The sequence below is a fragment of the Methanocalculus chunghsingensis genome (genome assembly GCF_018132105.1).
Lineage (GTDB): Archaea > Halobacteriota > Methanomicrobia > Methanomicrobiales > Methanocorpusculaceae > Methanocalculus > Methanocalculus chunghsingensis.
The window spans coordinates 1-43,638 of sequence record NZ_JWHL01000017.1; the positions used below are offsets into that span (position 1 = coordinate 1).

Consider the following 43,638-nt stretch of genomic DNA (forward strand, 5'->3'; position numbering starts at 1 on the left):
ATGTGTGGAAAAGTTTGGGATCGATGACTGGCTCGCGACCGAAGCCCAGACGATCGCCTCTGATGGCGAGACCATGTACTTCTCCGATACTGCGACGAACTACCTTTATGCACATCCCGAGATATTCCAGCAGAAGGAGCAGCCATTCACCTTTGCACACCTCTCCCGGTATGCCGCTGATCCTCAGGCAGATGGTCCGGAGGCAGAGGATCTCCCCTACCGAAACCCGATTCATTATGAGGGGACGATGCACCTTGCGATTGAAGAAGATGATCTCCCTCCAACAGGGATCCTGAAGATCTGGTACCCGCACCCCATCGAGACCGATATCCAGCGTGACGTTACTGTGACGAATATGGCATACCCGGAGTATATCGTGAAGGGGCCGGATACCAATGCCGATATCGGGATCATCTACTACGAGATCCCGGCCGATGCCATCGATGGCGATCTCATCCTCACGACAGATATCAGCTTCACCTCCTATGAGGGGATCTTTTCTATCGATCCGGCAACGGTCGGTGCATATGACAGAACTGATCCCGACTATATCCTCTATACCCGATCCGAGCGGAACATCGAGATAACCGACGAAATCCGGGAGACGGCCCGGGCAGTCGTCGGCGATGAGACCAATCCCCATCTGCAGGCACAGATGATCTATATGCATATCATCGAGACCTACCCCTACAGCCATGTTCCGCATATCTCGCTTGACAGCCGCCAGCCGAAGGTCGCTGAATCGACGCATATGTTTGAGACCGGCCGGGGCGACTGCGGAACCCAGAGCATGCTCTTCTCTGCCTTCTGCCGGTCCCTTGGCATCCCGGCCCGTGCCACCGGCGGATACCAGATGCTCCTCCAGGAGACGCCGGGTCCACACTTCTGGGCTGAATACCATCTCCCGGGATACGGCTGGGTCCCGGTTGATCCGACGGTTGCCGACGTTGCCGATCTCTTCGATATACCCGAGGATGAACGCAGAGCCTTCAAACAGTACTATGGCAGCAATATCGATCCGACACGGCTTGTCATCCAGAAGAATGTCGATGCAGCTATTGACCCGGCGTATCCCGACGATGCCGCCGTATTCAGGCTTGTCCGACAGTATCCTGCAATTCTCAGTGATGTATCGATGCTGGATCTGGATTTGTTTGGGATGGGAGCATTCAGAATCGATCTTGTGGCGAAGAACTGATTCGCTCTTTTTTGGGTGGAGGGAGACGACCTGAGATTTCTGTGATGAAAAGGATAGTGTGTGAGGGAGTGAGAACGTAGAGTGTTTTAGGCATGAAAGTGAGATTTAATTGAAATATGCTTATATTCACTTTTGATTTCAGGATTATTGTAGAAGATTGTAGAAATGGGCTTCACACATAGTTCTTAAAATTGGGGTAGAACGGATATTTGCTTATATTTCATCTTTGATTTCAGGGTTATTGTAGAAGATTGTAGAAATGAGCTTCACACATAGGTCTTAAAATTCGGATATAACAGATATGTGCTATATTTTCATTTTTGATTTCAGAGTTATTGTAGAAGATTGTGGAAATAGGCATTATCAAAATATAATACCTGCCAGAAATGATGAGGAAATATTTACGACCGCCATTCCCTGAACTTCAGCATGGTGTTCGGATCGTCCTGTGATGAAAGAAAAGAAGAGAGAAGTAATTTCACCCCCTTTCCTCCTCCATCCCCGCACAGATCCCCATCACCTCATCCGCCTCGTACCGCAGCCGGATCTCGCTCGTCCTCCCCTTTCGCTGTCGGATCGAAAGCTCCAGAAGCCCGAGGTGTGCAAGCGTCTTCAGCCGCTCGTAAAAGGTGGTATACGAGATCTCCTCCCGATCCCTGACTATGGCATAGACCTGGCCCGAGGTGGGGACCGGCCGCTCCGGGAGCGTGGCGATGATCGGGAGGATCCGCCGCTCCTTTGCGGAGAGGATCCGGATCGTCTCCCTCAGCCGGAGGAGCCGGGCATCCCCCGATGACGAGACAATATCCTCCCTCTCAACAGATCGTCTCCCGGCCCGGTCGGCACTGAGGAGGGAGCGTTGCAGGAGGGCAAGGCCAATCCGGATATCCGCTCCCTTCTGCGTCTCCGAGACGATGAGATCCAGCATCTCCGGGGAGAGGGCATCCGGCCGGATCGCCCCCTTCACCCGATCACTGAGGATCGTTCTGATCTCATCCCCTGAGTACGGGGGGAAGAAGATCTCCTCAGGGAGGAGTCCTGAATAGACGCTCCCCTCGATGAGATCGGCAAGATCGGTATCCTGGTCGCTCATCGTCAGGATGAGGCCGATCCGGCAGCCCGGATAGTCGAGGTACATTCTGGTGAGGGAGGAGAGGATCGCGGTCTGGGTCCCTGCATGGATCAGGTGGCAGAGATCGTCGAGGCAGACCAGGAGGATGATTTCGCGGTCAACCATCACCTTCGCGATGGCGTCCATCAGCCGCCGGGCAGGGATGCCGGTCCTCGGCGGGGCATGGCCGAGGAGCTTTGTGTAGATGGTGCTGAAGACCTGGTACTTCGTCTGATCGGTTCGGCAGTTCACATACACCGGAACGAGCCGTTTAGTCGTCTTTTCTATCTCAGTGAAGAGATGGTGGATACAGGCCGTCTTCCCGGTTCCGGGGAGACCCCGGCAGAGGGTGGTGACCGGCCGGAACCCATTGAGGCCGGGCCGGACCCGGAAGGCAAGCTCGGCAAGCTGTCTCTCCCGGAAATGCACTGTCTCCGGGGTATGGTCACAGTCAAGGATTGCAGCGTTTTTGAAGAGTTCCTGATGAGTGATGAGCTCCTGCTTCATACCTATCAGGAATGATGATGGTGGATGTAAGGAGGAGCCGTGTGCAGGGTGCGAGTGTTTGTTCCGGTGATAAAGGCTGCCGGGAGATCAGGAGATCCGGATCCCATCATCGGGATCGGGAGAAGGAGAGCGCCGGAGAGAGGGTGGCGAAGAATCCGGATACCAGGGGGAGAAGTGTATGATGGATCATCAGTGTATGACGGATCATACTGATCCAGAAAACGTTCGAGCAGGTACTCTCTGGCGTACCCTCCGGGGATCGACCCCCCTATCCGATGAAACAGATGGATCTCTCTTCGTTTTGGGGAGTATATATCCCTCTCCCGCAGTCCGAATGTGTTTTCATTTTGCCACATTTCCCCCCCTGATGATGGATCATACCATGATGAATGTTCATACCCTGAAGGAGTACTAGAGACTTTTTTCCCGATTGACCACCAGAACAGCAGCAGCCATCCCCGGATCGCCAGAATCGATAAAAAACACTCCCGACCTGCACGGTGAAGGGAGATTATCCTGAATGTTCTACCTTCTCTGCATGGAAGCGGAATATCACGATGACCTGATGGCAGAACAAACTACCTCCACTCAGCAGAAGATCCGGACAACCCGGCGGCGGCACCGTGTCACCTTCAGCCTGGATCCATCCCTTGCCCTCCCCCTTGAGAAGTATCGGACCGGCGGGGGAAACCCGTCCCGCCTCGCCTCCCGCCTCCTCTGCCTCTATTTTGATGGCGAGATCGCCCAGCCCGGCCAGGGGCTGAACTTCTCCTTCCTCCGGGACCAGATTGCAGAGAAGACGGCCGAGATCAACCGCCTCACCACGCTCGTCGAGAAGGTGGAGCGGGAGGATGAGGAGCAGACGAGGAAGGCTCTCGCGGTGAGGGACCGGCAGCGGGAGGCCATCCGGACGGAGTTTGCCGATGCCATCCTTCACCCCTTCCTATGGAAGCGGAATATCCGGATGGACGGCCTCGATCCGGTAGATGTGATCCGCCGCCGGGCAGAGGCCCTCTCCGAGCGATCCGGGGTCCCGGCGGCGGTTGTCTGGAAGATGATGCAGGAGGTGATCCCGGAGGTGATGGAAGGGGTTTGAGAGGATGGAACGGATTCGGTGAAGGGACTCTTCAACTATAATTTTATATATCTCTTCGTATAATGGGTGCGCAACGAGTCCCCGAGACCAGGGATTCGGGGAGGTTGTATGAAGATCGTTGCATTCAACGGGAGCCCCCATGCAGAAGCAAGCAATACGCATATTATTGTTGATGCTTTTCTTGCCGGGGCTAGGGATGGGGGTGCGGAAACAGAGAATATCTTCCTTGCCAATCGAACGATTGAACATTGCCAGGGGTGTTTCTCCTGCTGGTGGAAAACTCCTGGAAAATGTATCATCTCCGATGATATGGATGAGCTACTGGATACCTACCTCTCTGCTGACATTGTCATTTATGCAACACCACTGCACATGGACAACGTCTCAGGTATTATGAAGGACTTCTTTGATCGTCTCCTACCAACCGGTGATCCCCACTTTGAAAGAGATCCAAACGGCGAGGTCCGGCATGTCATGGGAAAGAAGCGGGATCCAGGATTTATTATGATCGCAAACTCCGGGTATCCGGAACAAAGTCATTTCCAGGTCCTTCAATTGCTTACCCAGAGGATGGCACGGAATTTTTTGACAGAATGTGTGGGGGAGATATACCGGGGTGGCGGCTCCCTGTTGCAGGATGATGAGATGAAACCGCTCATTGATGAGTACCGGGCTCTGGTCAGGAAGGCGGGGTTCGAGTTTGTCAAGGATGGAAAAATATCGTCGGATACCAGTCTCCTCCTTGAACAGCCATTAATTCCTGCCCCTGATTATGTAGATATCTTCATCAGGAATGTAAATGCCTATGTGGACCAGATGATCGCAAAGAACCAGGGGGCCTGAATTGTATCATCATCGAAAAGGAACGAAACTGACATAATGGGGATGGTACCCTCCTGTTTGTACAAAGGCATTCGCCCGGATCAATCATATGCGAATATGGTGTACCCCACAGGGCAGCATCCTCCATCAACTCTATTTTATGAAGATCATATCATACACTTCTGTCGGGAGTGAGCTTATCACCTGTTAAAATGCCGGAGGTTTTTCCGTTGTCAGTATGTCGGAATGGATTATCTTGATCCCCTCCCTGCTGATGCCAATCTCCTCATTTTACTATCAACAACTTTTTTATGATAAGAATAGATTTGTAGTATGGATCCTGCCCCGGGCATTTACGAGCAGCTCATCTATGAGCATCTTTCATCCAAGCTCAACCAACTCGATAGGGAAGGCAACTCGATCCAGAGAGAGAAGATAAAAAAATTCGATTCACAGGCGATCCTCTCGCAGTATCTCCATAAAACGATCCTTCGCACCCTGCGGATTGCTGATGAGGAGCATATTCCACTCGATAGGCAGGTTGCTTTCTGCAACGAGATCATCCGGCTCCTCTCGTCTCAGCTGAACTATACTGATCTTGAGCTCTGCACAATCACATCAGATGCAGAACTTCTTTTAGCCGTTCAACAGGGTGGACGAACCGGGGATCGGGTCCTCACCCGGCCCAGGACATCAATCGCTCAGAGCAGTCTCTTTACGGGGTCTCCGAATGAACCAAGCCTGGCAAATGAGTTCAAGCAGGAGATCCGATCATCAGATAGAATTGATCTCCTGATATCATTCATCAAATGGAGTGGAATCCGGCTGATCATCGATGATCTCCGCGACTTTGTACAGCGAGGCAATACCCTGCGGATCATTACCACATCCTATATGGGTGCAACAGATCTCAAGGCAATCGAAGAGCTCGCGAAACTCCCAAATACAGAGATTCGCATATCGTATGATACCGATAGAACGAGGCTCCATGCGAAGACCTATGCCTTCCATCGAAAGACTGGGTTCTCTACTGCGTATATCGGATCGGCTAACATCTCCAATCCCGCAATGACGAGCGGCCTCGAATGGAACGTCAAGGTGACCGAACAGGACTCAGTGGATATCATTCGAAAGATTGAGACCACCTTTGAGTCATATTGGCATTCTCCAGAGTTCGTCCTCTACCGGCATGAGAAACGGGACCGGCTGAGGCATGCTCTCTCAAAAGAAACTTCAAAAGAGCCGACCCTCTATCCTGTCTTTGATATTCGGCCATATTACTTCCAGAAAGAGATCCTTGAGCGGCTCCAGGCTGAACGGCAGCTTCATGGGAACTATCGCAACCTGATCGTTGCTGCAACAGGTACCGGCAAGACCGTCATCTCGGCATTTGATTATAAGAACCAGATTCCAGATGATAGACAGTACCCCCGACTCCTCTTTGTCGCTCACCGGGAAGAGATCCTCAGGCAGAGCCTTCAGGTCTTCAGGGGGATCCTCCGGGATCCCAACTTCGGTGATCTCATGGTGGGAGGGAACCGGCCTTCAGAGATCGATCACCTCTTCGTCTCTATCCAGAGTTTCAACAGTACCAATCTCCCGGAGATGACGACACCTGACTATTATGATATGATCATCGTTGATGAGTTTCATCATGCTGCTGCCCCTTCGTACCAAGGGCTGCTCTCCTACTATACTCCACAGATTCTTGTCGGCCTCACCGCAACCCCGGAACGGATGGATGGCCTTGAAATCCTCAGATATTTTGGGGGGAAGATCACTGCCGAGATCCGGTTGGCCGAGGCGATCAACCGGAAACTGCTTGCACCGTTCCACTATTTTGGCGTCACCGATGTCGTCGATCTCGATGGCGTCTCATGGAAGCAGGGGAGATACGATGCCAGGGAACTCTCAAAACTCTATACCGCGTCCAGCCAACGGGTCGATCATATTATCCAGTCGATCGAGCGGTATATGACGGATATCCGGGATATCATCGGGCTTGGATTTTGTGTATCCATCGAGCATGCAGAATATATGGCTGCATCCTTCCAGAAAGCCGGTATCCCGGCAGCAGCACTCCATAGCCAGAGTTCGAGAGAAGAGAGGCATTCTGTCCAGAAACGACTGGTCACAGGGGAGATCACCTTCATCTTCATCGTCGATCTCTACAATGAGGGCGTGGATATCCCGGAGGTCAACACCATCCTCTTCCTCCGACCGACCGAGAGCCTCACCGTCTTCCTCCAGCAGCTCGGCCGTGGGCTCCGCCTGATGGAAGGAAAGGAATGTCTGACGGTCCTTGACTTTGTTGGGCGGCATAATACCCGGTATCGGTTTGGAGAGAAGCTTCTTGCCCTCCTTTCACCAGGCGGCATGAACCTGCAGGCTCAGGTTCAGAGCAGTGCCTATCAGCTTCCAAAGGGATGCCACCTTCATCTCGAGAAGGTTGCTCAGGAGAGAATATTAGAGAACATCAAGGCGAATCTCCTGAATAAGCGGTACCTCATCGACCGGATCAAAGGATTTGAGATGGAGACGGGAAAGCCCCTCTCCTTTAGGCGGTTTCTGGAAGAGCATACACTCACACCAGATGATATCTATGCGAAAGGAACCTTTACACGTCTTGCCTCAGAAGCAGGTGTCTATCCAGAGAAGTACCTGAATGAGACTCTCTTCTCAAAGGTGGCTGCACGACGGCTCTCAACCATTGACTCTCCACTTGTTATTGACTGTATTCGATCATTTTTGCAGGATCCGGTTGCCTTCACAGATCGCCCCCTTACACCAATTGACGAGAAGATTATTGCCCTCTTCTACTACTCCCTCTATGATAGACAGATTACCGATCCCACTCTCTCATTACAGGAGATCTTCTCTGATATCCTCGACCATCGGGAGATCGCTGATGAGATTGATGATCTCCTGGGCTATACCTATGATCATATCGAGTTTCTTCCTGAACCGATTGCCAAAGAGTTTGAGAGCCCGCTTGAACTCCATTGCACTTACACCCGCGATCAGGCCTTTGCAGCTCTCGGCCACCATACCCTGACAGAACGGGCTGCTGCCGGGATGCGTGAAGGTGTTGTCTATCTTCGAGACCAGAAGATTGACATCTTCTTCATCACCCTGCAGAAGACCGAGGAGCTCTACTCGCCGACGACGATGTACAACGACTACGCGGTGACCGACACCCTCTTCCACTGGCAGTCCCAGAACGCTACCTCCGAAACATCCCCAGTCGGCCGCCGGTACATCGAGCATGAAGAGCATGGGACAAATGTACTCTTCTTCGTCCGGGAATTTTCGAAGAACGGCGGTATCACCCAGCCGTTCATCTTCCTTGGGACTGCCCGGTACATCTCCCATGAGGGGAGCAGGCCGATGAGCATCCTATGGGAGCTTGATCGCCCGATGCCACCGGGGCTGTTTCAGAAGGCGAATAAGGTGATGGTGGAGTAGGAAGCTGGAAAGAGACGTATTGGAACAGAAGCTGGTTTGCGTCATACCTTCTGACGATACAAAACTCCCTCCCTGCGAGCCTCTCTCTTCTTTTCAGTCGGTTATTAATAGATCTTATGAGAAGAGTAGCGTATCCGCGGGGTCGGTCTCTCCGGGATGAAAGGATGAACCGACCCCGGGGAAGAGACATAGACGACAGGAATGACATAAAGAGAGGGTGATACAGGATGGCAATGACAGTCAACTGGGGTGCAATGGGTATCGGAGCGGTACTAGCATTTCTGGTCGGGTGGTATATCTTCGGTCTGCTTGGGGCAGTCATTTTAGCTATCATCGTGATGATTGTACTGGGGCTTATCAAATTTTAAGAGGGTGGATGGATCTGCCGATCAGAAATGATCGGCCCTAACACTCCCCAAACAGTTTTTCAGAGATAATTCAGGATAAAATCCCGCAGTTTTTTATGAGATGCCAGTCGATGAACAATATATTTTGTCATTTGTACCGTCTGGGTATCGAATAATCGTGTCACGATGAGTCCGATAATAAAAATTAATACCCCCATCAAAAGGGCCAGAACAACACCAATCTGGCCAAAGAATGAGACATAGAAGAATGTGACAACTGCTGCAAGAATCGACATGAGACCAGCCCTGATGATAAAATAGAGCCTCTGCAACCACGTGGAAAGCAACAATGCTTTAATGACTGCTCTCTTCTCGATCATGCGGTCCGCTCCGGACGAGCCGCTCTCTATCTCAAAAAAGATGTTTTTCGTATAGTTGAGGTCTGATAGCTGCAATATCTTTCTTGCATATCTGGCCTCCGATAACTCCTTGGAACTTGCAGATTCCAGTTCCTCCAAAATCCTCTGAGATATTTCTGATATGTCCTCATTTATTTGAGATTGGTTTTCAGATGCGGATTTTCTAGTAAACATAGTACCTCTCCAGCCCTGGAGGTGCCCCTCGCCTCCTCTGTCAACTGACACCATATAATTATCATTATTCTGCGTTCACCCCACACTCATCCCTGACTGTGGAAGGAGATAATATCCGGATCCGGTGCATCCAGTACTATTGAAATATGTATGTTGGTAGTATATTAATCCGATAATGATCAGAGAGGTGATCCACCGTGCCAGGAGAATCAAAAGAGAAGAAGAAGAAAGAAGGTGTGCAGTCAGAGACAGAACAGACTCAACAGGAACCTCTCCATGCACAGCAGAAAACTCCACGGGAAAAACAATTGAAAAAGGCCAAACAGCAGCTGAGCCAGCAGGAGTAAAAAAACAGGGTCGGGAGTTTGTGATCACGGTGGTACGGAGCGTGTCATACTCCGGAAGAACGTCGATGCACCGATGAAAAACCCGATCAACATACATCTCCGTACAGTAATCAGGAAAAATATTGACTGGAGAAGAGTGGGAATTATAAAAAAGAGGTGCGGGTTCCGCTACAGGAAAAATGTGATAATCGCAAGAATGATAAAGATGATAACGAGCCACTTTGCGATGGTCATCGAGAACCCGGCAACCCCTTTCGCCCCCAGTACATACGCGACAAGCGCTAAGATGAGGAATAATACCGCCAATCCAATTAAATCAGCCACAATTCACCTCCTTTAAGATAATTATGCTCTGCATTGATAATGGTGCATATCATGGTTATTGGTGATGGGAGACGGGTTGTCGTATACCGGTTATCAGGATGATAGATCTCATCTGAATACACAACGCATAGTGAACGGTTTCCCATCACGGCATCGTTCCGAGTATCTTATTTCGACACTTTTTTCCTGGCTTTTCCAACCCCCTCCTGGGCCTTCCCTTCGACCTGCTCAATCTTCCCTTTGATCTGTTCTTTTTTACTCCCCGTCATTTTTCCTACTTCTTCGCGAACCTTTCCTTTTACCTGTTTGCCTTTTCCAACAACTTCGTCCTTATTTTTTCCCATGATCTCCCCTTCCTAAATTTTTTATTTATGGTCTGGCTTGTTCCAGACATGACATCATTACTGATTTTGATATATAAATATATTTATGAAAAAAGAAGTATGACGATGCATCACTTGATACCGCACGTGTACCCTGAGCCGGGAACTCCACTCTTCCTCAGGTATACGGCTGCTCTCATGCCTGACCCCCCTGTCTTGCCGGACATTCCGGCATTCATCGAGGAGTGCTTCGAAGATCCGGGAAAAAAAGCAATGATTCGGGACGGTGAATGATTCAGGTTGTCACTTCCTCCCCACTATCCCAAAAAAGGAGATGAGGTGGGTCTCCTCCCCCTTCAGCAGAGTGCCGGAACGGCGTCTGCCCAGTCTTCGACCGTTGCGAGGATCTGCTCGTCCTGGTAGCTTGTGACCCGGACATTCTTCCTGGTGAAGGTGAGCGTATAGGTCTCCCCGTTCGGATCACGGCACCTGAGCTGGGCCGAGTAGGTATCCTTCCCAAAGTCACGGACCGGGTTTCCGCCGATTGCGGTCTTGAGGGTGTTGTCTGCCATAAGGGCATCTGCCGCAGCAGTCATGCCGGGAATCGTCTCTGCGGTGACGGTGGCTGCACCGACCCGCTTCCCGTCGCCGTCAAGGTACGCGATCCGTGCGGTATAGATCTGACGTCCCCGGACGACCCCGGGGATCATCTCCCCGGCCTGTTCATACGGGACGCAGCCGAGGGGGTTGTTCTCGATGACGCTCTCAACGACGGCATCGAATGCCGCAGTATCGACAAACGGTGCCGGGAGTGTCCGGACCGCTGTTCTGGTGTTTCGTGTCTCTACAAAGTCTACTGCCATTGGTGGTGGCTCCTGCCAGGCACCGGATGAACCGCCTGTGGGTTCACCGATGCCCCGGCACTATCTCTGTTATCTCCGGGGGGTGATGGGGGAGAGCCGGCCGTGCAGGCCGTGAGTGTCTCTCCGGGGATGGAGACGCGTTCTTTTCTCCGGTGGTTCCGGGGCAGGCTCAGGTGTGTCAGGATCGGCCCCGCTCACTTTCACCCTGCATGGCTCGCTCCTTAATAGGACTCCTTCCCACCTGTAATCATGATCCAATCACCATTCCTCCTCGCTGATCAGACGCTCTTCAAAAATATCGATGCATTCGAATTTGATTACATCCCTGATCAGGTCATCTTCCGGGAGGAGCAGATCTCGGAGCTTGCCTTCCGGGTCAGGCCGGGTGTCTTTGGTGCCCGGCCGGCAAGCGCCATCTGCCGTGGCCCGCCCGGAACCGGGAAGACGACGACGGTGAAACATCTCCTCGCCGAGATTGCAGAATCCCAGAAGAGGCTTGTTCCGGTCTATGTCAACTGCCAGACCGATCATACCAGGTATGCCGTCTTCTCCCGGATCTACCGGCGGGTCGTCGGCCATGCACCCCCCAGGACCGGTGTTGCGGCGACGGTGCTTGCCGATGCCATTGCAGCATCGATCATCAAACAGAAGATCGTCGTCCTCGTCTGCCTCGACGACTTTCAGTATCTCCTCTCTGAAGATACGGCAAATGCAGTCCTCTATTCGCTTCTCCGGATGTACCTGAACCATTCGGACTGCCGGGTCGGGGTCATCCTGACGACGAGCGAGATGGATCTGGATGTCTCCCGGGTTCTCGAAAGCGGGGTCGCCTCCTCCCTCTGTGCCGATGACATCTCGTTTCCCCGGTACACTCCGGACGAGATCCGCGAGATCCTCAGGATCCGGGTTCGGGAAGCGGTCTGGCCGGGGGTCATCAGCTCCGAGGTCCTCGATCTCATCGTCTGGAAGACCCACAAGGCTGGCGATCTCCGGGTCGGGCTCGATCTCCTGAAACGGGCCGTCCTGATGGCTGAGCGGAATGCGAGATCCTCGGTGGTCCGGGAGGATATCCTCCTCGCCTATGGGGATGCACGACTCATCACCCTGAAGAAGATGATCCGGGTCCTGCCGCCGGGGGAACGGGCCCTCCTCGATCTGATCGCCGACTCCGGCGGAGGCGATCCCCTGACCTCGGGCGAACTCTACAACCGCCTCACCGATGATGAGGAGATATCCTACACCACCTTCTATGAACGACTGAAGCGGCTTGCGGAGTATGGCCTCGTCAATCTCCGGATTCGGCAGAAGAAGGGGAGGACGAGCGTCATCACGCCCCGGTATGAGGCTGAGGAGATCCAGGCGGTGAGCAGGTGAGCACTTTTCCACCGCCATTGACAACGAACCCTCTCTATAAGAGGATCGGATTACCCTCTCCCGATATTTTTTCATGGTGAACCCTGCCCCTCGGTCCTCCTCATGGGATGTATAGGGGATCAGGTATATCATTGTGTAGTGGCTATCTGCTCTGATAATCTTCGTATCATCACAGCCCATGTGCCATTGGAAGAGGCATGGACTGACAATCATATGAGGAGGGAAAAACCATGAATCCTGAAAAATGCAGCTTGTGCAAAGGGGCCCTTACATTAGGGACAACCGAATGTATTGCCAGGGTTCACAAACAAGTTATTGTCATCCGGGATGTTCCGGCGTATGTCTGCAGGCAGTGTGGTGGAGCATACTTTTCAGCTGAAACATCACGAAAGATTGATGTCGTCATGGAGGCTGTGCACCAGGGTACTATCTGTTGCCGCCCCTTAGCGGCAGGCGAGATTACCTTACCGGCATAACGCAACATCTCGCCACTCTTTTGGCATTGCACCCCTCTCGAGCCTCGATCCACAGGCATTGGAGAAGAGAGGCCGGGAGATATGCCAACCCCGACATCCATCCCCTGACTTTTCCCCGGCCCCTCCCGTCATCCTACAAACACGTTCACCCTCCACACAGACCTCTCCCTCATCCCCCCTTCTCTCCTATGATCCATCAGGAGGATAGTCTGGATGAACGGGAACGAGGGAGATGCCGGGATGGGGCGGGAGAGGACGACCCGCGACCTCGTCCTCGAGACGCATCAGGATGTGAAATGGATCTGCCGGGCTCTTGAGCGGATCGAGGCAGAGAACAGGGAGTATGCCGCCCGGCTCCGGGCAGTTGAGGAGTGGCGTTCCGAGAAACGGGGCGAGGAGCGGCGGGCTTCGGCTGTGGGGACGGTGGCAGGTGGTGTTGTTGGCGGGGCGGTGGCAGTGATTGTGAAGATTCTGGGCGGGGGGTGAACAGGCTGGTTTTCGTGGAACCCCGTCTGATAAAATCAAATGTCTTCCTTCCCCCGGATAATCTTTTCTCTCCGATCCGTTTGTTCAGGGTAGGAAACCTGAACTGCCTCGGTCCAAAAGGCCGGGCGGCAGTACTCCTCAGAGGATGACAAACGCCCTCTTCCGGTACTCATCTTCATTAAAGGCTTTCCCAACAACAACCTTCTTCGTCAGGCAGGTATCGCAGAGGGTGAAGATCAGGATGCTGTCCGTCTCTGTCCGTTCATCAGCTGGAAAATCATTGAACAGCTCGGTGATCCGGAGTCCGACCCGTTCAACCTGCCGGGTCGTCAGCTCGCCGAAGAAGATGCTCTTCTGGAACCGGGCAAGCCCGTGATCCAGGCAGGCATCCGCGATCCGCTGCCGGAGAGGCGTGGAGGTGATGTCATAGAGTACCCAGGCAAACATGATGATCCCTCTTATGACCACTGGCGGGTAAACGGCGTGTAGGGACGTCCTTCGTTGATGCTATGGACTGCCTCACGCATATTGTCGAGGATCACGCTGGAGAAGGTCGTCTCCCTCCCATCGATCTCCTGTTCCAGGGTAAGCCTCCCTACAACCTCCGCGATGATCACCTTCCGGGCATCCTGTGTCAGGTATCCCCGTTCATCGCACCCGTCAGATCGGAGGCGTCCCCGGACCGCGAGCGTAATGATCCCCCGATCAACCACCGGTTGCCGGAACTGCTCAATCACGTCATAGACAAACGGCGTCTTCCCATACCGATCCGCATGGAGGATGCCGATACCGGGATCGAGTCCGGCAAGAAGGCAGGACTTCTCCACCTCGTTATAGAGGATCCCATAGCCATAGTTCAGGGCTGCATTGAAGACATCCTCGGCAGGCCGGTGCGTCCGGGTTCCATGATAGCTATCCGGCGGGAGGACGTGGGCGAGTGCTTGAAAATACCGCCGCGACGCCTCCCCTTCAATACCCCGGAGGAGCGGGGCATCATCAGGGAGTATCCCCGATGGCGGCACTCCGGCAGCGGCAACCCGGATCGTCTCCCCTTCCGAGACGAGATCAGGGCGATCCCGGCGTCTCCCGAGTGCCTGGATGAGCGAGCCCATATTAAAGAGCTTGGCACGGATGATGGATGCGATGAAACTGTACCCCTCCGGACTACTGGAGAAGAGCACCTGGTTCTTCCTGGTTGCAGCCGTCCCGGTCACGGAACAGGGGACAAGCCGGCAGACCGGTCTTCCGTCCCGCCCGATGACCGCGATGTCGGTACCGTTCCCTGCCGCCAGTGCCATCGCCCCGGTTGTCACCGTTGCCGCATCCGAGAGGAGGATCTGCCGGAGATCAGATGCGGGGAACTCCCGGATCTCTCCCTCGGACTCGATGACAAAACGGTTCTGCTTCCGCCGTATAACAGCCCCATATCCGTTAATGACGCAGTACATCCTACTCAACCACCCGGCAGATCGCCTGTATAATAGTATCCTGGTGAGAAGACCGGGATAATAGTATCTCTTTGAATCTCCCGGGGCATCTGGGGAACAGGGGGTGAGGTTATGCCAGGGGATGCGTGGGGAGCCTTGTTTTCGTGGAACCCCTTCTGCTACAAAATTGTATCAAGAATTGAACGATGAAGCTAAAGAGCTTGTTGCAATCCTTGTTTTCGTGGAACGCCTTCTGCTACGTTGCTTTGCCATTCTAACAAGTCGCGCCAAAAAAAAGTTGCAATCCTTGTTTTCGTGGAACCCCTTCTGCTACTACCTTGACACAGAAAACAACCTGACTTGTCCAATTTGTTGCAATCCTTGTTTTCGTGGAACCCCTTCTGCTACCATGGTTCCGGAACCCTATGTTTACGACCAAGGGTCACGGTTGCAATCCTTGTTTTCGTGGAACCCCTTCTGCTACGACGAGACACCCGCGTACTCTGTCCTATATGCGATGTTGCAATCCTTGTTTTCGTGGAACCCCTTCTGCTACAGCGAGGAACTCTTCTAATTTTTGGAAGTGAAAAAAATGTTGCAATCCTTGTTTTCGTGGAACCCCTTCTGCTACCACTTGATACACTTCTCCGTGAGTTCAGACCCTGCAGTTGCAATCCTTGTTTTCGTGGAACCCCTTCTGCTACTATACGCACGCACGCACACCCCGGTCTACACGTTGCAATCCTTGTTTTCGTGGAACCCCTTCTGCTACGAGGTAGAGCGGGCAGGCAGGCAGGCAGGGCGACAGCGTTGCAATCCTTGTTTTCGTGGAACCCCTTCTGCTACGACCTAGTCTGCCCCGTATGCGGTAAGACAATACGTTGCAATCCTTGTTTTCGTGGAACCCCTTCTGCTACGCTTGGTACGTCGTCGCGGAGACCAGTCGGGGCGAAGGTTGCAATCCTTGTTTTCGTGGAACCCCTTCTGCTACGTTAATTTAGTAGGATATACAAGTCACAAAAGGATGTAGTTGCAATCCTTGTTTTCGTGGAACCCCTTCTGCTACATAAGAAGTTCACTGTATTACTCGAGAAGGAGATCTCCGTTGCAATCCTTGTTTTCGTGGAACCCCTTCTGCTACGACCATTAAACGCATATTTCCCACTCCGAACAATTCTTGTTGCAATCCTTGTTTTCGTGGAACCCCTTCTGCTACATGGATGAGGCACACGAATACGAGCCAATCCAGAAATAGTTGCAATCCTTGTTTTCGTGGAACCCCTTCTGCTACCGATGGAAACTATGATCATCTCCTGAAAACCTGTATGGTTGCAATCCTTGTTTTCGTGGAACCCCTTCTGCTACAGTATGCGGCAAGACAATACAGGTCGTTAGTACTACGTTGCAATCCTTGTTTTCGTGGAACCCCTTCTGCTACGGGTATCAGCTAAAAATATCGATTCATTGGTTAACAAGTTGCAATCCTTGTTTTCGTGGAACCCCTTCTGCTACTGAATTATGAAACAGATGGATGAGATTATAGAAACTGTAGTTGCAATCCTTGTTTTCGTGGAACCCCTTCTGCTACTCCATAACAACGGAGGGTGGGTATAATGGAGAACCAGTTGCAATCCTTGTTTTCGTGGAACCCCTTCTGCTACGAGGTTGACCAGAAGGTCGCCGATAAGTCAACTGCATTAGTTGCAATCCTTGTTTTCGTGGAACCCCTTCTGCTACATCTTCAAATGGTGAAATATTACGCTTCTGGCGTAGTTGCAATCCTTGTTTTCGTGGAACCCCTTCTGCTACGAGTGTCTTGGTATAGACGAAGGCAGAGTTCTTCATAAACTGTTGCAATCCTTGTTTTCGTGGAACCCCTTCTGCTACGAAAAAGCAATCCTTACATCAGAAGGCACCATCTTGTTGCAATCCTTGTTTTCGTGGAACCCCTTCTGCTACTGATAAAAAATGGAACCATTAAAAGTAATATTAAAAGAGTTGCAATCCTTGTTTTCGTGGAACCCCTTCTGCTACGCGGGAGGATGGACAACAATGGAACCATTAAAAGTACTGTTGCAATCCTTGTTTTCGTGGAACCCCTTCTGCTACCGTACAGCCCAGCAGCCACCCATTACCCATAACAGAGGTGTTGCAATCCTTGTTTTCGTGGAACCCCTTCTGCTACTTGTAGGAGTCGTAGACCCCTACGGTTTCGCATTCTGTTGCAATCCTTGTTTTCGTGGAACCCCTTCTGCTACTACCGACCAGCTGCCGGCGTCGGTGAACGTGCCCTGGGTGTTGCAATCCTTGTTTTCGTGGAACCCCTTCTGCTACGATACTCATGTCCGATAACATCGAACATAGCTATGACGGTTGCAATCCTTGTTTTCGTGGAACCCCTTCTGCTACGCGGGGCTCCTGCGCCCGTAGTAATTGATCTTGAGGCTGTTGCAATCCTTGTTTTCGTGGAACCCCTTCTGCTACCAAATCTCAGCGATGCGGATCTCAGCGGTGCAAATCTGTTGCAATCCTTGTTTTCGTGGAACCCCTTCTGCTACGATTGACCTCCTCCAACCCATTGCCGTCCTCCTCGGCATGTTGCAATCCTTGTTTTCGTGGAACCCCTTCTGCTACACCCCCTCGCCGGGGTGGTTGCCGGGGGATGCTGAACTGGTTGCAATCCTTGTTTTCGTGGAACCCCTTCTGCTACGTGGATTCAAGGAACCAGAGTCGAACGAATACTGTGGTTGCAATCCTTGTTTTCGTGGAACCCCTTCTGCTACATCGGTGAAGGGATGATCACTCTCACCGACGCCCCCGAGTTGCAATCCTTGTTTTCGTGGAACCCCTTCTGCTACCCCGGGTTGCCTGGTCAGCGCAGTTCGCTGACCAAGGTTGCAATCCTTGTTTTCGTGGAACCCCTTCTGCTACTATCGAACAAAATAAAACTATGCTCAGAGTATGTCTATGTTGCAATCCTTGTTTTCGTGGAACCCCTTCTGCTACAAGTATGAAGATTTTTTTGAAGTGTTCATTTCTCCGTTGCAATCCTTGTTTTCGTGGAACCCCTTCTGCTACAATTATCCAATTTGTCCAATTTTCCCCAAAAACCAGTTGCAATCCTTGTTTTCGTGGAACCCCTTCTGCTACCGCAATGACAACGGAAGAATTACAGCAGGAGAACGAGTCGTTGCAATCCTTGTTTTCGTGGAACCCCTTCTGCTACCATACACGGAGATGTGATTTGATGAATTATGATACGGTTGCAATCCTTGTTTTCGTGGAACCCCTTCTGCTACGCGAGATATGGATCTGGCCATCCCAGACCCACATACTGTTGCAATCCTTGTTTTCGTGGAACCCCTTCTGCTACGCGGTTCATCCCATGATATCATAGGGTGATATGGAGATGTTGCAATCCTTGTTTTCGTGGAACCCCTTCTGCTACTATATACTCTCGGCGTGGTTCGTTCATGGTTATTAGGTGTTGCAATCCTTGTTTTCGTGGAACCCCTTCTGCTACAGGGTCAAATTTGTTCCTTTTCCCAGATAACCCTTTCTATCCGCTCCTTTTTGTCAGGGTATATAAACCGGACGACCCCCTCCGATCACCTTTTCCGCATTTTTGCAAAATTCCAAACTTATTTTACTATTATTTTTCAATTTAATCGATGTAAATCAAATCTCCGAGGTTTTCCGGCACTCTGCAGGCATTGCAACCCTGCCGTGCCCGAATCCGGAGGTAAATGGGAAAAAGAGGCCGGGGGATGGGCCAACCACGACATCCATCCCCTGGCAATTGCTCCCTTAATCAGCTCAGCCGGATGAAGCCGGCCGGGCCACCGAAGAGGGATGTATAGGCGAGCATCGCCTCCTTCCCGACCGGGACCTGGAAGACGAGCCACCCCTCGGCAGAACCGCCCCGGATCAGTGTCGTTCCCTTGTAGTCCGCGTGGGTTCGTGGCAGCACCACAAAGGACGGGCCGTTTCCTGCCCCCTCAACATAGACCTGGTACTCATACGAGCTCGTGTACTCGCTCCCGTCCCCTGAAGCAAAGCGTTTCCGGACCTTGACGAGAAGATACTCGAAACCGGCGTCAGGCTCGGAGTTGAACATATTCCCCTCCTGGATGAGGTTGTTTGCCTGCCTGCCCCGGATCACCTCAAGGACGGTGATCTCAAATGTCTTCTGGCCGGATGTCACGACGAGCGCCTCGTTCATCCCGGCAGTGACAAGATCGGATCCCGCCTCTTCCTCCGGAGGAGCGGTCTGGTCGCTACCGGTGGTCGGTGCAGGGCCTGTTGAGACCGAATCCGGCCCGACACACCCGGCAACCATGATCGCGAGGAGGAGAACTCCTGCTATGAAAACAACTTTTCTTTGTTGCATAAAAATATGTTAGAACTATATAGTTGATAAATCTTTTTATTAGGTTAGTTTAATCATTAATCATACTACACAATATAAAAACAATAAAAATTATTTATAACTTCAATAGTTAAAGCAACCAATTATAAATATGATTGAAACATAACTTTGAGCATGTCAGATGCAGATACACGCCCATTCTGGCTCGGCGTCATCGGGGGCCTCCTCGGGATCGCTGCTGCCTTCTTCGCCTTCTTCATATCCTTCCTTGGTACCGGCCTTGCCGGAGCGGGAACCGGGGCCGGGGAGGAGTTCGGGACAATCCTCCTGCTTGGGGTCGCCGCCCTCATCTTCTCGGTATCCGGGATCGTCGGAGGGAGCCTCAGGAGCAACCGTGCCGGGGGATGGGCGATGGTCCTGTCAGGGATTTTCGTCCTGATCTCCGTCTCGCTCTTCGGAGTTCCGACCTTCCTTCTCTTCCTCATCGGGGGGATTCTGAGGCTAACCAGCCATTCGTAAGGGGTGTTACCATTACCTCCCCCCTTCAATCTGAGGGCGATATGAAGAGAGAGTGGAACAACCGCAACCGATGCGTACCGGATCACCATTATGTCAGAAATCAATCGAAATGTTTACCGTTGCATACACCAATCAGGAGATGTGGAGCCTGATATTCAATCACTGGTGTATGCAGCCCTCCTCCATGATATCGGTAAGTTCTACCAGAGGACAGGGGCAAAGCATGCAGAGGAATATGAGGAACTCACGGAGAAGGATTATGGATACAGCGGAGCCCATGCCAAATGGTCGGCTGACCTGATCCGAAGAGTGTTTCATGATAAACAGCTTGAAGACCTCGTTCTTCATCACCATCAACCGCAGGCCTCGGCATATCGGAACCTTGCAGAGATCCTCCAGGAGGCAGATCATATCTCTGCCGCCATCGACCGGAGCAGGCGGGATGAGAAGGGTGATCCAAAGAGAGAGCATCTCTGGAGTATATTCTCCGGGATATCTCTTGGTGGAACTCAGCAGGAGGTGAACGGATCAGACTGGCATCACAGGCTTCTTCCATTCACCCTCACCAGGGAGGCGTTCCCGACCAGGGAACAGGATCCATACCACTGGAAGAACGATGTTCCGTACTCCCGGCTCTGGGCAGAGTTTTATCGTGAGCTCTCAGAGGCAGGGAGGAGGCCGCACCCGACGACCCTCCTCGCACTCCTCCGTAAGTATACCTCATCGATCCCCTCGGCAGCGTATGTCGATTACCCGGACATTCCCCTCTATGATCATGCGAAGACGACGGCGGCACTCGCCACCTGCATCGCCGCCGGTGAGGGAAAATCACCGTACCTGCTTGTACAGGGCGATCTCTCCGGCATCCAGCGGTTCATCTTCGATGTCAGGACCCCGGAGGCGGCACGGAAAGGGATGGCAAAGCGGCTCCGGGGGCGATCATTTTGGATCTCTCTCCTGGCCGATGCGATCGTCCATGAGATCATCGAGGCGGCCGGGGTATCTGAAGCGAATATCCTCTGGAACACCGGTGGAAACTTCCTCCTCCTCCTCCCAGGGAACAGCCGGGTGGAGGAGGCGATTGGCCGGGTCCGGAGAAGTGTCAATACCGGCCTCCTCCGGGAGACCGACGGGCGGCTCTACTGTGCATTCGGGAGCCTTGCCTGCAACCGGGGTGAGATCGAGGACTTTGCAGACTGCCTTGAGCGGCTGCACCTCATCACCGGTCGGCAGAAGCTCAGGAAGTTCTCTGAATGCCGGATCAGCAGCACCCCCACCGGGGAAGAGACCGATCTCGAGGGCTTCTGCCCCATCTGCGAACACCGCAAAAGTGCGGGGATCTGTCCCACCTGTACGATGCATGAAGAGCTTGGCCAGCGGCTTGCCCATGCATCCTGTTTCAGCAGGGGAAGTGGCCTCCGGTTCGGCTTTGCGGAGTTTGGCCTCTTGGCACGGTATGATCTCACCGAGAAGCCGTTTGCAGAACCCCCGGAGTTCACCGCCACCATAAACAGTACCGACTTCCTCAGGACCGGGTCACCGGCGATGAGCTTCATCCTCCTTGGGAATACGGTTCCGCTGCACAAGAGGCGGATCCTGACCTTCGGGGAGCTTGCAGAGGTCTCGCAGGGGGATCCGAAGCTTGGTATCCTGAAAGCGGATGTCGATAATCTCGGCAAGATCTTTGCTCTTGGAATCGGGGAGAGGAAGAAGCGGTCGATATCGCGTATCTATACCCTCTCCTCAGGGTTTGAGCACTTCTTCAGCGGGTACCTCAATACCCTCTGCCGGACGTTTGGGATCTATACCCATCTCTGCGAAGAATGCAGAAACGGTGCCCGCGAGATCTCCCTCCACCATGATGAGCGGGAGAGGGAGGACGACGAGGCCGTCCGGACGAGCTGGACCGCCTATGAAAAAGAGACCGCATGCCCCTCATGCGAACACCACTTCGTCCCGACCCTCTACATCACCTTCTCGGGGGGGGACGATCTCCTGATCATCGGCCCCTATGACCATATCATCAGGTTTGCCGGACTCCTCCAGTCGGAGTTTGAAGCATATACCTGCAACAACCCCTGGATATCACTCTCTGCCGGGGTGGTCGCAGTGCCGCCAAGGATGCCGCTTGCCCATGCAGTGGCGATGGCAGAAGATCATCTTGAGGAGGCGAAACGACAGGGGAAGAGCCGGGTAGCCATCTTCGGCGAATGCCTCCCATGGAAGGACAGAACCCTTGAGAAGGGATATGCCTCCCTCCTCAGCCAGGGGGAGGCGCTTGAGGCCGCCCTCACCGGGAAGGCAGTCAGCCGGAGCTTCATCCATGCCACCCATGCCATCTGGGAGGATGCATTCGCCGATCTCGATGATATTGATGATGTCTTGGAGAAGGCGGCGAAACGGGAGGCACGGCGACGGTATCTCCCGTACCTGAAGTACCAGATCGCACGCAATGTACCGAAGAATGAGAAGAAACGGATCGAGGATCTCATCCTTCCCTCCTTTGGCTGGGCGAGGTTTCCGATCACATGGACAGTTATGAGAACCAGGAGGAAGTAGATGTCATATAATAATTTGTATGGTAAGGGCCAGGGTCAGAACCGCGGGGGATCATACGCCGGCGGTGGAAGTCAGGAGTTTATAAAGAAGATACAGGAAGCCAGAAACCTCTCGGGTATCACCGTCGAGGAGGTCGCCCGGGAGGATGGGATCGCCGAGTCGGCTGCAAAGGCGTTTGGAAAGAACCTCAAGACGACACAGCTGAGGAAGTTCTTCGATCAGGCAAAGTCGATCGAGGCGGGGCTGAAAGAGGACGGATGGGAGTCGGTGAGTGCGGATTTTGCAATGCTCCGGCCGATCCTCGCCTATGCGAAAGGGAGGAGGCTGATCCCGGATGACTTCTATCTCTTCATCTCATCCTGCATGGCAAAGGTCCTTGCACCGGATAACGACATGGAGATGACGAAGAAGAACTACATCAGGTTCATCCAGATCCTCGAGTCAGTGGTGGCGTACCACAAATATCACTATGGAGAATAGGAGCGAGAGATATGATAGAATTCATCGAAAATTACCGTATATCAGGAAAGATCATCTGCCAGACCGGTCTGCATATCGGGGGCTCATCAGATACACTCGGAATCGGGGGATCGGACAGCCCCGTCATCCTTGACCGCATACAGAAGGTCCCGATCATCCCCGGCTCATCCCTGAAAGGGAAGATGCGATCAGCACTTGAGCTGAAGTATTCAGGCCTCTGGCTTGACAAGAGTGAGGGAAAGGTCCATACCTGCAAAGAACCCGGCTGCAACCTCTGTACAACGTTTGGCCGTGGCGCAACAGAGCGGGTCATGGCCGGCCCGACCCGCCTGATCGTCAGGGATGCGATGCCGGATGCAGTGACGAAGGAGGCCTGGAAGGACAAGGACGGCATCTCCCATGGGACCGAGATCAAGGGGGAGAACTTCCTCAACCGGATCACCTCCATGGCGACGCCCCGGTTCATCGAGCGTGTCCCCGCAGGCTCCGCCTTTGACTTTGAGATGATCTTTACCATCTACTCTCCCGAGGATCAGGACCGGCTGAAGCTGGTGCTTGAGGCGATGAGCATCCTCGAGGACAGCTATCTTGGCGGGAGCGGATCGAGGGGCTACGGAAAGATCGCCTTTGCCGATATCGTGATTGCACGGAAGGATCCGGATTCGTACCGTGAGGGGAGAGACTGGGAGCCGCTGACGAAGGCCGAGGGGGAGACGACGGCACGCGGAATCCTCGCATCCCTCTGATATATGGAGCCGGGATATGCGTACCGTTTACATAACACCCACCTCGGCCTTTCCCCGGACGCTGCCGTCAAATACGCTCTTTGGGGCGATCTGCTCGGCGATGGCGGAGCTTGGGGGGCCGGTCGGGGATCTGGTCGCCGCATTTGAAGAGGATCCCCCGTTCCTCCTCACATCGGCGTTCCCCTGGTTTGGGGAGGAGGAGAAGGTGCATCTCCTCCCTGCCCCGATCCTCCCTCCGGAGAAACTCCCCGGAGAAGCACTCTTTGATGCCGCAAAGAAGCTCAGGAAGGTCTCGTACCTCCAGAGCGGGATATTTGCCTCGCTGGTTGAGGGGCGGCTCTCAGATGACGAGATACTCCGGGATCTGGACCGGGGCGACGGGAAGTACCGGATCGGATCGGGGATGCTGTACGAGAAGAAGCAGGATCACCACTTTGAGATCAGCCGATCCGAGATCCCGCATAACCGGATCAACCGCCTCTCGGTCGCCTCCGAAGCCTTCTTCGCATCGGAAGGATTCAGGTTCTCCAATGCAGGATTATACTTCCTGATCGACTTCAAAGAGAAGGCATGGGAGAATGAGGTGCTGGCGGCACTCCGTCTCCTTGCAGACCGGGGTTTTGGTCCCAAAGTCTCAAGCGGCCAGGGCGCCTGCTCCATCTCCTTTGGAGATACCGATATCCTCCCCACATCTACGGGAGAGCGGATCGTCACCCTCTCCCGCTATCTCCCCGACGACTTCGATCTTCTCGGCGAGGATGCCTTCTACAACCTCGTCAGGATCCGGGGGAGGAGTGCCGACGGCGTGATGAAACGGTCGGTGATGATGCTCGGTGAAGGGTCGGTCTTCCCTGATACCGGGGACGATGTGTACGGCGGGATCGCCCGTGTCCGGGACGATCCCCCGGTCGTTGAGTACGGGTATGCCTTCCCGATCCGTTTCAGGAGTGCAGCATGAGGGTTGAGCTGAAGACAGTAACACCGGTCCATGTCGGATCCGGTGGAAAGTACGGAGGAGCCGAGATATTCAGGGTGAGGGAAGGGTATGCCCGGACCGGGATTCGTGATGTCGTCTCCCTCCTTGAGGGCAGGGCGTATGAGGACTTCCTCTATGAAGTGGAAGAGCCGGGGTTCTCGCTTCAGAAGTTTATGGAGCGGCATCCGCTCTCGCCACCGGCGCGATATACCCTGAAATCATCCATTCCACATCCGCCAGGTGAGGTTCGGGAGATCATCAGAACCGGATTTGATATCCCGTACATCCCGGGATCGACGGTGAAAGGGGCGATCCGGACGGCATTGCTATGGAAGGCATGCAGGGATGACCCCTCGTTCCCCCCGGAACGGCTCTATTCCCGTAATAAACGGATGATAGGGAAGGAAATCTTCGAGGGGATCCTCTCAACAAACAGCAGAAGGTACGATCCCAAGTATGATCTCCTCCGGTTCCTTGAGGTCTCGGATTTCATGCCGGTGAAACATTTCCTCTATCTGGAAGAGTTCGGGACGTACTCCATGTCACGGAACGGCATTATGGCGCCCAAACCATTCACCATCCCCTGTGAGACCCTCTTTGCCCGCCTGGAGGGAACGATCCGGCTCTCCCCGGAGATCGAGGCGGCGGCAGGCCACCGGGATCTCTCGCTGCTTGAAGGCAAGCTCCCGCTGCTTGGGCTGAAAAAGAGCGATATCAGGGGACTCTCCGATCCGTTGGTCCTGCAGGCGGCAGAAGAGAAGATGACCGCACATCTCCGCTCGGTGATGCGGCAGTTCATCGAGGCGGCACTCCTCCATGATCTCCGTCTTGTGAGCGGTTCGGGAGCCCCTTCGCCACTGAGTACCGAGATCCAGACGATGCAGAAGAAGCATGCCGGGATGGATCTCCTTCGGGTCGGGTTTTCTATCGGGACGACCTACCAGACAGTGATGGATCTCATCGAGGAGAAGGATCCCGATCTCGCATCGGCGATAATTACGGATATGAAACTGGGAAGATATCCCCGCTCATATGACGGGGAAGCACTGGATCCCCCGTATCCAAAGAGTATTGAGTTTATTCGGACGAATGGAGAACTGCTGATGCCGGGGTGGGTGGAATGGTTACCCTCTTCATGACCGTCGGTACCGGCTCAGGCCCGGACAGAGAGGAGCGGATGCGCAACCTCGCCCATGGCCTCGCCCATGGGATCCACTATCACCGGCCGGAAGAGGTCATCTTCTTCGGGTCTGCCGAGAGCGAACCGATGGTTCCTCTCATCCGTGACTGCCTGAAGATCAATCGAGGGATGGATCTCCCCCCGGTCACCTGGATTCAGCTTCGGAATATCGACTCCTTCTCCGACTGCTTTGAGCAGATCAGCGACGAGATCAAAAGAAGGCCGGATGAGGATATCAGGATCGATTATACCTCCGGGACCAAGACGATGACGATGTCGGCGGCGATCGCCTCGATGCTCCACAGGAAGGAGCTGACGGTCATCAGTGGGCGACGGGGAGAGAACGGGCTCGTCGGCCAGGGTACCGAGACGATAACCCAGCAGTCACTCTATCTTGCCTATAACGATATCCTCCGTGAGACGGCAAATGCAGAGTTCAATGCCTACCGGTTTGAGTCCGCAAAGGCAACAATGAGGAAGATGGTTGCAGTCGATGACAAAAACCACCTCATGCAGATCTTTGATGCTTACAGCCTCTGGGATCGCTTTGATCATAAGGGGGCTGCCGGTATCCTTGCAGGGAGCTCCGACACCCGGTTTTCAGTGAATAAGGGTTTTATCAAGCAACTGGTCGAAACAGACGGGCTTCCATATAAATACAGGATGATCCTTGCGGACCTCCTGAATAATGCAGGCCGCAGGATTGAAGAAGGGAAGTACGATGATGCAACCGGCCGCCTGTACCGGGCCGTGGAGCTGATCACCCAGATCCGCCTCCTCGAGTACGATCTCGATGATATCAATGGGTCGATCCGGCTTGAGAAGCTGAAGGGGAAGGTGGATCGCGAGTATTTTGCCTACTGCGAACCGAAGGCAGATGGTGAGAGGAGGCTCAGGATCGGTGTCCGGGAGAAGTTCCATCTCCTCCAGGCCCTCGGATGGACACGGGCACGAACCTGTTATGAAGCTCTCGCAGACGATCTCCAGCAGCGGAACAGCTCCATCCTCGCTCATGGGATGACCCCTGTCACAAGGGAGAGTGCCATGACGTTTTATGGGAAGGTTCATGATCTCGCACTCCAGGCATGTGGTCCAAATGAGATGGAGCCGCTCCTCAAACGAGCAGTATTTACGAAATTATGACACACAGAACTCTCTACCTGGTTATGGAGACGGATCGGCCTGTCACCGAAAGCGGAACACAGCTCCGGGGATGTATCGCCGGGCAGTATCCGGATCGCCCCCTCCTGCACCATCATGCCCCCCAGCTTATCTATACCTACCCCCGGGTACAGTACCGGGTGATCGAAGGGACGCCGTCTGTCCTTGGGATCGATGACGGGGCAGACGAGCTCCGTGCCATCGTCGGGGATCTGCATGAGCTGACACTTGGGAACAGCCGGTACCGGATTACCCGGAAGGCGACCTATGAGATGGAGGGGGCTATCCGCCCGATCCGTGATCTCCGGTCGTACCGGTTTACCAGCCCCTGGATCGCCCTCAGCACAAAAAATTATGAGATCTACCAGAATGCCGGGGGCTGGCGCGAGAGGAAGGAACTGCTCAACAGGATCCTGATCGGTAATATCCTCTCGATGGCGAAAGGGCTTGATATTGTCATCTCACGGGAGATCCGGGTCAGAACACATCTTGATCCGGTGGCAGTCCGGTATAAAGGCATCGGGATGACCGGGTTCACCGGGGAGTTCCAGACGAATGTTATCATCCCGGAGTTCTTTGCACTCGGAAAAGGGGTATCTCAGGGGTTTGGCACCGTCATCCCCGATCGGTCTGCCTCCCCAGAAGGATAGAGAGGAACTTCTCCCCATACGGGGTGAGAACGGATCCGCCCCCTGTCTTCTTCTCAAGTACCCCGTGCCGGATGAGGAGGGCTTCGTCCTGGGGGGCGAGCCGCTCACCGCTCCCGAGGCATGCCCTGATGAGGTAGCCGATATGATCTGCGGGGAAGGGGAGCGTCGGTATCCTGATGATCTCATAGCCTGTCCGGGGCGGGAAGAGGATCCGATCGAATTCCTCACGATGCTCTTCATAGAGGGCGAATCCCTCCTCCCGTGACTCGATATCCGCAAACCGGTTGATCTCACCCCGGTACCGCTCAAGGAGTTCGTTCATATATCTGATATCAGGATTGACGACCGAGAATACGCCGTCTGCTCCGAGGATCTGCCCAAGGAGTGTCAGGACAACGGACATATTCTTCCTCCCGCCGGTGATGTTGAGGTAGATGGTATCACACTGGTGGGTGTCACGCTCCTCCCGGAAGGCCCGTGTCGCTTCAGACATGAACCGGAGCGTATCATCCTGGGTGGCGACATCGTCAAAGGGGAGGATGACCGGGTGGATCCGGAGCCAGGGATATCTGAGGGAGAGACCTGCATCCAGGAACCGGGTTCCGGCGAGGACATCGCGATCCCGGGTGACAAGAAGGACAACATCGGATATCGGCTCCCCGATACCGTCTATAAATGAGCTGACGGCAGGGGGGCTCATTCCGACCGGGGCAATAACTGCGGTCTTCATAATGCTCTGCATCAGTCTCTCCACCTCAATCCTTTTGAATATTACCAAAGGACCGCCTCTCATCTTGCTCCCTCCCGAGGCGGAGAGATGGATGTGGGGATGGGGGAGGGGATGATATGGAAAACTACGGAATGGGTATGAAAACCTCGGAGATTTGATTTAAACCGATTAAATTGAAAAATAATAGCAAAATGAGTTTGAAATTTTGCAAAAATGCGGAAAAGGTGATCGGAGGGGGTCGTCCGGTTTATATACCCTGACAAAAAGGAGCGAATAGAAAGGGTTATCTGGGAAAAGAAACAAATTTGACCCGTAGCAGAAGGGGTTCCACGAAAACAAGGATTGCAATTCCATCTCCCAGCTGTCCCATGCGGTGATTGTGGTGTAGCAGAAGGGGTTCCACGAAAACAAGGATTGCAATCGCACATCTCCGTCTACACTCTTCACACTCAGAAAAATGTAGCAGAAGGGGTTCCACGAAAACAAGGATTGCAATACCCAGCCGGGAGGCTGTCCTGAGTGATCGACTTCACCCTGTCTGGTAGCAGAAGGGGTTCCACGAAAACAAGGATTGCAATTCCCGCGAGTGATCTCCGCGAGAAGTAACGCGGTAACGGTAGCAGAAGGGGTTCCACGAAAACAAGGATTGCAATCCTCTGAAGAGGCGAATTGCCTGAGATCCATATATCGTAGCAGAAGGGGTTCCACGAAAACAAGGATTGCAATGGGTTCGGGTGTGTTCTGATCTGTCGCTCTCCGGCAGTGTAGCAGAAGGGGTTCCACGAAAACAAGGATTGCAATGCGAATTGCCTGAGATCCATAGATCTTCTCCTATACAGTAGCAGAAGGGGTTCCACGAAAACAAGGATTGCAATATATTGGTTATGTCTTTTATGCAATGCGTTAAGATACCGTAGCAGAAGGGGTTCCACGAAAACAAGGATTGCAATAGTTTCTTCTCCGGCGATCCTCATCATTGTTTCTAAGTAGCAGAAGGGGTTCCACGAAAACAAGGATTGCAAGGAAGTATTCTTGATGTATATCCTTTCAGTTGTTGTGTAGCAGAAGGGGTTCCACGAAAACAAGGATTGCAAGTCTACATGCGGGCCACCAATACCCAAAACTAAGGTATAGTAGCAGAAGGGGTTCCACGAAAACAAGGATTGCAAGATATGGAAAGCCACTTTAACGAGTGGCTAAAAATGATGTAGCAGAAGGGGTTCCACGAAAACAAGGATTGCAAGAGTAAGGAGTACGCCGTATTAGCGTTCCTCTCATGGCAGTAGCAGAAGGGGTTCCACGAAAACAAGGATTGCAAGTTTTATACATAATTCAACTAATGAAGAGATTGTTCCATGTAGCAGAAGGGGTTCCACGAAAACAAGGATTGCAAGACGCTGAACGTTGCCCTAAGGGCGTACCGATCAGAGGTAGCAGAAGGGGTTCCACGAAAACAAGGATTGCAAGTCGATCGATTGGTTGTCCATTTTTTTCACCTCATGGTGTAGCAGAAGGGGTTCCACGAAAACAAGGATTGCAAGGGGTATGGTTTGGCATGTAGACAAGACGGGTAGCGCAGTAGCAGAAGGGGTTCCACGAAAACAAGGATTGCAAGGCTTTCCCCTCATCATTTTTAAATTCGTATGTATCATGTAGCAGAAGGGGTTCCACGAAAACAAGGATTGCAAGTAGACACGAAGGTTAGCGCAGTGGCGTTAGCCGTAGCGTAGCAGAAGGGGTTCCACGAAAACAAGGATTGCAAGTCCATGGCTCCCGGTGGTACGTCGCCACTCGTAACCTTGTAGCAGAAGGGGTTCCACGAAAACAAGGATTGCAAGGAAGAGGGGGGCAAATATCCCCTCAACTTCCAACTATGTAGCAGAAGGGGTTCCACGAAAACAAGGATTGCAAGAGAGGTCAATAGAGTGGATTAAATCTGCAAGAGACACCGTAGCAGAAGGGGTTCCACGAAAACAAGGATTGCAAGAGGGCTTTTGCTCTGCATGTCTGCCCACCCGCTCTGTAGCAGAAGGGGTTCCACGAAAACAAGGATTGCAAAGAAGGTATCGTAAAGAGGATGAAGCCAAGAGAGGTGTAGCAGAAGGGGTTCCACGAAAACAAGGATTGCAAAACGGCTGACTTGTCAGCCCTCCTGTCTGGGGACGTACGTAGCAGAAGGGGTTCCACGAAAACAAGGATTGCAAACTGTGAGGTTTTCATCCTCAAAGATTGCGTTTCTCGTAGCAGAAGGGGTTCCACGAAAACAAGGATTGCAACCGAACACTGTTCGCTATACAGAAGTTCAGGTTCGGTTGGTGTAGCAGAAGGGGTTCCACGAAAACAAGGATTGCAACTTTTCAATCTCCATGAACAACCCATCCGAAACCTCGTAATGTAGCAGAAGGGGTTCCACGAAAACAAGGATTGCAACCCTGATAGGTTATTTGTTCGATAAATTCCGATTCTGATGTAGCAGAAGGGGTTCCACGAAAACAAGGATTGCAACACCCCCATCACCTTCAAACTTGCTGCGACCGAGAGCCCCGTAGCAGAAGGGGTTCCACGAAAACAAGGATTGCAACCATCTTCTCGATATTCGTATGTCTTATCATAAGATGCTGTAGCAGAAGGGGTTCCACGAAAACAAGGATTGCAACATGTGCCGGAGAGCGGAATTCTCATTCGAGAGCCACGTAGCAGAAGGGGTTCCACGAAAACAAGGATTGCAACCCCTATAGTGTGTCTTTTTCATGTGTCGTTCCTCTGAGTAGCAGAAGTACTTCCACGAAAAGGATTACAATGGTTCAGTGTTGTATGATCGACATTCGGAAAACAGTCATGGAGCAGAAGAGCCTCCATAAACCAGAGGTCACAGCTATACAGGAAGGATTGTATCAGGATCCATCATTCTCCTCCACCATCCTCCTGCTTCCTACCCTCACGACGCTACCCTGAGTTTCCTCCGTCCCCAGGTGTACATCCCCCTCCCCCATTCCTCCCTCATAAAGGCACAGATCTGTCTTAATCGACTAATATAAGACGATTCTATAAATATATTATTTTATATATCTAAATGTTATTATTTATTTTAAAGACAGGGGGTCTCCGAATTAAAAAACAAAGAATAATCTCTCCTATTTCAAATTCAAGCCCAAAGTGTACGATATTGTTATGGTCTCTGAGGCTATGTAATCCCCATCCCCATCTATGGGATGGGGGGGTGAAAACTATGGTATCTGAAGAAAAGCAGCAGCAGAGTGAACAGCAGGAGCAGCAGAAGCAAAAGCAGGCTGCCCAGCAACAGCAGCAGGGACAACAGACCCAGCAGGCTGGTCAACAGCAGGCTGCCCAGCAACAGAGTGAACAGCAGAAGCAGCAGGAGGCTCAGCAGCAGGCAGCCAAACTCCAGGAACAGACGAAGTTCCATGAGCAGGCAAAGCAGCATCATGAGCAGAAAGGCCAGCAGGCTCAGCAGGGACAACAGGCTCAGCAGGCTGGTCAACAACAGGAGCAGCAGAAGCAACAACAGGCTGCCCAGCAACAACAGGCTGCCCAGCAACAGCAGAGTGAACAGCAGAAGAAAGCACAGCAGGCTGCCCAACAGGCTGCACAACAACAGCAGAAGAAATAAACCGTCTGTTCCCGGAAGACAACAGAGTATTCCGGCAGCACGGGCCGTTATCGGCAGAGGGATGTACTATCCGGCACTTCCTTTCTATAGTCATAATACGGAATAAATAGAAATAAGGGGACCTATCCGGGTTCCCTGCCTATTCTTTGGCCTTTCGCTTGATTTTTCCGATCTCCTCCTGGCCCTTTCCGACAACCTGCTCAATCTTTCCTTTGGCCTGCTCGCTCCTATCCCCCGTCAGCTTGCCGACCTCTTCCCGGACCTTCCCTTTGATCTGCTTTCCCTTTCCCCTGATCTCATCTTCTTCTATGGCCATCTTGTCATCACTCCGTCCTGCCATGGTGGCATTGGTTTCTGGATAGGATATATCAGATTTTTAAATATAAATCTTCCTGAATGCTATGTCGGGGATGCCATTCTTACAATAGTACAATAATGAGGTTGAAGAAGAGTCTGGAAGAAAATCAGGAACTCCGATCACGGGAGCAGGGATGGAACGATGCATTATATGCAACGGTTACCATGAACTCAGCGTATGAAGGAGATCAACATCGCTCTTTCTGGTACATTCTCCCTTCTCAAACTCCAGATACGCCCTCTCCGTCCGTTCGGCGAACCTGATATCGTCTTCCAGTGCCGGCTCAGGATCGGCAAGCGGCTTGAGGATACAACGATCTCCGTCCCTGATGATGACGAGCTGTTCTCCCTCATCGAGGTCCTTTCTCATCGATATCGGGATGACGATCTGCCCCTTTGAACTCATTCTGATAATGCCGATCTCCATCTGCAATCAGTAAGATATATCTTACACTTGGGATATGAGTCTATGCATTCAGGACCTGTTTACAGTACCATCATTATAAAAATGCGGGATCGTATACACCAGATAGAAGCACAAGGGTGGTATCTTGTATCAACCCGTGGCAGTCACCGGCAATACAAACATCCTGTACTACCCGGCAGGATAACGATCCCCGGTAAACCATCTGATGTGTTGCAGCCCGGAACATTGAACAGCATCTGGAAACAAGCAGGATTAAAGGAGGGTACATAATGCACAGATTTCTCATTATCATCGAGAAGGGCAAGACCAATTACGCTGCATACTCCCCGGATCTTCCTGGTTGTGTCGCGACCGGAAAGACCCGTGAAGAAGCGGAAGAAGAGATGCATGAGGCGATCGCCTTTCACATCGAAGGCTTGAAAGAGGATGGCCTTCCTATCCCCAAAGCCAGCTCTTCTGCTTCATGGGTACTGGTATGACCGCTTCCGTACACGAGCCCGATAACAAAAACAAACCGAAAAGAGGATGGACTCGTCGTGATTCGAACACGAGATCTCCGCCGTGTGAAGGCGGCGTCATAACCAGCTAGACCACGAGTCCCCGTTCCAGTATCTATTCTCCACCCTGACGTATAACCCTTTTCAAACAAAGAAGGGGGATCGCCCTCCTCCCCATCATCCCCGTATAGGGGTATACTCCCCCGTCACCTCGCTCAGGTACACCCCGGACCCGAGCCACCAGTCATCATCCACCGGCATCACATACCCGATCTTCAGCTCATCCCGGTTCCCTTCCTCAGGGTTTGGCCAGATGAAGACGACGAATCCGCCACCATCCCGGGCCGTCGCCGCAAGGCTCCCGATCATCCGCATCCCGTACTGGTCCTCGCGGTCGATGAGATTGGACCCGATCATCTCCGGCAGATGGGGGTGGCCGATCAGCGTCCCGTCGTACCGGTAGGCATAGAGGTAATGGCCATTCGCATTCACAAACCGGCCACCCGGATCCGATATCTCAGTAAGGGCCGCCGCATCTCCTTCACGCCCGGCATAGGCGGTCCCGTCCACCACGAGTGCCACCATATCCCGGATCACCGGGGGATAGCCCTCGTCCCAGGTGAGATCAGCAAGAGCAACCCCGGACCCGAGCCACCAGTCATCATCCACCGGCATCACATACCCGAGCTTCAGCTCATAGGTTGAGAAGGCCGCCTCATCGATCCCGGCATCCCCCGGCCGTGGATACAGGTACGTGATATAGCCACCCCCCGCCTGTGCAACATCAGATCCGATCCGGATCACCGGGAGCCCACGGCTGTCCGTCCACCCGGAGCGATTCAGCCCGACGCTCGCCTCCTCATATGGATGGGCAAGGAGGATGCAGTCGTCATCATAGGCATAGATATACCAGCCATCATACGTGAACGCACCATCGGGTTTCCCGAATTCGACAAGGGCCGCCTCTTTCCCGTGCATCTCCGCATACGAGACGGCAGCAAGGAGATACTCCCTGAGATCCCCGGCTTCTCCCCTCTCCTCCCCTGCGACACACCCGCAGGCAAGGATCAGAAGAAGGCAGATTCCATAGCACCAGTATTTCATCAGCAGATTTGTACTATGCGATGATAAAAAATCATCGAAACGCTCAGAAGAAGATGCATCGACCGGGAATTGAACCCGGGCTATTGGCTTGGAAGGCCAAAGTCATACCACTAGACCATCGATGCGATGCTCTTTACTATTATCCCCGAAGAGATTTAAGGATTACGAATCTGCTTCAAAAAAGAAGGGAAATTTAGTATCCCCGGATCTCTTCCTGGACCTTCTCAAGTGCCGCGAGCCGCTTCTCAAGCGGGGGATGGGTCGAGAAGAGCTCCATCAGTGACCTGCCGGTGAGTGCGGGGATGATGAAGAAGGCGTTTGCCCCCTCCACCTCCTGCTTCTTCTGTGGCGGCACAGCATCCATCCGGTTGCTGATCTTCATCAGTGCACTCTGGAGTGCCCGTGGATTATTTGTGATATAGGCTGCACCCCGGTCGGCCGTGAACTCACGGTATCGTGAGAGCGTCCGGATCAGGAGTGTCGCCGCCACATAGACGAGGATCGCAACGATCCAGGCGATCATCCAGGGATTGCCTTCCCGCCGGTCAAAGAGGGAGGCAAAAAGTGCGTTCTGCACAATCAACGCTGCCGCCATCGCAAGGAAACTTGCGATCGTCATCGACATCATATCACGATTCTTGATATGTGCCAGTTCATGGGCAAGCACTCCCTCAAGCTCTTCCTTTGTCAGGATTCGCATAATCGAATCGGTCACCGCGACGACACCATGCTTTGGGCTCCGCCCGGTCGCAAAGGCGTTTGGCACCGGGGACTGCATAATCGCAATCTTCGGCTTGGGGAGGTCTGCGGTTGCACAGAGCCGTTCAACCATCCGGTGCAGCTCAGGATACTCATCCTCCTCCACCACACGGGCACCGGTACTCATCAGCACCAGTTTGGCGGAGAAGAAGTACTGGGCGAATGCCATCACAAAGGCGATGGCGACCAGAAGGTGGAATGAAAATCCCAAAATTGCCTGAAGTGCAGCAAGGAAGACGAGATAGACGAGGAGTAGCAGAAACCACGTAAACATTATCCTCGTGGTGAGGCCATAGTCGCGCTTCCATTCCATACGTTATCTTTGTTCTTTCGAACTCATAATACCTGCGAACAGGAATCAAGAGATATTAGTATGATCAGCGCCACTATATCGGATGAGGAATCAGATGAAGCTTGACGAAGTGACCATCAGCAGGGCGATCCTGCAGACCCATGCAGAGATCTTCTCCAGGTACCTGGAACTCGACATCGCAATCGTCGGGGGAGGTCCCTCCGGCCTTGTCTGTGCTGCCCTGGCTGCAGAAGAAGGAAGGAAGGTTGCCGTCATCGAGAAGAAGCTCTCCGTCGGCGGCGGGATGTGGGGCGGGGGGATGACCTTCCCCCGGATCGTCGTCCAGGAGGAGGGCAGACGGCTCCTCGATCACTTCGGGATCAGATCCACGCTCTTCCAGCCGGGCTACTATGTCGCATCATCCGTTGAGTCGGTTGCAAAACTGACAGCAGCAGCCTGCGATGCCGGAGCAGAATTCTTCAACCTCACCTCGGTCGAGGATGTCGTCATCAAGGGGGACGGCAGGGTCTCGGGCCTCGTCATCACCTCGACCCCGGTCGAGATGACCGGTCTCCATGTCGATCCCCTCACCCTCTCGGCGAAGGTGACCATCGACGCAACCGGCCATGACGCCGTCGTCGCCCACTGCATCAAAAAGAAGAAAGGGGATATCACCATCCATGGCGAGAGTTTCATGTGGGCCGAACGGGCAGAGACGAACATCCTCGACCACACCCGCGAGATCTTCCCCGGCGTCATCGCCTGTGGCATGGCTGCAAACGCCGTTGCCGGGGAAGCACGGATGGGAGCGGTCTTTGGCGGGATGCTCCTCTCAGGCGAGAAGGCGGCACAGATCGCACAGGATCAGCTCAATAAGATGTAAAAGGGTGTTTCAATGGAGACGACCGAATCACTCGCCGGGATCGCCTTTGGCATCTTCACCATCTTTTTTGGCAAGAGGCTGGAGGCGAAGAATACCCCCCTCTTTGACCTCATCCACCGCCCCGATGATCTTAGAACTGCCTGCGAGGAAGCACTCGCCTCGTTCCAGGAGGAATACCCGCCCCTTGCAGAGGCGATCAGAAATGACCCCGGTGATGCAGACGCCATCGCCGCCCTCTACCATGACGGTGAAGGAATTCTCCCGTCAAAGACGGTCAGGATGCACTGGATCATCCAGGACGCACCTGGGAGCCACCCGGAGGCAGTCAATGCCGAAGCTGCCGGGAAATGGCTCATCTTCCTTGAAAAAGACGCAGCCGATCCCATCTGGGAGAAGATCCGGGATGCGACATGGGCGGGGGATCTTGGTATCTCAGCCAAGGTCAGTACTGCAAAGCCAAACCCCCAGTCCCGCGATGACCGGCTCGTCATCTATGTCTATACCAGCAACTGGGAGGAGACCGATGAGGTGATGCGGGTACGGGAGAAGCTCCGCGACTTTGGGATCATCGATCGGATCGGGTACAAACGGAACATCGAGACCTTCGCCGGAGAGTACAGCTCTGTCGGGAAGAGGGTCACGTATTATAATGCGTAAAAAAAATGGAGTGAACGGTCGGTTATGCCTTCCGTTCCTTGTTCTTCGTTCTGAGCTGGTTAGAACCGCATTTCCTGCAGGTTGTTGCGCGGATAGCGTTTCTTGAGCTGCATTTCATGCAGATCTTGACATTGAGAAGTCGTGCTTCAGCTTCTGGAAACCGTGCCATAGTAAACACCACGAGATTGCGTTCTTATTAGTGGACGTCAAAACGTCTTAACCATTGTTATATTCCGGATACAAACCAGTCCCGAAATGCGGCAAGTGCCCGGCCACGATGGGAGACCACGCTCTTCTCTGCAAGCAGCATCTCGGCAAGTGACCTGCCTTCATAAGAGAAGATGGGATCATAGCCAAAACCCCCTTCGCCCCGGGGTGCACCCAGGATCGATCCGTCGATCCTCCCGGTGAAGACCCGGATCCCCTCCTCTGATGCATAGGCGATGGCGGTCTCAAAATATGCGGATCGATCGACCTGATCCTCCATCAGCTTCAGGATGCCGGGGTTCCCGATCGTCTTCATCACATACGCAGCCGTTGCCCCTGGAAACCCGTTCAGTGCGGTGATGAAGAAACCGGTATCATCGACGATGAGGGGCCGGCCGATCTGCTCCCAGGCAGCCCTTGCCTTCTCCCGGGCGACGGTACCGACATTCTCATCACGGATCTCGGGGAGATCGAGATCCAGGTGCTCGATCTCGGCGATACCGGAGAAGAAGGAGGCGACCTCATCGGCCTTGTGCCGGTTCCCGGTCACAACGGTTATCTTCAGTGGTACCGCCCCCGGAGCTCGATCTCATGCTCCCGTTCCACCACATCATCTGCATGGGGGAACGTTTCCCGGTATCCTCTGAGGAACGCCTCCTTCAGATCTTCGGCATCTGCCATGGTACTCTCAAGCGTCTGGAAGAAGACATGGAGATCAACGCCTCGTGCCTCAATCTCGCCGGTGATCTGGCCAAGGCCGAAGTCTATCAGCACGACCTCCCCATCGCGGAGGATCATATTGCTCGTCGTCAGGTCGCCATGGACGATCCCCGCCGTATGCAGCTTTCCGACAGCGGAGCCCGCCTTCTCTGCGGTGGTATGGTCAAGGACGTACTTCAGCTCTGACCCGATCACCTTCTCCATGATGATCGCATCTGCCGTCAGATCACGGATCACCGGGGTGGCAACCCCGGCCCGTCGTGCAGCAGAGATGATCCTCGCCTCGGCACGGGTACGTTCCCGGATCAGCATCGCGTCAAGATGGGGATGGCGGTATCCCTTCTTCAGCCGCCGCTTCACCACATCATCTCCCGAGAGATCAACCTCCGCCTCGGCTCCACGGACGAGATCGCCGCTCCTCGCACCGGCAAAGATCGATCCTGTATCACTGCGCCAGCCGACCTCCACCTGATCGGACCGGTATCCCGGGTTCACCCGTGACTCGCTGATCGGGATCGTCTGGCCGCTTGCCAGCATCACCCTCCCGGTGTAGGCGATCATAGCCCCGTTATCGCCCATGTACTTCCGCTCAGGGACGGCAAAGGCCGCCCCCCGCTCCTCGCACATCGCGGCGAGCATCTCCTGCATCCTGCCATTGACCCCGACCCCGCCGACAAGGATCACCTCGTCTTTGCCGGTATGGGCAAGGGCACGCTCGGTCACCTCGACACACATCGCAAACGCCGTCTCCTGGAGGCTGTAACAGACATCGGGGAGTGGGGCATCCGCCTCCTTCGCAGCAGAGATGAGACCCGAAAATGCCAGATCCATCCCTTTGACGGTATAAGGGAGGGGGATATAGGAGCCCTCCTTTGCAAACTCCTCGATGGCCGGCCCTCCCGGATGGGGGAGGTTGTGATGCCGGGCGAACTTATCGAGGCCGTTTCCGATCCCGATATCCAGGGTCTCGCCAAAGATCCGGTACCTGCCGTTGAGATACCCGAGGACCTGGGTATTGGCGCCGCTTGCATAGAGGACGATCGGATCGGTATAGCCGGTTGCAAACCTCCCGATCTCGATATGGGCAACACAATGGTTAACACCGATCAACGGGACATCCAGGGAGAGGGCGAGTGATCGGGCGGCGGTTGCCACCGTTCTGAGGCATGGGCCGAGCCCCGGCCCCTGTGAGAAGGCAACCCCGGTGATCTCACCGGCATCAGCAAGGGCATCCGAGATAACCTCCTTCATAACTGATGCATGATGCTGTGCAGCCTCACGGGGGTGGATACCGCCATGAGGTGGAATGTACGGAGATGATCGCAGCGTAATGAGATCATCATCAAAAACAGCGGCACTGAGGTTCCATGCTGTCCCCTCAATCCCCAGTACCTGCCCGATACGAGGCATGTATTATTATTTCTTAAATTCGGTAAAACCGCATTTTCCACATGCGACACGGTCGTCATGCTCGGCGAGGAAGACACCGGGTCCACAGCGTGGGCAGTGGCGCTTTCCTGCGACTGCCTTGTCGCCTTCGATGGAGTAGAGCTTGTAGCGTGCTACCATCCTTTACTCCTCCGCTTCTGCCTTCGGCTGACCACGGTTGATCAGATATGGGCGCTCGGTCCGGTCACGTGCCTCGACGGTGTCATAGATCCGTGTCACTCCGGTTGCATCGCAGGATCCAAACCGTGTCTTGATCGGGTCAAGAACCATCGTCTCTTCCTTTGCATTGAGAAGTGCGGCAATCTTCCCGATGATCTGCTTCCTTGAAGGGGTTGCGCCTTCATAGGTCATGGTGAACTCTACCTCTTTGCGGTATAGGAGCTCGTTTCTTGTATCGTTTGTGATAGTGATCTCCATCGGTATCCCAGAACTATTGACATGGTAGTTATTTAAAAGTGGCGTTGGAATCGATGAAGAAGGTGAGGAGCTTCCTCGCCTCCATCCGGGCCTCATCATCAACCAGCCTGAGTACAACCCCTTCATTGGGCTGGCCGTAGAGGATGACAGCCCCGTCTTCAGCGGCCAGAACGAGAGGAATCACGGCGAGATCCTCCTCGCCCTCGACGAAGACGAGAGCCGGTGTATCAGAGACGGCATCATCGAGTCCGAGGATGAGCTCATTTGTGATCATTCCTGCAGGATTGGCAACTTTGATCGTCCGCGCCCCTGCATAGAGCGGGGTCTTCAGAAACGGCGATCGCATCGTATACCCGTCAATGATCGCAATATCAGGGTAGATGCCGCGCGAGAGGAGTGTGTCGGTGACGACATCCCCGACGGTGTAGACCGCTCGTCCGGAGAGATGGGGGATCACCTCATCGATTGTTTTAAAAAGAATTCCAAAAGGCCTCTTAAAGAGGTCCCGAAACTCATCCGGAAGCCTGAGCATCAACGAACCTTCAACGCATACCTTCCTGGAAGGTCGATATTCATCTTCTCTGCGATCTCGGATCGCTTCGGATCGATGATGATCAGGTATCCCTGCCAGTCGGTGGAGAGGCTGCTGTCACCACAGATGATGCATGCCTCCTTGTCTGCGTCAAGAACCCGGTGGCATTTCCGGCAGACATGATCGACCTTCTTACGTGCGGCCATCGACACTCTTCTCCGAAAGCTCTTTCTGGTGTTCGTCTTCAAGCCATTGTGCGGATCCAAGACCTGCCTGTCGCATCGTCAGACCGATCTTACTCTCACGCGGCTCGCGTTCGTTGAGGGATAATGCAACGATCCGTGCCCGGATGGTATCTCCCACTGTAATCGTCCGGTTTGTCTGCTGGCAGACGAGACGGGAGTTCTTCTCATCATGGCTGATATAGTCATCAGAGATCTGGCTGACATGGAGCATCGCATCGATAGGGCCAAGGCTCACAAAAGCCCCAAATCCGGTCGTCTCGACGACGAGCCCCTCGAGGATCTCCTGAAGGTTGAGGCGCAGTGCAATCGCCTCAAATGAAGCATCAAAATAGACGGATCCATCGCCAGGGATGATCTCACCCTCGCCGATCCGGTCGATTGCAGTGACGGCGATGAAGATACCAAGATCCTTGTCGATACTCCCCTCAAGCTGCTCCTGAAGGACATCGAGGAGAACAATCGCAAGATCCTCTCCAAGACGGTGAGCCGGAACACGGACCTTATCGCTCAGTTTCAGTTTGTAATACATAGAGACTCCTACTTTCTGATGAGTTCCAATCGTTTCTGGTTTCGTAATACTATAACCGGAACACCCTCTTCAAAGAGGCGTTCCTTTAACTGCCTGTCATTTGTCAGCACCGGGCAGTTGAGCTCTCCTGCATGGAGGGAGATGATCTCATCGACCGGCACCTCTTCATCCCGTTTTGGGAGGATTCTGCAACGGGAGGTGAGCGTGAGGCCGAAGCGTGCTGCCGCTGCAGACTTCCCCCTCCCCTGTGCAAGCCCGTGCAGCTCACTGACCACCTCAGCCGGAACGACCGGCTCAAATGCACCAACCATCTCAAGGAGGCCGGTGAAGATATCAACACCGGATCGCGATGGGATGAGGAGTGCATTTGTATCCAGGAGGATGACTACTCGGTGAGGATTCCCATTCCGATCAGGCGCCATCGTCCACCCACCTGCCGCGAGATGGCGATGCGGGATCCGAGCTCGGCACAGACGGGGCGTTTCAGGATGACATCGATGCTGTCCTTCTTCGTCCCGGTGACGATACCGACCGTCACCGCTGTCCCGACGGAGAGCATCAGCGGCTCTTTATGCTTCAGCGGCTCGATCAGCTGCTCTGAGCTGGCACCGACGACCCGCTCCATCAGGGTGACATTGAACTTCATCTTCTCCCAGACCGGGGGGAGTGCATCGGGGTGGCCTGCCACCTGACCGACGAGGGTATCGCTCTTGGTGATCGCCGGATCGAGTTTGGTTGCAATCCCGGTCAGGCCGCCAGGTGTTGCGATACTGATCTTCTTTGAGCCCATATGCATCGAGGTGATCTTCGTATAGATCGGCTCCCATATAGTCCTGTTCTCGATGGTATGCTGTCTTCCGGGCCTGATCTCGATATCATCGCCTTCCCGAAGGATTCCTCTGATGAGCGATCCGCCGATGACGCCTCCACGGATATCCTTCCATCCGACACCCGGTTTGTTGATATCAAACGAGCGCGCGAGGAGAAGGAGCGGTGGGGCCTCAGGATCACGATCCATCTCCGGGATCGTCTCATTGAGGGCCGCGATAAGGGCTGAGAAGTTGATACCCTTCTGGGCAGAGACCGGCACAATTGGTGCATTCTCTGCAACGGTTCCCTTGACGAACTTTTTGATCTGCTTGTAGTTCTCAAGTGCCGCCTGCTGGGTGACGACATCGATCTTGTTCTGGACGATGATTATCCTGGTGATCCCGGTTAATTCAAGGGCCATCAGGTGCTCTTTCGTCTGGGGCTGCGGGCATGGCTCGTTCGCCGCGATGACGAGCATCGCACCATCCATGATCGCAGACCCGGAGAGCATCGTTGCCATCAGGGTCTCGTGGCCCGGGGCATCGACGAAGGAGACAGAACGCATCGGCGCTGCTTTCCCTCCACAGGATGGACAGGTCCCGTCTGCCGAATAGATCTCCGGGCCTTCACAGCTCTCACACTTATAAAACGTCGCATCCGCGTATCCAAGACGGATCGAGATACCCCGTTTCAACTCTTCACTGTGGCGATCAGTCCATGTACCGGTCACCCCGGAGACGAGCGTCGTTTTTCCGTGGTCGACGTGGCCGACGACGCCTATATTTATCGTTGGTATTGTTGGATCATGCAAAGAAACTCAAACCTCCCTAGCCTATATAATCGTTCTTCTCATAGATAATATCTCAGTGTGTTCCTTGGGATCTCTATACTCCTTCTTCCCTCACTATCACATACAACGTATGTCATGAACCGGGTGCTTTTTCCGAAATTGTAATAACCAATCACGCAGTAGATACTTAAAGGAAGGTCTATGACTGGAGATTCAGAATTATCCCGGATTGGAATATCACTTCCAAAGAACCTCCTTGACAGGTTCGATGACATCATCGGTGTACGCGGGTACTCATCACGGTCTGAGGGGATCAGGGACGCCATCAGGAGCTACATCACCTACTACCAGTGGATGAGTGATGTCAAGGGAGAACGGCAGGGTGTCATCACGATCGTCTATGATCATGAGCACCGCGGCCTCATCCAGACGCTCACTGAGATTCAGCACGACTTTATGAACCTCATCCAGGCATCGCTCCACTCCCATGTCACCCATGATCGCTGTCTTGAGGTGATCCTGGTCAGAGGAGATGCAGGAGAGATCAAAGCCGTCGCCGAACGCCTGATGTCACAGAAAGGGGTTGAGTCGGTGAAACTGACGACGATCCCGATAAACAGGTGAAAGGGGTTATCCCCCTCCCTCACAGCTCCCATCAACGTTAAGCCAGGCACTCTCTGCGGCAACCTTCTCGCGGATCCTCTCTTCTGCAATCGCCTCTCGCGCATCGGCAGGCGCTTTCTTCGCTTTTCCCTCCCTGATAATGACCGGGACCAGGAGATCGAGACGATAGAGGAGATTTGTCGTATCAATGAGGCCAAACTTCCGGCCACCGATCTCTTCGATCCTGGTGATCGTCCCGACAGTACCGGTCGGCCCGTACCGGACCGCCTGGCCGGGCATGATAGCATCTGTCATATCCGCATTGTTGGTACCGGAGTGCATAAACCTTTGCTACATCTGCACCCGTTTGAGGAGCTCTCCTATCCGCCGTGTACTTGATCGCACCTCCCCGATCTCGGGGATCTTCACAGGATCCCCCTTCAGTGCCGAGAATATGGCCGCAAGGGATCGCCCCATCGACGGGCCGTACCCCCCTTCGAGGACGAAGGCGACCGGGAGATCGATCCCGGTCACAAGCCGGGTCAGGAGCCCGTAATCCTCAGGAACGAGATGCATCTCTGCAAGGGGATCATCATCAAG

At 53.6% G+C, this 43,638-nt stretch carries 51 protein-coding genes, 2 tRNA genes, 1 pseudogene and 2 CRISPR repeat arrays; of the genes and pseudogenes, 27 read left to right on the forward strand and 27 right to left on the reverse strand.

What is annotated here, in order from left to right; all coding sequences use genetic code 11:
* Positions 1-1,198 (forward strand): transglutaminase-like domain-containing protein (locus RJ53_RS09530; protein WP_211531398.1); only part of this gene is annotated, 1,198 nt, incomplete at its 5' end.
* Positions 1,199-1,676: 478 nt separating this feature from the next.
* Here RJ53_RS09530 and RJ53_RS09535 read toward each other — a convergent pair.
* Positions 1,677-2,816 (reverse strand): ORC1-type DNA replication protein, encoded by a 1,140-nt coding sequence (locus RJ53_RS09535; RefSeq protein ID WP_211531399.1) that lies wholly within the window; start codon positions 2,814-2,816, stop codon positions 1,677-1,679.
* 48 nt (positions 2,817-2,864) lie between these two features.
* Between RJ53_RS09535 and RJ53_RS09540 the strand changes: the two genes are divergently transcribed.
* The 5 genes from RJ53_RS09540 (at position 2,865) to RJ53_RS09560 (ending at position 8,567) form a co-directional block, all read left to right on the forward strand.
* The gene (locus RJ53_RS09540) at positions 2,865-3,029 is read left to right on the forward strand and encodes a hypothetical protein (RefSeq protein ID WP_211531400.1); all 165 of its coding nucleotides are present in this window, start codon (positions 2,865-2,867) and stop codon (positions 3,027-3,029) included.
* 307 nt (positions 3,030-3,336) lie between these two features.
* A complete protein-coding gene (locus RJ53_RS09545) occupies positions 3,337-3,912 on the forward strand; it encodes a hypothetical protein (protein ID WP_211531401.1) in 576 nt (191 codons plus the stop codon).
* A 108-nt stretch (positions 3,913-4,020) separates the two neighbouring features.
* Positions 4,021-4,755 carry a flavodoxin family protein gene (locus RJ53_RS09550; RefSeq protein WP_211531402.1) on the forward strand — a complete coding sequence of 245 codons (735 nt, stop codon included), beginning with the start codon at positions 4,021-4,023 and terminating at the stop codon, positions 4,753-4,755.
* 312 nt (positions 4,756-5,067) lie between these two features.
* The gene (locus RJ53_RS09555) at positions 5,068-8,199 is read left to right on the forward strand and encodes a DUF3427 domain-containing protein (RefSeq protein WP_211531403.1); all 3,132 of its coding nucleotides are present in this window, start codon (positions 5,068-5,070) and stop codon (positions 8,197-8,199) included.
* A 227-nt stretch (positions 8,200-8,426) separates the two neighbouring features.
* Positions 8,427-8,567 carry a hypothetical protein gene (locus RJ53_RS09560; protein ID WP_211531404.1) on the forward strand — a complete coding sequence of 47 codons (141 nt, stop codon included), beginning with the start codon at positions 8,427-8,429 and terminating at the stop codon, positions 8,565-8,567.
* A gap of 59 nt (positions 8,568-8,626) precedes the next feature.
* On the opposite strand, the gene RJ53_RS09565 is transcribed toward RJ53_RS09560, so the two are convergent.
* Positions 8,627-9,193, reverse strand: coding sequence for a hypothetical protein (locus RJ53_RS09565; RefSeq protein WP_211531405.1), 567 nt, complete (start codon positions 9,191-9,193; stop codon positions 8,627-8,629).
* A gap of 143 nt (positions 9,194-9,336) precedes the next feature.
* Between RJ53_RS09565 and RJ53_RS09570 the strand changes: the two genes are divergently transcribed.
* Positions 9,337-9,486: a hypothetical protein gene (locus RJ53_RS09570; protein ID WP_211531406.1), complete on the forward strand. Its 150-nt coding sequence runs from the start codon at positions 9,337-9,339 to the stop codon at positions 9,484-9,486.
* A gap of 168 nt (positions 9,487-9,654) precedes the next feature.
* Here RJ53_RS09570 and RJ53_RS09575 read toward each other — a convergent pair whose 3' ends face one another.
* On the reverse strand, positions 9,655-9,810 hold the full coding sequence (locus RJ53_RS09575; RefSeq protein WP_211531407.1) for a DUF1328 family protein: 156 nt from the start codon (positions 9,808-9,810) through the stop codon (positions 9,655-9,657).
* Positions 9,811-9,977: 167 nt separating this feature from the next.
* Positions 9,978-10,154, reverse strand: coding sequence for a CsbD family protein (locus RJ53_RS09580; protein WP_211531408.1), 177 nt, complete (start codon positions 10,152-10,154; stop codon positions 9,978-9,980).
* Positions 10,155-10,181: 27 nt separating this feature from the next.
* Between RJ53_RS09580 and RJ53_RS09585 the strand changes: the two genes are divergently transcribed.
* A complete protein-coding gene (locus RJ53_RS09585) occupies positions 10,182-10,427 on the forward strand; it encodes a hypothetical protein (protein ID WP_211531409.1) in 246 nt (81 codons plus the stop codon).
* Between the two features lie 62 nt (positions 10,428-10,489).
* Here the strand turns inward: RJ53_RS09585 and RJ53_RS09590 are convergent, their stop codons facing one another.
* Complete coding sequence (locus tag RJ53_RS09590; protein WP_211531410.1) at positions 10,490-10,996, reverse strand: hypothetical protein; 507 nt, start codon at positions 10,994-10,996, stop codon at positions 10,490-10,492.
* Positions 10,997-11,098: 102 nt separating this feature from the next.
* Here RJ53_RS09590 and RJ53_RS11800 point away from each other — a divergent pair, with 102 nt between their 5' ends.
* From RJ53_RS11800 to RJ53_RS09605, 5 genes are all read left to right on the forward strand, one after another.
* Entirely contained in the window at positions 11,099-11,221 is a 123-nt protein-coding gene (locus RJ53_RS11800; protein ID WP_281412446.1) for a hypothetical protein, read from the forward strand.
* A gap of 24 nt (positions 11,222-11,245) precedes the next feature.
* On the forward strand, positions 11,246-12,370 hold the full coding sequence (locus RJ53_RS09595) for an ORC1-type DNA replication protein (RefSeq protein WP_211531411.1): 1,125 nt from the start codon (positions 11,246-11,248) through the stop codon (positions 12,368-12,370).
* A gap of 63 nt (positions 12,371-12,433) precedes the next feature.
* Positions 12,434-12,604 (forward strand): DUF4258 domain-containing protein, encoded by a 171-nt coding sequence (locus tag RJ53_RS11935; RefSeq protein WP_394357507.1) that lies wholly within the window; start codon positions 12,434-12,436, stop codon positions 12,602-12,604.
* Complete coding sequence (locus RJ53_RS09600; protein WP_211531412.1) at positions 12,601-12,846, forward strand: type II toxin-antitoxin system MqsA family antitoxin; 246 nt, start codon at positions 12,601-12,603, stop codon at positions 12,844-12,846. Before RJ53_RS11935 ends, RJ53_RS09600 begins: the two co-directional genes overlap by 4 nt.
* A gap of 213 nt (positions 12,847-13,059) precedes the next feature.
* Complete coding sequence (locus RJ53_RS09605; RefSeq protein ID WP_246496079.1) at positions 13,060-13,332, forward strand: hypothetical protein; 273 nt, start codon at positions 13,060-13,062, stop codon at positions 13,330-13,332.
* 138 nt (positions 13,333-13,470) lie between these two features.
* On the opposite strand, the gene cas2 is transcribed toward RJ53_RS09605, so the two are convergent.
* From cas2 to RJ53_RS09620, 3 genes are all read right to left on the reverse strand, one after another.
* Entirely contained in the window at positions 13,471-13,779 is a 309-nt protein-coding gene (gene cas2 / locus RJ53_RS09610; protein ID WP_211531413.1) for a CRISPR-associated endonuclease Cas2, read from the reverse strand.
* 11 nt (positions 13,780-13,790) lie between these two features.
* Entirely contained in the window at positions 13,791-14,780 is a 990-nt protein-coding gene (gene cas1, locus RJ53_RS09615) for a CRISPR-associated endonuclease Cas1 (protein ID WP_211531414.1), read from the reverse strand.
* A gap of 125 nt (positions 14,781-14,905) precedes the next feature.
* Positions 14,906-18,282: direct repeats of the CRISPR family, unit length 37 nt; unit sequence GTTGCAATCCTTGTTTTCGTGGAACCCCTTCTGCTAC.
* A 288-nt stretch (positions 18,283-18,570) separates the two neighbouring features.
* Positions 18,571-19,149 (reverse strand): hypothetical protein, encoded by a 579-nt coding sequence (locus tag RJ53_RS09620; protein WP_211531415.1) that lies wholly within the window; start codon positions 19,147-19,149, stop codon positions 18,571-18,573.
* Between the two features lie 153 nt (positions 19,150-19,302).
* On the opposite strand from RJ53_RS09620, the gene RJ53_RS09625 reads away from it, so the two are divergent.
* The 8 genes from RJ53_RS09625 to RJ53_RS09660 all read left to right on the forward strand — a co-directional run bounded on the left by RJ53_RS09625 (position 19,303) and on the right by RJ53_RS09660 (position 27,399).
* Positions 19,303-19,647, forward strand: coding sequence for a hypothetical protein (locus RJ53_RS09625; protein ID WP_211531416.1), 345 nt, complete (start codon positions 19,303-19,305; stop codon positions 19,645-19,647).
* A 141-nt stretch (positions 19,648-19,788) separates the two neighbouring features.
* Positions 19,789-22,206 carry a type III-A CRISPR-associated protein Cas10/Csm1 gene (gene cas10 / locus RJ53_RS09630; RefSeq protein ID WP_211531417.1) on the forward strand — a complete coding sequence of 806 codons (2,418 nt, stop codon included), beginning with the start codon at positions 19,789-19,791 and terminating at the stop codon, positions 22,204-22,206.
* Positions 22,207-22,686 carry a type III-A CRISPR-associated protein Csm2 gene (gene csm2 / locus RJ53_RS09635; protein WP_211531418.1) on the forward strand — a complete coding sequence of 160 codons (480 nt, stop codon included), beginning with the start codon at positions 22,207-22,209 and terminating at the stop codon, positions 22,684-22,686.
* An 11-nt stretch (positions 22,687-22,697) separates the two neighbouring features.
* A complete protein-coding gene (csm3, locus tag RJ53_RS09640) occupies positions 22,698-23,432 on the forward strand; it encodes a type III-A CRISPR-associated RAMP protein Csm3 (protein WP_211531419.1) in 735 nt (244 codons plus the stop codon).
* Positions 23,433-23,448: 16 nt separating this feature from the next.
* Complete coding sequence (gene csm4, locus RJ53_RS09645) at positions 23,449-24,390, forward strand: type III-A CRISPR-associated RAMP protein Csm4 (protein ID WP_211531420.1); 942 nt, start codon at positions 23,449-23,451, stop codon at positions 24,388-24,390.
* The gene (csm5, locus tag RJ53_RS09650) at positions 24,387-25,547 is read left to right on the forward strand and encodes a type III-A CRISPR-associated RAMP protein Csm5 (RefSeq protein WP_211531421.1); all 1,161 of its coding nucleotides are present in this window, start codon (positions 24,387-24,389) and stop codon (positions 25,545-25,547) included. Before csm4 ends, csm5 begins: the two co-directional genes overlap by 4 nt.
* The gene (locus tag RJ53_RS09655; protein ID WP_211531422.1) at positions 25,529-26,731 is read left to right on the forward strand and encodes a TIGR02710 family CRISPR-associated CARF protein; all 1,203 of its coding nucleotides are present in this window, start codon (positions 25,529-25,531) and stop codon (positions 26,729-26,731) included. The genes csm5 and RJ53_RS09655 overlap by 19 nt, the downstream gene beginning before the upstream one ends.
* The gene (locus RJ53_RS09660) at positions 26,728-27,399 is read left to right on the forward strand and encodes a CRISPR-associated endonuclease Cas6 (protein WP_211531423.1); all 672 of its coding nucleotides are present in this window, start codon (positions 26,728-26,730) and stop codon (positions 27,397-27,399) included. Before RJ53_RS09655 ends, RJ53_RS09660 begins: the two co-directional genes overlap by 4 nt.
* On the opposite strand, the gene RJ53_RS09665 is transcribed toward RJ53_RS09660, so the two are convergent.
* Entirely contained in the window at positions 27,365-28,141 is a 777-nt protein-coding gene (locus RJ53_RS09665; RefSeq protein ID WP_211531424.1) for a CRISPR-associated protein Csx14, read from the reverse strand. The genes RJ53_RS09660 and RJ53_RS09665 overlap by 35 nt on opposite strands.
* 300 nt (positions 28,142-28,441) lie before the next feature.
* Positions 28,442-30,859: direct repeats of the CRISPR family, unit length 37 nt; unit sequence GTAGCAGAAGGGGTTCCACGAAAACAAGGATTGCAAC.
* A gap of 499 nt (positions 30,860-31,358) precedes the next feature.
* Between RJ53_RS09665 and RJ53_RS09670 the strand changes: the two genes are divergently transcribed.
* The gene (locus RJ53_RS09670) at positions 31,359-31,760 is read left to right on the forward strand and encodes a hypothetical protein (RefSeq protein WP_211531425.1); all 402 of its coding nucleotides are present in this window, start codon (positions 31,359-31,361) and stop codon (positions 31,758-31,760) included.
* A 139-nt stretch (positions 31,761-31,899) separates the two neighbouring features.
* Here the strand turns inward: RJ53_RS09670 and RJ53_RS09675 are convergent, their stop codons facing one another.
* Both RJ53_RS09675 and RJ53_RS09680 read right to left on the reverse strand, forming a co-directional pair.
* Positions 31,900-32,100, reverse strand: coding sequence for a CsbD family protein (locus tag RJ53_RS09675; protein WP_211531426.1), 201 nt, complete (start codon positions 32,098-32,100; stop codon positions 31,900-31,902).
* A gap of 177 nt (positions 32,101-32,277) precedes the next feature.
* A complete protein-coding gene (locus tag RJ53_RS09680; protein ID WP_211531427.1) occupies positions 32,278-32,544 on the reverse strand; it encodes an AbrB/MazE/SpoVT family DNA-binding domain-containing protein in 267 nt (88 codons plus the stop codon).
* Between the two features lie 81 nt (positions 32,545-32,625).
* On the opposite strand from RJ53_RS09680, the gene RJ53_RS09685 reads away from it, so the two are divergent.
* Both RJ53_RS09685 and RJ53_RS09690 read left to right on the forward strand, forming a co-directional pair.
* Positions 32,626-32,814, forward strand: a complete 189-nt coding sequence (locus RJ53_RS09685; RefSeq protein WP_246496081.1) for a type II toxin-antitoxin system HicA family toxin — start codon at positions 32,626-32,628, stop codon at positions 32,812-32,814.
* On the forward strand, positions 32,814-33,023 hold the full coding sequence (locus RJ53_RS09690) for a type II toxin-antitoxin system HicB family antitoxin (RefSeq protein WP_211531428.1): 210 nt from the start codon (positions 32,814-32,816) through the stop codon (positions 33,021-33,023). Before RJ53_RS09685 ends, RJ53_RS09690 begins: the two co-directional genes overlap by 1 nt.
* A 47-nt stretch (positions 33,024-33,070) precedes the next feature.
* Here RJ53_RS09690 and RJ53_RS09695 read toward each other — a convergent pair.
* The 4 genes from RJ53_RS09695 to htpX form a co-directional block, all read right to left on the reverse strand.
* Positions 33,071-33,144: transfer RNA gene (locus RJ53_RS09695), tRNA-Val, on the reverse strand.
* A gap of 74 nt (positions 33,145-33,218) precedes the next feature.
* Complete coding sequence (locus tag RJ53_RS09700; protein WP_211531429.1) at positions 33,219-34,145, reverse strand: cache domain-containing protein; 927 nt, start codon at positions 34,143-34,145, stop codon at positions 33,219-33,221.
* A gap of 54 nt (positions 34,146-34,199) precedes the next feature.
* A tRNA-Gly gene (locus RJ53_RS09705) sits at positions 34,200-34,270 on the reverse strand.
* 68 nt (positions 34,271-34,338) lie between these two features.
* Complete coding sequence (gene htpX, locus RJ53_RS09710; protein ID WP_211531430.1) at positions 34,339-35,217, reverse strand: zinc metalloprotease HtpX; 879 nt, start codon at positions 35,215-35,217, stop codon at positions 34,339-34,341.
* A 94-nt stretch (positions 35,218-35,311) separates the two neighbouring features.
* Between htpX and RJ53_RS09715 the strand changes: the two genes are divergently transcribed.
* A complete protein-coding gene (locus RJ53_RS09715; RefSeq protein WP_211531431.1) occupies positions 35,312-36,079 on the forward strand; it encodes a sulfide-dependent adenosine diphosphate thiazole synthase in 768 nt (255 codons plus the stop codon).
* Positions 36,080-36,091: 12 nt separating this feature from the next.
* Positions 36,092-36,736: a putative phosphothreonine lyase domain-containing protein gene (locus RJ53_RS09720; RefSeq protein ID WP_211531432.1), complete on the forward strand. Its 645-nt coding sequence runs from the start codon at positions 36,092-36,094 to the stop codon at positions 36,734-36,736.
* 22 nt (positions 36,737-36,758) lie between these two features.
* Here the strand turns inward: RJ53_RS09720 and RJ53_RS09725 are convergent, their stop codons facing one another.
* Genes RJ53_RS09725 through RJ53_RS09770 form a run of 10 tightly spaced genes read right to left on the reverse strand, consistent with a single transcriptional unit; the run spans position 36,759 to position 42,456 of the window.
* On the reverse strand, positions 36,759-36,905 hold the full coding sequence (locus tag RJ53_RS09725) for a 50S ribosomal protein L40e (protein WP_211531433.1): 147 nt from the start codon (positions 36,903-36,905) through the stop codon (positions 36,759-36,761).
* 57 nt (positions 36,906-36,962) lie between these two features.
* The gene (gene rdgB / locus RJ53_RS09730) at positions 36,963-37,508 is read right to left on the reverse strand and encodes an RdgB/HAM1 family non-canonical purine NTP pyrophosphatase (protein WP_211531446.1); all 546 of its coding nucleotides are present in this window, start codon (positions 37,506-37,508) and stop codon (positions 36,963-36,965) included.
* A complete protein-coding gene (locus RJ53_RS09735; protein WP_211531434.1) occupies positions 37,505-39,073 on the reverse strand; it encodes a bifunctional N(6)-L-threonylcarbamoyladenine synthase/serine/threonine protein kinase in 1,569 nt (522 codons plus the stop codon). The genes rdgB and RJ53_RS09735 overlap by 4 nt, the downstream gene beginning before the upstream one ends.
* Positions 39,074-39,079: 6 nt before the next feature.
* Positions 39,080-39,232 carry a 30S ribosomal protein S27ae gene (locus tag RJ53_RS09740; RefSeq protein ID WP_211531435.1) on the reverse strand — a complete coding sequence of 51 codons (153 nt, stop codon included), beginning with the start codon at positions 39,230-39,232 and terminating at the stop codon, positions 39,080-39,082.
* 3 nt (positions 39,233-39,235) lie between these two features.
* A complete protein-coding gene (locus tag RJ53_RS09745) occupies positions 39,236-39,529 on the reverse strand; it encodes a 30S ribosomal protein S24e (RefSeq protein WP_211531436.1) in 294 nt (97 codons plus the stop codon).
* Positions 39,530-39,557: 28 nt separating this feature from the next.
* Entirely contained in the window at positions 39,558-40,061 is a 504-nt protein-coding gene (locus RJ53_RS09750) for a GTP-dependent dephospho-CoA kinase family protein (protein WP_211531437.1), read from the reverse strand.
* Positions 40,061-40,267: a transcription elongation factor subunit Spt4 gene (gene spt4, locus RJ53_RS09755; protein WP_211531438.1), complete on the reverse strand. Its 207-nt coding sequence runs from the start codon at positions 40,265-40,267 to the stop codon at positions 40,061-40,063. Before spt4 ends, RJ53_RS09750 begins: the two co-directional genes overlap by 1 nt.
* The gene (locus tag RJ53_RS09760) at positions 40,254-40,835 is read right to left on the reverse strand and encodes a DNA-directed RNA polymerase (RefSeq protein ID WP_211531439.1); all 582 of its coding nucleotides are present in this window, start codon (positions 40,833-40,835) and stop codon (positions 40,254-40,256) included. Before RJ53_RS09760 ends, spt4 begins: the two co-directional genes overlap by 14 nt.
* An 8-nt stretch (positions 40,836-40,843) precedes the next feature.
* Positions 40,844-41,257, reverse strand: coding sequence for a type II toxin-antitoxin system VapC family toxin (locus tag RJ53_RS09765; RefSeq protein ID WP_211531440.1), 414 nt, complete (start codon positions 41,255-41,257; stop codon positions 40,844-40,846).
* Positions 41,221-42,456 carry a translation initiation factor IF-2 subunit gamma gene (locus RJ53_RS09770; protein WP_211531441.1) on the reverse strand — a complete coding sequence of 412 codons (1,236 nt, stop codon included), beginning with the start codon at positions 42,454-42,456 and terminating at the stop codon, positions 41,221-41,223. Before RJ53_RS09770 ends, RJ53_RS09765 begins: the two co-directional genes overlap by 37 nt.
* 180 nt (positions 42,457-42,636) lie before the next feature.
* Between RJ53_RS09770 and nikR the strand changes: the two genes are divergently transcribed.
* Positions 42,637-43,059, forward strand: a complete 423-nt coding sequence (gene nikR, locus RJ53_RS09775; protein ID WP_211531442.1) for a nickel-responsive transcriptional regulator NikR — start codon at positions 42,637-42,639, stop codon at positions 43,057-43,059.
* A gap of 6 nt (positions 43,060-43,065) precedes the next feature.
* Here nikR and RJ53_RS09780 read toward each other — a convergent pair whose 3' ends face one another.
* Positions 43,066-43,353: a DUF2098 domain-containing protein gene (locus RJ53_RS09780; RefSeq protein ID WP_211531443.1), complete on the reverse strand. Its 288-nt coding sequence runs from the start codon at positions 43,351-43,353 to the stop codon at positions 43,066-43,068.
* A gap of 36 nt (positions 43,354-43,389) precedes the next feature.
* Positions 43,390-43,638 (reverse strand): annotated as a pseudogene (locus RJ53_RS09785) (histone deacetylase family protein); the annotation flags it as partial.

Excerpts from the sequence above, each read along its gene's own strand:
- RJ53_RS09690 (WP_211531428.1), top strand. The coding sequence starts at position 32,814 with ATGCACAGATTTCTCATTATCATCGAGAAGGGCAAGACCAATTACGCT.
- RJ53_RS09665 (WP_211531424.1), bottom strand. The coding sequence starts at position 28,141 with ATGCAGAGCATTATGAAGACCGCAGTTATTGCCCCGGTCGGAATGAGC.
- RJ53_RS09545 (WP_211531401.1), top strand. The coding sequence starts at position 3,337 with ATGTTCTACCTTCTCTGCATGGAAGCGGAATATCACGATGACCTGATG.
- RJ53_RS09760 (WP_211531439.1), bottom strand. The coding sequence starts at position 40,835 with ATGTATTACAAACTGAAACTGAGCGATAAGGTCCGTGTTCCGGCTCAC.
- cas1 (WP_211531414.1), bottom strand. The coding sequence starts at position 14,780 with ATGTACTGCGTCATTAACGGATATGGGGCTGTTATACGGCGGAAGCAG.
- spt4 (WP_211531438.1), bottom strand. The coding sequence starts at position 40,267 with ATGGCCGCACGTAAGAAGGTCGATCATGTCTGCCGGAAATGCCACCGG.
- RJ53_RS09685 (WP_246496081.1), top strand. The coding sequence starts at position 32,626 with ATGCGGGATCGTATACACCAGATAGAAGCACAAGGGTGGTATCTTGTA.
- csm5 (WP_211531421.1), top strand. The coding sequence starts at position 24,387 with ATGAGGGTTGAGCTGAAGACAGTAACACCGGTCCATGTCGGATCCGGT.
- RJ53_RS09605 (WP_246496079.1), top strand. The coding sequence starts at position 13,060 with ATGAACGGGAACGAGGGAGATGCCGGGATGGGGCGGGAGAGGACGACC.
- csm2 (WP_211531418.1), top strand. The coding sequence starts at position 22,207 with ATGTCATATAATAATTTGTATGGTAAGGGCCAGGGTCAGAACCGCGGG.
- RJ53_RS09600 (WP_211531412.1), top strand. The coding sequence starts at position 12,601 with ATGAATCCTGAAAAATGCAGCTTGTGCAAAGGGGCCCTTACATTAGGG.
- RJ53_RS09780 (WP_211531443.1), bottom strand. The coding sequence starts at position 43,353 with ATGACAGATGCTATCATGCCCGGCCAGGCGGTCCGGTACGGGCCGACC.
- RJ53_RS09740 (WP_211531435.1), bottom strand. The coding sequence starts at position 39,232 with ATGGTAGCACGCTACAAGCTCTACTCCATCGAAGGCGACAAGGCAGTC.
- RJ53_RS09750 (WP_211531437.1), bottom strand. The coding sequence starts at position 40,061 with ATGCTCAGGCTTCCGGATGAGTTTCGGGACCTCTTTAAGAGGCCTTTT.
- RJ53_RS09680 (WP_211531427.1), bottom strand. The coding sequence starts at position 32,544 with ATGGAGATCGGCATTATCAGAATGAGTTCAAAGGGGCAGATCGTCATC.
- RJ53_RS09745 (WP_211531436.1), bottom strand. The coding sequence starts at position 39,529 with ATGGAGATCACTATCACAAACGATACAAGAAACGAGCTCCTATACCGC.
- RJ53_RS09595 (WP_211531411.1), top strand. The coding sequence starts at position 11,246 with ATGATCCAATCACCATTCCTCCTCGCTGATCAGACGCTCTTCAAAAAT.
- cas2 (WP_211531413.1), bottom strand. The coding sequence starts at position 13,779 with ATGTTTGCCTGGGTACTCTATGACATCACCTCCACGCCTCTCCGGCAG.
- RJ53_RS09670 (WP_211531425.1), top strand. The coding sequence starts at position 31,359 with ATGGTATCTGAAGAAAAGCAGCAGCAGAGTGAACAGCAGGAGCAGCAG.
- RJ53_RS09555 (WP_211531403.1), top strand. The coding sequence starts at position 5,068 with ATGGATCCTGCCCCGGGCATTTACGAGCAGCTCATCTATGAGCATCTT.
- RJ53_RS09535 (WP_211531399.1), bottom strand. The coding sequence starts at position 2,816 with ATGAAGCAGGAGCTCATCACTCATCAGGAACTCTTCAAAAACGCTGCA.
- htpX (WP_211531430.1), bottom strand. The coding sequence starts at position 35,217 with ATGGAATGGAAGCGCGACTATGGCCTCACCACGAGGATAATGTTTACG.
- RJ53_RS09720 (WP_211531432.1), top strand. The coding sequence starts at position 36,092 with ATGGAGACGACCGAATCACTCGCCGGGATCGCCTTTGGCATCTTCACC.
- RJ53_RS09735 (WP_211531434.1), bottom strand. The coding sequence starts at position 39,073 with ATGCCTCGTATCGGGCAGGTACTGGGGATTGAGGGGACAGCATGGAAC.
- RJ53_RS09715 (WP_211531431.1), top strand. The coding sequence starts at position 35,312 with ATGAAGCTTGACGAAGTGACCATCAGCAGGGCGATCCTGCAGACCCAT.
- RJ53_RS09725 (WP_211531433.1), bottom strand. The coding sequence starts at position 36,905 with ATGGCACGGTTTCCAGAAGCTGAAGCACGACTTCTCAATGTCAAGATC.
- RJ53_RS09580 (WP_211531408.1), bottom strand. The coding sequence starts at position 10,154 with ATGGGAAAAAATAAGGACGAAGTTGTTGGAAAAGGCAAACAGGTAAAA.
- RJ53_RS09675 (WP_211531426.1), bottom strand. The coding sequence starts at position 32,100 with ATGGCAGGACGGAGTGATGACAAGATGGCCATAGAAGAAGATGAGATC.
- RJ53_RS09590 (WP_211531410.1), bottom strand. The coding sequence starts at position 10,996 with ATGGCAGTAGACTTTGTAGAGACACGAAACACCAGAACAGCGGTCCGG.
- csm3 (WP_211531419.1), top strand. The coding sequence starts at position 22,698 with ATGATAGAATTCATCGAAAATTACCGTATATCAGGAAAGATCATCTGC.
- RJ53_RS09700 (WP_211531429.1), bottom strand. The coding sequence starts at position 34,145 with ATGAAATACTGGTGCTATGGAATCTGCCTTCTTCTGATCCTTGCCTGC.
- RJ53_RS09625 (WP_211531416.1), top strand. The coding sequence starts at position 19,303 with ATGTCAGATGCAGATACACGCCCATTCTGGCTCGGCGTCATCGGGGGC.
- RJ53_RS09660 (WP_211531423.1), top strand. The coding sequence starts at position 26,728 with ATGACACACAGAACTCTCTACCTGGTTATGGAGACGGATCGGCCTGTC.
- RJ53_RS09550 (WP_211531402.1), top strand. The coding sequence starts at position 4,021 with ATGAAGATCGTTGCATTCAACGGGAGCCCCCATGCAGAAGCAAGCAAT.
- csm4 (WP_211531420.1), top strand. The coding sequence starts at position 23,449 with ATGCGTACCGTTTACATAACACCCACCTCGGCCTTTCCCCGGACGCTG.
- RJ53_RS09585 (WP_211531409.1), top strand. The coding sequence starts at position 10,182 with ATGGTCTGGCTTGTTCCAGACATGACATCATTACTGATTTTGATATAT.
- RJ53_RS09655 (WP_211531422.1), top strand. The coding sequence starts at position 25,529 with ATGGTTACCCTCTTCATGACCGTCGGTACCGGCTCAGGCCCGGACAGA.
- RJ53_RS09560 (WP_211531404.1), top strand. The coding sequence starts at position 8,427 with ATGGCAATGACAGTCAACTGGGGTGCAATGGGTATCGGAGCGGTACTA.
- nikR (WP_211531442.1), top strand. The coding sequence starts at position 42,637 with ATGACTGGAGATTCAGAATTATCCCGGATTGGAATATCACTTCCAAAG.
- RJ53_RS09765 (WP_211531440.1), bottom strand. The coding sequence starts at position 41,257 with ATGGCGCCTGATCGGAATGGGAATCCTCACCGAGTAGTCATCCTCCTG.
- RJ53_RS09620 (WP_211531415.1), bottom strand. The coding sequence starts at position 19,149 with ATGCAACAAAGAAAAGTTGTTTTCATAGCAGGAGTTCTCCTCCTCGCG.
- RJ53_RS09565 (WP_211531405.1), bottom strand. The coding sequence starts at position 9,193 with ATGGTGTCAGTTGACAGAGGAGGCGAGGGGCACCTCCAGGGCTGGAGA.